The organism is Negadavirga shengliensis, from assembly GCF_042652345.1.
In the GTDB taxonomy this organism is placed as follows: domain Bacteria; phylum Bacteroidota; class Bacteroidia; order Cytophagales; family Cyclobacteriaceae; genus Negadavirga; species Negadavirga shengliensis.
The window spans coordinates 403700-461370 of the sequence record NZ_JBHSJJ010000003.1; the positions used below are offsets into that span (position 1 = coordinate 403700).

Sequence of the window (57671 nt, forward strand, 5' to 3'; positions counted from 1 at the left end):
GGATAGATGAACCGTTGAAAAAGGATGTTGCGGAAAAAGAGACCGATGGATCTGGAAGCATACCTCCCAAAGTCCTTGCTCAGCAGAAACTGCCAGCTTCTTCGCCAGTACAGCCGTGTAGGAGGCCGCTGCAACCACACAGAATACCGATAGGCGATGCCAAATACCGCGAATATGGTCCCGAACAGGTAGGCAATCAGGGCAGCATCAAAATTCTGGAGATTTCGGGACCCGATAAAAACAAGCACGATCACAGCTAAGGCTGCAATCGTGGCTTTTATCAATGCGGTCCGGTTTAAAGTCCTGATAAGTCTATACATTTGAGGTGTTTTTCGTTCTTTAACTTGGTCTTTCTGCTCCTTTTCGTTGATAAAAGTACCAGTTGATCCAAGTAGCCACCAGCAAATAAATTCCTAAAATCCAGAAAAAACCGGTGGCGCTTCCGGTACCGCCCATAAAAGCAGCTATTGCCATGGAAAATACAAACGGTCCGTATGCGGCAATAGCAGCAGTCCATCCAATTACCCCGGCTGCTTGGCGGGGATTTTCTTTAAATATAATAGGAAATTGCCTAAAAGTCGAAGCATTTCCTATTCCTGTAAAGAAAAACAGCATCATGGTGATGGCAATGAACCAGGGGAATTGTTCCATTCCACTTGGGTTTACCAGGTCCATCCCGATAATAAGGGCTACACCGGCCATTAATCCTATACCTGTAATGGTGGTCAATATGGCCCCGCCTACCTTATCTGCAATAAAACCAAAAAGTATCCTGGAAGCAGAACCGATAAGCGGCCCATAGAAAGCGTACTTTAAGGGGTCAGGGGCTGCCTCAAATTTTCCATATATGGTGTGGATCATCATGGGAAAGGCGGCGGAAAGGCCGGCAAAAGTACCGAATGTCATAAAGTAGGTGATGGTACAGTACCAGGTGTGTTTTTCGCGGAATATATCCAACTGCTCTCTAAAACTGGCTTTGACAGGGACGCTTTTAAGAAGAAACCAGCAGACTATCGCAGTGATGATCAGCAAAGGAACATACCAGAACGCGGCACTTTGCAGATAGATTTGTTGAACCAACGTTTCACCTGTATCGCCAGCTGATTTTGAAAAAACCTGGGGCGCTCCATATAATGCCACACCTAACATGACAGGTGTCATGAACTGGGCAATACTTACCCCGAAATTACCGATTCCAGCCTGTATGCCGAGGGCCGTACCCTTCAATCTGGCAGGGAAGAAGAGGTTGGTGGAAGGCATGAACGAAGAAAAGTCCCCCCCGCCAAAACCGGCCGTCAACGCCAAGACCATAAACACCCAAAAAGGGGTGCCCGGATTCATGACTGCAAGACCTATCCCGATTACAGGTATCAATTTGAGCAAAGTAGCTATGGTAATGGTGTGACGCGTGCCGTAGATGGGAATGAGAAAGGTGTGGATGATCCGTAGTGTACCGGCTGCCAGTCCGGGCATGGCAGCCAACCAGAACAATTGCTGCCCGGTAAAGGCAAAGCCAATCCCATTTAGCCGGGTAACGATGGCACTCATCATGAACCAGGAAGCAAACGAAAGCGTCAACGCAAATGTGGTGACGGTCAAGGTTCTCCAGGCAATGGTTTTTCCTGTTGCTTCCCAAAAGGAGGTGTCTTCAGGAGACCATTCTTTTAGCCAGGTATTATTTGATACCTTCTTCTCTTTGGTGACCAAAGTGGATGTGTTTTCCAAGGGTTTAACTAGCGTTGCCATAGCCTTATGTGATTAATTGATGATACAAAATTAGAGGCGCCTTCGGGTTAAAAAGCTGACGGAAATCATGTTTTAATATGATTTAAAACGGCATCAGGATTTCCGCAAAAAATAGGATAAAATGGCTTTTGGCACTGGATTAGTAGAAAAGAAAGCAAAGCACGTTTGATGCATCAATAAACTCCCATAAAAATGAAAAAGCACAGAATAGAAGATTTTGAAACGTTTTGCCAGGACATAAAAAAGTACTATGAGAGGAGCAGAAGTAAAAATGAGGGAGAGGTCAAGGGCGGGGGAAAAGCGGATTCCTATGCCATCGCCATCTGCAATATGGAAGGGGAAACCTATTCCCTGGGAGATCACCATGAACGGTTTGCCCTGCAGTCGGTAAGCAAGCCCATAAATTATGCCCTGGCGTTGAAGGAAAACGGGGAGGAGGAGGTCCACAGGCATGTGGGCAGAGAGCCGAGTGGAAGGGGATACAACGGTCTGGTGTTGAATCAGGAGAGTCTGCCCCATAATCCGATGATCAACGCAGGGGCCATCATGACCTGTTCCATGATCAAACCCGGAGAAACCATGGAAAACCGTTTCAGTCACGTAAAAGAGACATGGTCAAATCTATGTGCCAACTCCGATATAGGCTTCGACAGCAGCGTGGCAAATGGCAAAGACAAAGGGTATCAAAGAAATATGGCTTTAAGTTACCATATGCTGGAGCAAGGAGCTTTTCCGGAAGGTACCGATATCTATGAAACGATGGAACTTTATAATAAATGCTGCGGCATCCGGCTAAATGTGGATCAGTTGGCTGTCGCGGCCGCTTCTCTGGCCAGCGGCGGGTGTTGCCCGGCAACGCGGGAAAAAGTATTTGAATCAGAAAATATCAGGGACTGTTTGAGTTTGATGCTATCCTGCGGTATGTATGACTATTCGGGGGAGTTTGCTTTTCTGGTAGGTTTGCCTGCTAAAAGCGGTGTTTCCGGGGCCATGATGGTGGCCGTGCCCGGTTTGCTGGGTATAGGCATCTACTCGCCTCCGCTGGATGAGTTGGGCAATCCCGTCCGTGGGATTGCTTTCTGTAGGGAGCTGGTTAAGGAGTATGGATTTCATAAATATGATTTGATCGTTAAAAATACCTCCTGAAGCCATCGGGAAAGGGAGAAAACCAATAAAAGATAAAAAAGTATTTTATTTTTAGAAAGGTCTCATTATCTTTGACATATCAAAAAACTGATGTTTATCAGGATTTGTCACATAGACCAGTTCAAAAAATCATAGGAATGGGAAAGCCACTTAAAAGACATCCGGCATTGATACCGCTATCACAGGACCATCATTTCGGCCTATTGTTGGGATGGAAAATACGTCGGGGTATCAAAAAAGAGGTAGAGAAGGACAGGATCGTAAAATATCTGGATTATTATGTTTCCTCGCATTTGGAACCCCATTTTCAACTGGAAGAACGGTTCATATTTTCTTTTTTGGCAAAAAATGATCTCATGAGAAAAGAAGCTGAACAGCAGCATGTGGATCTGAGAAACAGCGTTGACCGCATTTTGTCCGGTTCGGAGAACGCGTTCGCGGATTTGGAGCAGTTTGCAGAAGCCCTTGATGCCCATATCCGGTTTGAGGAGAGAAAGCTTTTCCAGCATATGCAGGTGGAATTAACTGAGGAAGATCTTGCAGAGCTCGAAAGCAGGGTAAAGCGGATCCATGAAAAAATAAAAGAAAACTGGAAAGACCAGTTTTGGGAAAATTAATAGATAACCTATGTTTTCAAAAGCATGTGAGTATGGCATAAGGGCAGTGATTTATATATGGTCACAAAGCAGGGAGGGACGTAAACTTGGGGTGAAAGATATCTGTAAGGAAATCGATGCGCCGGAATATTTTACGGCTAAAATTCTCCAGTCGCTTGCCCGCCAAGGCATTATCAGCTCGGCAAAAGGTCCCAATGGGGGGTTCTATATAGACAAAGAACAGGAAGAGCTTTGTCTGATTGACCTGGTGGTGGCCATTGATGGAGAAAAGATATTCAAAGGTTGTGGCTTGGGACTGAAACTGTGTTCAGAAAAAAATCCATGCCCCATCCACAATGATTTTAAGATCGTGCGTGATGGTCTTACCAAGCTGCTGAAAGAAAAGACCATAAAAGCGCTGGCAGACGAAGTGTCCAAAGGCACTGCGGTATTGGTGGCTTTGTCCTAATATAGGTTATTTCGATTGATCAAATTTGTGGCGCGTGAAAGAGAAAATTGAGGATATTAAGCACATAAAGAAATTTGTTGACAGTTTTTATGCCAAGGTAAGGAGAGATCCTTTACTTTCCCCGATTTTTGAGGAGAGACTGGGCAATGGCTGGGAGAAACATCTGGAAAAAATGTACCGGTTCTGGCAAACGGTTTTGCTGGAAGAGCATACTTATTTTGGAAGCCCATTTGCACCCCATGCCACCATGTCCCTGGATAAGGATCATTTTGAAAGATGGCTGCAGCTTTTCGATGAAACCCTGAAAGAAAGTTTCCAGGGGGAGAAGGCAGAGGAGGCAAAATGGAGGGCGGAAAAAATGGCCCAGATGTTTCAAATAAAACTGGAATATTACAGGCAACACCATATCCGCCCTTTGACCTGATCTGCTGGCCTGGCTTATTTTCCCAATGCGGCAATTCTGGAAACAATTTCCTCGTTTTCAAGGCCAAGCCCCTCTTTTTGGTATTTCAGCACACCTTCTTCATCAAACACACTGATGATGTTGGAATGGGAGAAGTCTATGGGGCTGATTTTTTTGTATTTTACGGCCAAAATGTTAGCAAAATCCCTGACCCCGTCTTCACTGCCCTGCAAAAATATCCATTGATCACCATCCATGCCGTTGTCCTTGGCAAACTGGGTGAGTTTTTCAGGGGTATCGTTGGCTGGGTCAATACTCACCAAAACATATTTCACCGGTTGGCTTGTTTTGGAACTGGCTTTTTGTTCAATATGCCGCATGTCGGCCACCAGCCGGGGACATGCCGTCCGGCAGGCAGTATAAATCATGACCACTACGAGGGGTTGTCCTCTGAAATCTTTGAACTCAATCTTTTCGTTATGCTGCGTGGTCCACTCGGAAGGAAGATGGAATATGGACATCTCATCCAATTCATCTGATTTTTCTGTGGTCTCATTTTCAGTCAGCGAAGGCATATCGTCTGACTGGCAGCTAAATAATAGGATCAATAGGGATAAGAACGGAATAATTGTTGATTTTTTCATGGCTTTAATATTTTGTCAGGGGTTGGCGGATGCCATGCTGATATCCTTTACACACCGGAAACCTAAGGTTATCAGATTATAATTGGCTTTAAGACTGGACCGCATGGCGTATCTCATGAAGGCGGCATAATTCATCAGGTCATTCGCTCCCAGCGCTCCTGACGCGCAGAACAGACCTTGGTCCGTATTGCCGTAGTTTCTGGATTCTCCGGTTAGGATAATGGCGTTGAAATCCAGGGTCCATTCCCACACCATTCCATGGAGATCCTGGACACCCCAATAGTTGGCGGGCTGTTGTCCCACCTGATGTAAATAAGTTTTGGGTTTTTCGTATCCTCTTAATACAGCTACATTGTACAAGCTGTCCCGGCGGGCATCGGCCTTGGATTGGTTAGCCATGGCGACGTATTCCCACTCGTCCACATAGGGGAGCCTTTTTCCCTGGCATTCGCAATAAGCCTTTGCCGCAAACCAGGATACATTGTTTACGGGACTGTTGGCAAGACCTTCAGGAAAACCCAGGTCCGATGTCCACATGCCCAGATACCTTTCGTCTGCAAAAAGCTTTTTGATACTGGATTTTTGCCATTGCGGGAACTGTTTGACAAACTCCAGATATTCTGAATGGGTAACCGGCGTGACATCCATGTAGAAGCCGGGAACTTTTACCTCTTCACTTTTGACCGTTCCATATAGGGGGACATAACTGCCCCCCTTTACCAAAACCATCTCTTTTTCCTGGGCGGAGAGCTGGGTGACCAGCAGAAACCCCATGAGCGTTAATAGGAAAGTTTTCATTGTCTACGTTTTTTTACCATCTCCGGCGTGATTTCTGTCCCCTTGTTTCCCCAATTGTTATAGACATAGGTCAGGACATTGGCCACCTCTTCATCGGATAAGTTTTGCGCAGGCATCATGCTGTTATACTTTTTGCCGTTCACTTCTATTTCACCGGAAAGGCCGTGCAGCAATACATCTATAGCCCTGTTCTCGTCGGCATTGAGATAATCGGCGTTTGCCAATGGAGGGAAGGCATTGGGTATCCCTTCTCCACTCGCCTGGTGACAGGCGAAACATGCCTGCATATAAAGCTTTTTGCCGGCTTCGATCCTATCGCCTTTATTCATTTCGGAGGGGAAAGCCAGTTCTTTACTGTCTTTAGGCGTTTCCTTGGCCAAGCTGCTTCCCGGGTTGTAGATTCCCTCTTCAATCTCGCCGGCAAAAATGTTGTGGTTTTCTTCCCCGCTTACTGCCAAAATACCCAATGCGCCCTTGTTGAACGCCCTGAAAATAGAGTGGTCGACCAGCACCAAATTAGAAGGCACATCTGCTACGAATTCCAGAATGGCTGCGCCGCCTGCAGGGACTAGGGTGGTGCCGACATTGGAATTGACTTGGTCGCCCCCGTCCACATATACTTTATCGAATATTTCACCGATCACGTGGAAAGAGGATGCCAGGTTGGGTCCCCCGTTCCCAAAGAAAATCCTGATATTTTCACCCGCTTTTGCTTGCAGGGCATTTTCGCCGGATAATGCGTTGACACTTCCATTAAATACTACATAATCAGGTCTTTCATCGATGGCTTTTTGTTGATTGAAAGCCTGCAATCCGGCTTCTCCAAATTTGCCTTCGGTGTAGAAGTCACCCTGCATGACATAAAATTCCTTATCCACCGGAGGCAGGCCACCTTCGGGCTCTACCAGGATAAGGCCGTACATGCCGTTGGCCACGTGCATCCCAACTGGAGCAGTCGCACAGTGATAGACGTACAAACCGGGGTTGATGACCTTGAAAGAGAATGTCTTTTCCTGTCCGGGAGCCACGAATGAGGCTTCTGCACCGCCGCCTTGTCCGGTTACTGCATGGAGGTCAATGTTATGGGGCAGCTTATTATCCGGGTGGTTTTTGATTTTGAAATCAACCACATCACCCACCCGCGTACGGATAAAAGAGCCAGGTACCGTTCCCCCAAAAGTCCAGTAAACATACGAAACACCATCTGCCATTTCAGCCTCTTGCTCGATGATTTCCATCTCCATATAAAGCCTCTTTGCAGGCCTGTTGCCTACCGGCGCCGGTACGAAGGGAGGGGAAGTCAGTTCCGCTTTCATTTCCCCGAATACTTTGATGTTTGCCGGATCCTTGGTTTTCTTAGTATGGTTTTTTATTTGGGTGCTGTCATGATTGCAGGATAAAACGAACCCTGTCAATAAAAAGATAAAAAGGTAAGTTAATCCTTTAATAATCTGCTTATATGTTGTTTCCATAACCGTGTTTGTTTAGAAAATTTTTTTCTGCTGCCGCTAACTTTTCAAGAGATGAGAATATCTCGATTTGTTATTCAAAAGTAGTTATGGATAAAGCCGGGGCTAATGACAGGAGTCAGCATCAGAAAAGTTATTTTTCATGTTTTTTCCTGCGTTTTCGCAGGTCAAGGATCAGCAGCGGGTCCATGATGGTTTATGGAACAAGCGGGTATATTAATCTTATTTCCTGATAATCAGTTAAATATTTCGGAGGCGAAATACCTTGAAAGGCGCTGCTTCAATGCCTTAAAGTCGGATATGATGATATCCTTGTTTTCCAAAGTGATTATTTTTTTTTCTTTTAACTGGGTAACGGATCTGGAAACCTGCTCTGCATTGGTGCCTGCAATATCTGCAATTTCCTGTCGGCCCAGGTTGATTTCTATCCTTTTTTGACGGTCCAGCCCAAACGTTTCCGTGATGTATATCAACGCATAGATGATTTTTTCTTCGGTACTCATTTGGGCAAAGCATTTTGTTCTCATTTCGCTTTTACGGAGTTCTCTTGAATAGAACATCATCGCCTGTAAGGCAAAATCCGGATTGGTGACAAATGTGTGGTAAAATATTTCATTTTCCACAAAGCAGATTTGAGAAGTTTCCAAGGCCACCGCCCCGATGGCATACAGTTCCTTGTCCAGGCTCATGTGTCCCAGCACATGGCCGTCCGAGGCTAATCTTACGGTATGGGACTTACCTTCCTGGTTTGTGCTGATCACCTTGACCTTACCGTGATAAATAAAATATACGCCATGGACCAAACTTCCCTCCTGAAAGATAAACTGTCCTTTTGGAACGGTATAGACATTTTTATTTTCACTCAGCCACTCCATTCCAACGGCGTGACAGTTTTTTATGAGGCACTTATGGTTAGGACATGTTGCACAATCCAAGGACATATTTACATGTATTTTGTATTTGACTTGGGAAATATCCGCATTCTTTGGATAAAAATCCAAATATATCCATGAATACCGCTTACTTTAGGGATAAACGCTTTGATCGGCACATATCCGGTTTTTTTGATTTTTTAAAACTTATAAATATGGAGTGAGAAAGAAAACAAGGGATCAAATGCGGATTTTTAAGTATCTACTAATCTTTAGTTTATAGGTGTATGATAGGCGCAGCGTCCCTGGAATTTATATGAAACCGGCTGGTTAAAAAAAAACCGGAAATTTTTTAGGAAATAAAGTTTTTGGCTTTACCTTAGCAGTATAAAAGATAAAAAGGTCTTATATTCTTATTTAATTTAAACTAAAAACACAATACACTATGCTCTCAAAATCACAAGCACGGGCATTTTTCTTGGGAGGGACCCTGGTCACCTTTTTGATTTTCATTGGGTTGACCGTTTATTCCTTTATGCCAAGCAATGACCAGACAAACCACCATCTGATAGATGATCAGGTGGTAAGGGGCAAGCATTTGTGGGAAACCAACAACTGTATGGGTTGCCACACCATTATGGGTGAGGGGGGATATTATGCCCCCGAACTGACCAAAGTAGTAGACCGAAGGGGGGAACCCTTAATCAAGGCCATTTTACAGTCGCCCGTTCCATGGGCGCCCAATGGCCGTAAAATGGTTGCCTACGAAATGAGCAGCGAAGACGCGGATGCCATGGTGGCCTACCTGAAATGGATTGGAGGCCTTGACCTCAACGGGTTCGACCGGGTGGTATCTCCTCTAGCAAAAGACAAGAAGTAAATTGTTAAACATATCAACACTATAAAAATGAAATACAAATCCCAAAAGGTAGCTTACTGGTTTTTTGCCTTATGTATGCTGCTGTTTGCTTTGCAGATCATATATGGCTTCATCATGGGTTTTGCCCGCATCGGATTGGATGGCCTTCATGATTTTATTCCTTTCAATACAGCCCGTGCGGTCCATACCAACCTCTTGGTGGTGTGGTTGCTCACCGGCTTTATGGGAGCAGCTTATTATATCATCCCGGAGGAAGCCCAGCGGGAACTGGTCAGTGTGAAGTGGGCTTATGTTCAATTGATTTCACTGGCGGTGGTAGGCGTAGCTGCCATTACCGGTTACCATTTCAATATATGGGAAGGCAGGAAATTCCTCGAAATCCCCAGGGAGTTGGATTATCTGGTAGTGGTCAACGTACTGCTTTTTCTGGGATTGATTCTTGCGACCCTGTTCAAGGGAAAAAGACAAACCACCACGGCGTTGGTTTTGGCCATGGGCTTGCTTTTTGCAGCGCTTCTGTACCTGCCGGGGATGATTTGGTTTGACAGCCAAGTTACGGATTCCTTCTTCCGATGGTGGGTTGTCCATTTGTGGGTTGAAGGTGTATGGGAACTGATTATGGGCGGTATTCTCGCATTTCTTCTGATCAAGTTGACCGGTGTGGATAGGGAAGTTATTGAAAAATGGCTGTACGTAATTGTAGGACTGACATTCCTGTCCGGTATTCTGGGAACCGGTCACCACTATTATTACATCGGTGTAAATAAAATATGGCTGGTGGTCGGAGGGATATTCTCTGCACTGGAGCCCCTTGCTTTCCTGGCAATGGCCCTCTTTGCCGTCTACATGTACAGAAAAGGAGAAAGAAGGCATCCCAACAAAGTGGCTTTATTCTGGACCATAGGGGCTTCCATTGTTTCCTTCATTGGGGCCGGTCTGTTGGGATTTGCCCACACGCTTCCCCAAACCAACATATTCACTCACGGTACTTTGGTTACTGCGATGCACGGACACTATGCATTCTGGGGTGCTTATGCCATGATCGTTTTGGCAATCATCAGTTATGCCATGCCTAACATTACCGGACGTAAACGTCACGATAATTCAAAAGGGCACCTCGCTTTTTGGCTGTCCAATGTCGGCATGCTGGGTATGGTCACGGCCCTGGGTGTAGCAGGTGTGGTCCAGGTATACCTGGAAAGAAGACTGAGCATGGACTTTATGATTGCCCAGGAAGAAGTCAAGATACATTTCGTCGTGATGCTGCTATGCGCCGCCTTATTTGCCACGGGAATCGGCATCTATATTTATGAATTTATCAAATACGGAAGACCTTCCGAGGAAGCTTTGGAAAGCAAAGTGGATGAAAGTGAAGCTGTCGCCGTAAGCTGAAAATCAACCAGTCAATCCATGTGCCGGTTCACCTTTTTCTCAAAATGTGGACCGGCCATGTTGAACCTTAAACACATCAATCATGATCAACACAGCACCTTTCTACCATGTGATCCATAAGGAGTCGGAGGTTTTCTTCCACGCATTCCAAAATAAAATCCCCCTTTTGCTCAAAGGTCCTACAGGCACAGGGAAATCCCGGTTTGTAGAATACATGGCCCATGAGCTCGATAAGAAACTGATCACCATCAGCTGCCACGAGGAAACATCTTCCACAGACCTGATAGGGAGGTTCATCATCAAGGGGGCGGAGACCATCTGGATAGATGGCCCCCTGACTACCGCGGTGAAGGAAGGGGCTATCCTTTATTTGGATGAAGTGGCGGAAGCCCGCCCCGACGTAATAGTAGCCATACATTCCCTTACTGACCACAGGAGAGAATTGTTTATTGACAAGCTGGGGGAAACTGTCAAAGCGCACGAGGGGTTTATGCTGGTGGCTTCCTTTAACCCGGGATACCAGCGAGGCTTCAAGGAACTAAAACCCTCTACCAAGCAGCGGTTTGTGGCTTTGTCATTTGATTACCCTAAGCCGGATATTGAAGCAGAAATACTGATCAATGAAAGCGGTATTGATGAAAGCAATGCCAAAAAGCTGGTAAATATAGGGCGTAAAATCAGAAACCTGACTGAGCTGGGACTTACTGAAACGGTTTCCACCCGCCTGTTGGTTGATGCGGCCAAACTGATCCACAGCGGCCTTCCCAAACGGCTTTCTGTCAATGTAGCCGTAGTTGAACCCCTCACAGATGATCCTCAGACGTTGGAGGCATTGAAGGACCTGGTGGCCCTGATGATATAAGGCTTGCTGGGGAACACCAGGTAATTTTCAGTCTGATAACCAATAAAAAAGCAACAATGGGACTCGACATAGATGAATGGGTATATGGTAAAGTAGTCAAATACTTTAAAAGAAGCAGGGAAGCCGCGGAAGAAAAGATGACACATAAGGTGGATTTGGAAACCGTCAAATCGCGCCTTACTATCATTTCCAGGGCATTGACCGGGGAAGCCACCGAAATATTCCCAGCCGAAAGAGAAGGAGGCTTTAAGCACAGTAATTTTTTCCTGCCCATTTCTTTCTCAAAGCTCCCCACCTGGGAGGAAAACCTTTCCTTTTATATTTTCCGGGTACTGTTTCTGAGTAAACAAAAAGAACTCGGCCTGAATTGGAAGGAAGAGGCGGATAACCTGATATTGTCCCGGCAAAAGGCCCTTGAGTCGGCTCCTCAGGTTTTGGAGGGCATGTCGTTGGATTTTCCTTTTGCGGAAGCGTTACATGAAAACCTTAAAGCGGGGCTGGAGAAGGTGGCCTCAGACAAAGAGCCGGCGGATTATTCCTGGCTATATGGCAAATGGATGAACAGTGAAACAGAGGAGGGGCCGGAGGAAAGTTTACAGAACTTTAACGAGAAAACCAAAAGCGGCCAGGAAGCCTCTCCTACTACCACCCTGAAAGCCAAGGCAGTGGAGGAAGTCAAAAGCATCCAGGTGGATAAAAAGCAACAGGAGGATTATGTGCTTCTGCACAATTTCGAAAAAGTAGAAACCGCAGAGGAAGCCAACGGGGTTTGGAGGGATTTTGACGGGAAAGACGACTTGGCGGATCATCAGGACGCCTTGGAAGAGCTCAGCATGCGGTTTACGGTAAGGGTGGATGATACGGCCCATTCTGTATACCAAGCCGAATTTGTGGAAAATACCACCATATCGGAAAGCGCTGAGGCGGATCACAAAGGTTTTCACCTGAAGTACGATGAGTGGGATTATAAAAGAAAAACCTATAAGGAGGATTTCTGCAAAGTGTATCCCCTATTACAATTGAAAACAGATGCGGATTATTACCGGCGTACCATTTCAAAAAACGCTGTAACCCTGATGGGGCTCCGGAAAATGCTCACTTCGGTCAATAACAAAATGCAGCAGCAGCGAAGACAAAACCAGGGAAGCGAATTTGATATTGATGCTGTTACAGATCTTTTTGCCGATGTGCATGCACGGAAAACTCCCACGGAAAATATTTATATATCCAACCGGAAAAGAGAGAAGGACCTGTCAATCCTGCTATTGTTGGACATCAGTCTTTCTAGTGATGGTTATGCGGCCAACAACAGGGTGATCGATGTGGAAAAGGAAGTGTCGATCCTGTTTGGAGAAATCCTGGATGAATTCAAAATCGACTTTTCCATTGATTGTTTTTACTCCAAAACCCGTAATTACTCCACCTTTCTCACGGTGAAAGAATTTGATGAGCCGTGGCAGAAAGCCCGGGGCAAAATCGGAGCCGTGGAGCCGAGTGGTTATACCCGTATAGGGGCCGCCCTTCGGCATGCAGGAGCAAGGCTGGACCAGCGTCAGACCAAGAACAAGTGGGTGATTTTGATTTCAGACGGCAAACCCAATGATTATGACAAATATGAAGGCAGATATGGGATACAAGATGTCAAACAGGCACTCCGGGAGCTTAATGAAAGGCATATCAATTCCTATGCGCTGGCCATAGAAGCCCAGGCAAAGTATTATTTGCCTCAGATGTTTGGTCAGAACCACTATCAGATTTTGACCACGCCGGTAGAATTGCTGAAATCTCTTGTGAAACTCTACGAAAAGATAAAACACCAATAAAAATGAACAGCTTTGAGCAAGAAATAGATTTGCCGGAAGGGCATCCTGTACATTCCTACCTCAAGGAAACGGCATTGATCCATCAGATCATTGAGGAACTGGAAAACTGCGATGCAGAAAAGGAATATCAGTTGTACTATAGTCTTTTCAATAAGCTGAATACCATTGAAAGGCGGTTTGAAAGAAAGGAAAACCAATTGTTTCCCTACCTTGAAAAGCATGAATGGAACGGCCCTTTACAAAATATGTGGTCTTTTCATGATACCATCAGACAGCAGTTCAGGTTTCTGAGGGAGAAAATAGAAGCAAGGGATTTCAGAAGTCTAGGGGACAATCTGAAATACCTGACCAACAGCATCAAAAGGCTGATGCTGATAGAAGAGACCGTATTGTTTCCAAATGCCTTGGACTTACTTGAAGAGGAAGAATGGGTGACCATGCGCAAAGGAGAGGAGGAGATAGGCTGGATGCTGTCAGAAACCCCAGCCCCGTTTCCGTCAAAAAATTATATCCACCCAAGCGAAGATGTGGAGGTGAGGGAACCGGCCGTTTCTCAGGAGGGCGCACAGCATTATGATGAAGGCTACATGACGGTGGAGCAGGTCAATCTGCTGCTCAAAACCATGCCGTTGGACATTACCTATGTGGATGAAAATGATAAGGTTATTTTCTATAACAGAGGTGAGGAACGGGTATTTCCGAGAAGTGCGGGCATTATAGGCAGAGAAGTCCGGTTTTGCCACCCTCCTAAGAGTGTGGGCACCGTACTCAAAATACTCGAGGAATTCAAAAAGGGAACCCAAAATGAAGCCGCATTCTGGATCAACTACAAAGAGATGTTGATCTATATACGCTATTTCGCTGTGCGTGACGAAAAGAAGAATTACCGGGGCGTCATCGAGATGTCGCAGGATATTTCTGGAATTAAGAAAATTGAAGGAGAAAAAAGACTATTGGAATGGAAGTGATAGAAAAAAAATCCCAGGATCAGGCCACCGGCTACAAAAGTATTTATTATCCTCCAGGAGGGATCCTGCTTTGGATCATCATTTTTCTGGAGTTGATTACTTTTGGCTTGGGATTGATGGCGATCGTATATTATGGCAGGTTGGAGCCGGAACTTTTCCAGCTTTCCAGACAGCAGCTTAATGCAGGCATAGGGATGGTCAACACCCTGTTTTTACTGACCAGTGGCTATATGATGGCCATGGCTGTTCACCGGTTCAGAGAGGGACAGTTTCAAAAAAGCGGCAAATACATCCAGTGGACATTGGTAGGGGGAGGGCTTTTTGTGGTCTTAAAAAGCTATGAATATTTCGAAAAGCTTTCAAGTGGAATAGAGGTGGATGGAAATATGTTTTTCACCTTGTATTGGCTGCTGACAGGGTTCCATTTGATCCATGTATTGGTGGGAATGGTGATACTGGGCTGGATGATGTTTAAAATGAAGGCGGTTTATGCGGATATTACTCTCACGGATCTGGAAGCCGGTGGTGCATTTTGGCACATGTGTGATCTGATATGGCTGTTGTTGTTTCCTGCACTTTATTTAATCTTTTGAAAAATGAAAAATCCTTTGTTAATCAGTCTGTTGATTTTGCTGGGCCTTACCATGTTGACGGCAATAATTGCCAATTTGGAAGCTCAGGGAACGATGTTGGCCGCCATCTGCATAATGGCAATAGCCGCGGCCAAATTCCTGATTGTGGCCTATCAGTTTATGGAACTAAAAATCGCCCATGCATTCTGGAAAACCACCGTATTCTTCTTTTGCATATTGGTGGCTGGAATAGTGGGTTTCTTCAGTGTTGTTTGAACGGTTCTGCTTGAAGGCTGGTGGCGGGGTAATCGGCTTTCAGGCAGGAAAACCAGTGAATGGATTTAAAGTCTTAGGTCAGAAAAAAAAGGAATTGATGATTTGCATTCCAGCATCAGCCACGTTATATACTGTCAGAAAAAATAGGATGGCAAATCCTATATAACAACGTGGGTTGAAAACGTTTTTGTGTCAAAGCCTGCCCGACCAGCGCAGCGCATCGGGGACAAAAAAGAACAGAAGAGCAGGAGGGTAATAGAAAACAAATACCTGACCTTATGCCAGAGGCTAAGCGATCCCATGACGGTTGCGTTCATACCTCCCCCTCAATCTCCCTTTACCGATATTGAAATCGGAACAGGCTCTGAAAGAGGGGAGGAAGGCTTTTTAGAATGGAAAAATCCCTTTTATCGCGAGAAGTGGCGGTGAAGCTGTTTTGGTTAGGCTTTTATTTTGACTTGTCTCTGATGAAATAAACTTCCGCTATCTTGCCATCTCTGATCTTATAAATGGCGATTGCCCTGAGCGGGGGCTGATCCTTGGCCAAGGTCACCTTTTCATGGTCAATGACGGTATTGCCCAAGACCATCCTGTTTTCCAGGTGACAATGTAACTCAGGGGTGTTGCCAAAAAAACGGGCGTAAACATCCCGCATATTGGTTTTTCCTTCATACAGCAATTCATCCGGGAAATTGAATACTTTCACATCTTCCGCATAAGGTTCGATAAATGCATCAATATCTCTTCGGTTGTATGCATCCAATTGGGCCTGCACCGGTTTTTCCGGATCGCCTGTTCCTGGGACGAGAGGGGGGAATAAAAAAAGGAGACTGAAAATAATAAAGCCCATCATAGGGAGATTCATTGATATTAGAATAATGGCAATATAATAACGTGTTTTTATTTTATCTATTGAAGCCCCATTGGCGGAGGGATCAACTGATTCTTGTTTCCCTCGATAAAAAAGAAATGACCGTTAGGGAAAATTGAAAATGACCGTATTTTTTGTTAAGTTTATATGGTTTTCTATTGCGTTAAGTTGCTTTTTGAGTTTGTACGGAATAATATAGCTGTAGTCAGTTAGATAAACCCAGAGAGAAGCTTTTTGAGAAAAGGCTTCTCTTTTTATTTTGAGTGCGGGATAGCCGGAACAGACGAGAACCGGCGTGGTTCGGCTTAGGCCAGAGCAACACACGAGAGCATAATTTTTATGTTTAACTTTAAGAAAGTCTTGGGATTTCAAAGTTGATCAGCGGCCAGTCAACACCACTAAAAAGGGAATCATTAAAATAGATGCCGTGGCCCAACAAAGCATTCCAGAGTGTTCCCAGTGAAAATATAAAATAAAAAAATGCGAACAAATTGACTGCAAGAGTGCGGTGGGGTGAAATAAACCAAGCAAACAGGGGGATTATCTGGATGGCATGGAGGCCAAGGAAATGGAATATTCTCAGGTCGCCATATTGTTTGGCCCAGTTAAGAAAAAAAATACCTTCCTGACCATCGGAAGCGCCTACAGTATGGCCAAGTTGAGCCGCCATCACATATCCTTCCAGACTTGCCACGATAAAAATCAGCATCCCTAGTCTGATGCCACGTCTGTACCCTTTGGCTAAGTGCGCCGCCTTTCCAAACAACCGGTAGGCCCAGAAAACCATGATGGTATTGATCAATATGGCTAAACCCATGATGTTGAATAGGGCAGCATTGAATGGGGTCGAAGTGTTAAAATGCGAAATTTCACCTCTCGCTGCCTGTCCAATGATGATCACTTGTTCTACAAAAAGCATCAATGCGATCCAAAAAGCGATATGTTTGGTCTGGCGTCTTTGTGGCAAATAGCCCAGAAACCAGGCCATTGTCCATGAAAATACGGCTATGGATATGCAGAACTTGATGGGTTTGATCCAGATGTTGATACCCAGAAGTGTTCTTTCATCAAAAAATGATAGGACTAACAGTACCAGGAATACCATAAAGTTGGCCAGCCCAAACCAGGTAAGAAGCGGACTTCCCTGATAAATCTTTCTTGTTATTTTCATACGTGATAAGGACTTTGGAGAAAAGTCTTGGATTTTACGCTTCTGACGATCAAATAAAGCAGCAGTCCCACTGGCCCCAGCATGAAGGTAAAGAACAGGCAGGGAAGCACAAGCCACCTGTTGATGCTACGTTCCATGGCGTCTTTGCAGATCCACATACCGACGAAAAGGTCAAACGCCAGATAGTGTATCCAGCCTGCCAATAAGGCTTCCTCTTTTTGAAATAGTGTAGCCACTTCGGCTAAGCTGCCAAACCCGCCTCCGTTCCCATTCCCCATGCCTTGGATAATAAAGTAAAGATAGAGAAGCGCCAACAGGAAAATCACACCGGAAAACAACAATACATACACCCATTTATTTCGGTAAAAAATGAATAAAACTATCCAGGAAAAAAGAGCGGCGGTACTGGCGATGCTAAAGATGGTTTCCATGCTTCTACGGATTAAAAGAAAACTAAAATAGCTAAAAATCAATTATTTACTTAGCGTTTTAGGGAAATTTTGAAAAATAATTTTATGATTCAAAGTAATCCCCGCTCTCTTCAACGGCCGTGCCGACCCATGGACAGATTTTGACAGACTATTAGAAAAAATTCTAGATCCCCAACCCAATCCATTTGACCACCCACTGATATCCTATGCCTGCGATCACCCCCAAAACAATAATAAAAGGAGAGGGGATTCTGCTGAACTGTAGCAACGCATAGGTGCCTATGATGGCCATGATGTTAAAAAAGTTGTTTTCCAAAGGCTCGAAAAGGAGGTAAGCGGCCGCCATCAACATGCCACAGCTGACGGCGTTGATGCCTTCCAAAGCCGCCCTTACAGGGCGGTATTTTTTCAGTTCATCCCAAAAACGCACCACAAAAAATATCAGAAATGTGCCTGGGAGAAATATGCCTGCCGCCGCGACCAATCCTCCCACCACCATCCCCGGGATGCCCCATTCCCTCATGGACAACGCACCTATATAAGAACTGATGCTGAAGGTAGGCCCGGGAATACTTTGGGAAATGGCGTAGCCCGTAAGGAATTCTTCTGAACTCAGGTAATTTTTAAATTCAACAAACTCGGTATAAAGATAAGGTACCAAAACCTGTCCACCCCCAAAGATAAGGCTGCCGTTCCGGTAGAAATTTTCAAACAGCCGCACGGGTAAAAATCGGGTATAGTGGCCCAAAACCGCTGCCGTTACCAACACGCCACCCCACAATACAAAATTGCCCCACTCTATTTTTATACTCGATTTTTCTTCCACCACAGGCTGTTTGTTGTAATTATGGGTAGTGACCAAACCTCCCACCACAAGCATCACGGGAAAAATGAACGGGGAATTATAGAAAAATGCGACAAAAGCGGCGATCATCATCAATACCGCGGCCTCTATCGTGTGGATCATTTTCCTGATGGTCACCTGGGCGGCGAAAATAATATACCCGATGGCCATTGGCTGGATGAATTTGGCAAAATTCAAGGCGCCGGGCGTGTTTTCCTGAAGGTATTCTATCAAAAAGGCCGTGGCTATCATCAATATGGTGGCCGGCAATATCCACACAATAAGGGAAAGGTAAGCCAACAAGGGCCCGCCTATTCTGAAACCTATGGCACAGATAGTTTGGGTGGAGGTAGGCCCGGGAAGGACCTGACACAGGGCGTTCAATTCAATCAAATCCTTTTCTGTGATGTAACGTCTCCGGTTTACCATGATATCGATGACCATGGCCAAAAACACCTGCGGACCCCCGAATGCCGTGAGAGAGAGTACCAATACATCTTTTAAATAAAAGTAATATCGTACTCTTCTTACCGTCATGATGATAGCATAAATTAAACTATTAAATCACCTGTATTAAATTTAATATCCTTTACTTTTACTTTCTCAACCCCAATTCCCTTAGCCTTTCTTCTAAAAACTCCCCGGCGGTAATGTCCTCAAATTGTTTGGGATTAGCTTGGTCCACGCAGCTATCCAAACAGGTAAGGTCCATTTCTGAACGGGGATGCATAAAAAAGGGAATGGAATATCTGCTGCTGTTCATTTTCTTCCTGGGAGGGTTAACGACCCGGTGAACAGTGGATTTAAGTTTGTGATTGGTGAGCCTTTCAAGCATATCCCCTACATTGACCACCAACTGGTCAGGAAGAGCGGTGATGGGTATCCATTTACCATCTCTTCTCAACACTTGTAAGCCGTCAGCACTCGCCCCCATCAGCAAAGTGATCAGATTGATATCCCCGTGTTCAGCAGCCCTGACTGCATCAGCAGGTACCTCATCCGGATTTTCAATAGGGAAATAATGGATGGGCCTTAATATCGAATTTCCATTTTTTACCTTGTCATCGAAATAATTTTCAGGAAGTTCCAGGTGGAGCGCAATGGCTCTCAGCATGTTTTTTCCGGCGGCTTCAATGGTTTTGTATACCTTTAGGGAAACTTCTTTAAAGCCGGGCACCTCTTCTGGCCACACATTGGCAGGGTAGACGGTTTTGACGGGATCACTGTCCATAATCCCCTCTAATTCCTGGCCCACATGATAAAACTCCTTCAGGTCCCCGGTATTCCGGCCTTTGGCATGCTCCTTTCCTTTACCCGTATAACCTCTTTGGAATCCGATATCCGGTCTTTCGTATTTGGATTTGATATGATCATCCAAGCCAAAAAAATTCTGGATGACCTCATATAGCTTGTTCTGAAGATCCTGACCAAGTCCATGGTTTTTGATGGCAACAAAACCGATATTCTGATAGGCTTCTCCCAGCTTTCTGACAAATTCAGCCTTTTTGATAGAATCACCTCCGGTAAAATCCGCTAAATCCAGGGAAGGGACTTCTTCAAATAAAATTTCGCTCATTTTGTTAATTATTTGCCTGCAAGGTAATTTTTTTTAGGGTAAAATTAAATACCTTTAGTCGCATATGAATTTACTACCATGACTGAAAAATTCCGGTTTATCCTCATTATGCTGCTTTTGGCAAGTATCCAGGCTTGTAGTGATAATCCCAAAAATGAAGAAAAAGGAAGCGAGGAGCAGATAGGAGATACTGCTGTCGCTGAAGGAAACGTTCCGATGTTCAAGTCCATGGAGGTGCCCATTATGCCTGATGCCATGCTGGATATGTACAGCCCATTAGGTAATGAAAATTTCAAGTCAGGAAAGGTGCCTTTTGAATTCAATATAAAAAACCATCCTTTTGGCCAAAACCGGCCCTTCATGATGTCCATCAACGGCGGGGAGCCCATTGCCTGTGCGCAGGCCGTATTCCAGAGGGAATTCAATACAGGGGCCTATAGGATCGTGGCTTATTTGTTGGACGAAAACGGCCTGGCCCTGAAGGAATACGGCAATTTTGTAGACAGGGATTTTACAGTGGGAAGTTCCGGGCCCTTTCCCGATGCGGAAGAACCCGGTTTTATCCTCAACCTTCCTGTGAACGGACAGCTATACCAGGAGGGGGATAGCATTATCGTCGACTATTTATTATTGAATGGTGATTTTCGGAGCGACGGCCTTAAGATTCAGGTTGAGATAGCGGGGGCGTCTTTTGAAAGCAAGGATCTCAATCCCATTCAGGTCAAGCAACTCAAAAAAGGGGAATATGAAGCCAAAGTGAGTCTTGTAAAGGATAATGGGGAAGAGCTGCCTGGGATATTTTCTTCCTATAAGCGAAAAATAGCTGTACAATAGTCGTCAGGTAAGGCTTCTGAGGATTTGTATAGATTTCAGATCCCCAAAACTTTCAATATGCACTTTATAAAACAATAGCCAGTCATCCAAAAGGGCCTTGCGAATATCCTGCGGGATCTTTCGGCATTCAAACCCCATTTCCATCAATTGGTCCATATGTGTAACTTTAAGCCGGAAATCCAAACCGGCATTGTCCTGGGGGAGCTGGCCAAAAAAATCCGCCGACCCTTCAGGTTCAAATCCCAAAAAGCGGGAAGCCTTACTCAAAAATGCCAGAATAAAAGTACTCCTATGATAATCCTTGCTGTCCAATAAACAAATCGTGGACCATAGAAAATCAAACAAGGATTCATTCTGATAATCATCATATACCACTTTGCTCAAAACTTCTCCCATAAACATGGCAATTCCCGAACGGTAGAAATCAAAAGGGATTCTTTGAAAGGCGTGGGCAAGCTTTGCTTCAGCAATGCGGTTGATGGAAGCACTTTCTTTTTCATAGACCACCAGATCCAACAGGGTCAATGGCTGGTAATGGGCCATTTTGGTTTTTGATTTAGGGCTTCTTACCCCATTGACAATATAAGTTTTCATCCCGAGTTCGCAGGTAAAAACCCTGGTGATGATCGAACTGTCCCTGTATTTGATGTAGTTGACGACGATACCTTTTGTTTTTCTAAGCATGGTTTTACCAGGAATTTACCGGCTGTGAGGATATTTTCCCACTGTAGCAGGCCTGTTTCCGACAAGTTATCTAACATTCAGAAAATGAGGGTGGGACCACCCACTTCCCGCCCCTGTGTTTTCCCGGGCCGGAGTGGGAGGTAACCGACAAGCGTAATAGCGCAAAAAGGCTTTAACGAAGGCCTTCATAAAAACATTTTCTGCATCTTGCTTCATACGTTTCTTTTTCGCCCAGCATGACTTTTTCTTTGGCAGGGGAAAGTCTATAGCTGAAGGAGGCCAGATCACCGCATTTCATGCAGATAGCATGGACTTTGGTCACATATTCTGCAATGGCCATCAGCTGCGGCATGGGTTCAAACGGCCTGCCTTCAAAATCCATATCCAAGCCCGCCAAAATGACCCTTTTGCCGGATTGGGCCAGTTGGCTGGCTACACTGACAATCTGTGGGTCAAAAAACTGCACCTCATCTATGCCCACGACATCACAGTTACCGGCCAGAAGCATAATATCATCCGCAAATTGCACAGGAGTGGATCTGATGGCGTTCTCATTGTGGGAGACAACGTCTTTGTCATGATACCTTCTGTCAATGGCAGGTTTGAATATTTCTACCTTTTGCCGGGCAATGAGCGCCCTGTTTAACCTCCGGATCAGTTCTTCTGTTTTTCCTGAAAACATTGACCCACAAATCACCTCGATATGCCCCTTTTTTTCCCTTTGCGGGGTTTTGCCTATGGAAGGTTCTATAAACATAATGCTTTCTTTGCTACACTTGACTACACGGCTGATGGAGGTTGAGGCGCGGACTGCCGGACTTTATTTCCCCTGTAACCATGTCGTTGTTTTAAATGTCGGTTTACCTATCGGTAACCGTTCCCCGAAATTAACGGTTTTGTGGATATTTCTACAAATGAACGAAGTCACACCATGGTAAAAACTTCCCAGGGTAGCCTAAGCCAAGGGTGGCTTTGGTACAAAACAAGAAGTATGGATATATTTGCCCTTGGCATTTATCCTGTTCTTAACCGGCGCCGAATGTCTTATTTCAGGATAAATTCAATAACTTTACCTTCACGAATTGTATATTTTGGCCAAAGGCAGAAATAAATGAAAAGGTAAATCAATTGGAGTTCATAATGGAAAAAATTTTTCAACATTCATATCTGGACCGATATGCGAAAGCGTTCTCCCAAAAGGTCTGTGATGAATATTTTGGGACAAAAAAATACATGAGCGGACAGGAAATCATCCGGCTTACGCCAAGTACCCAGCTGAACCTGATGGTGATCAAATCCCTATTTGATCTATGGCAGGAAGAAATGGATATACTTGCCCGAAATCCTTATTTTGATTACCGGGACTATGCGGTTAAGGAATCCTTGAAGGAATTTATGAATGTGTTGTCAAGAGCCATAAAAATCGAAAAAAACCATTTTATGCCTTTATTGGAGATGGCGGTGAAGCAAACCGTAACGCTGGCATGGGATCCTTTAGGTTTTTTTTTGGAAGAGACAAAGAAGGTTCAGGAGAGGTCTCCGCAATATTTCAAAGATCTTAAAAAATACCTGAAGTGGCACACGGATCTATGGTTGTCTATCATTGAGAAAAGCCCGGATATGGCTTCGGCATCAGATTTGGAGGCCGGCCTCCGTGCCCAATATGATCGGTTAAAACATGATCTGGAGCCTGCTGAAGCTTTACTGAAACCTTTTGACCAAGTGCTTCCTTTGAATCATGGCGAGCTTCTGATACACGAAGAAGCATCGTCCGAAACCGATGTAAAGAGGATGGCTTCTCCGGAGGACGAGGCGGGGGATGGGGATACTTTTTCAGCGGGCATTCAGCAGACCTATGAGAATGATACCGAAAAAATCAGTTTAGGCGAAGGGAGCATTGATCCCGCATTGGCCTGGGCGAGATTTGAGTCTGAAGAGTACATATTCATGAGAGGTAGCATAGGAAACATACAGGAGAATGTGGGTATTAACCAAAGATACATGTTTACCCGAAAACTTTTTAAGGGTAATCCGGATTTGATGAACCAGGCATTTCATGAATTGGATAAAGTGGAGAGTTTCATAGATGCGGTCACTTTGCTCAATGAAAGGTATGTCAATGAACTGGATTGGGATATTAACTCCGAAGAAGTGGACGAACTTTTACAACTGGTATTTCGGAAATTTGAGGATAAGCAATAACCATGGATCTTGATTCGCATTACCTCAACCTTCATCGGACGGCTTTACAACGCATATATAAAGAGGGTTTTGAATCTGATTCCAACTTGGATAATCCCCATGATAATAGAAGGGGGCTTACTTTGTTGCTGAGGCCTTCACGGGAGGTGAAAAAAAATATACGGGAGTTTTTGTCCGCGGTTGAGAATGATCATCCGGGTCACTACCTTTATCCCGATACCGACCTGCATGTAACCGTAATGCCGATTATTTCTTGTTATGAGGGGTTTGAGATCTCATCGGGGGTTTGGCAAAAATACTTTTCGGTTATAGAGAAAGCCATTAAGGGAGTAAAAAGGGTGGAGCTGTTTTTTCAGGGAGTTATGTTTTCCCCATCCTGTATTATGATAAAGGGTTTTCCACTCAATGAACAGCTGGAGATTTTTAGAGACAATCTCAGAGGACATTTCGGGGATACGGACCTTGAACAATCATTGGATAAAAGGTACAAATTGGTTACGGCACACAGTACGGTGGTAAGGTTTAAAAAACCCATAGTCCATATGGATAAAATGCTGGAGCTGATGGATAAATACAAGGACCGTGTTTTTGGCAGAACGGTATTTGACCATGTCGATTTTGTATTCAATGACTGGTACCAGCGCGAGGAACATGTCAGGATACTGAAACGGTTTGAATTTGAAGATTAGCCTTTTAAAGGAGGCAAGTGTTAAGTCAATTTTCGGGGCAACGGACGAATTATTGTCCACGCCTGCCTGCCAGAAGGCAGGAATTCCACTGATTAACACGAACTTCATGAAATGATTCAGGTCGTCGAATCGTTTTCCTAAACAATAATTTTAACCAAATTATCTTCATACTTCGTGCCGATTCGAATAATTCCCCGAATCCCTTTGACGGGGTCCGGGGGGCTGTGGACAATAAATTTGTTGGTTAATCCGAAAATTGATCCTTGATTTAATACTAGCGGCTGGTAAAGTTGTCTATATAAAACAATCCCATGGCCTCTTTTTGATCTGCCCCGGGCAGGGGAGGGACGGGATCCTCGTTGGGTGTTTTTCTGTTGGGAGTGTCTCTGTATGGTCCTGTGCGAAAAGAGATCCTTTCTACAGATTTAACTGCTTCTGCCAACGGGATATTTTTCTTCATGACTTTGTCATCAAAAATAATGGCATACTGTCCATAGGGGGAGGCGTCGACAGAAAGGCTTATTTTATGCCATTTGCCTTTTGTGTAATTTCCCAAAGGGACATCTTCCAGCCCTTCATTATACAGGACTTGTCCGTTTTGGGCAAATTTCACCCTTACCGGTCTGTTGCCATACCGGTCTACAACGTCTACCTCCAAGTGTCCCAAGTTCCGGTCATCCACCAGCACCTCAAATTCCAATGAGGCGTTTTCAGTTTCTTCAAAAACCCGGATGGCCCTGGCATAATCATAAGGGTCTTCGTCTTTGAGTTCCAGGGAATAGCCCTCGCCGGCTGGGTTATGCACCAAGCTGACCGGAGCCCACAGGGGAGCATAAATGTTCCAGTCCGGTACCGGGCCATTAGGCTGGAGATCGTCAAAATGATCCTTTATCTCACCATTGACTTCATGTTTGATTGGGGTAGGGACGCGGCTTACCCACATGTCCTCTTTGTTCATGCTGTAGGTGAGCCACATGTCGTTTCCCGGAGGGTCGCCGTTGCCGGCAACAATTCCCCTCACATAGCAGGGACCGAAGTCTTTCCAGCGGCCGAAAAACCTCCTTGGAGGCACCTCTCCCTGTACCAAAACCATGTCATCATAAACGATACCGTCCTCACTCGTGATAACGATGAGGGGATACCTGTATTCGTCAAGATCAATAGGATTATAAACCATGGCATAGCGGTTGTCTTCGGTCTTTTGACCCCAGACTTTGCCGCCAGCCATGGTAAGGGTAGGAACTTTCACTGATTGAGAGAAATTCTCTCCTCCGTCTTCTGACAATGCGGTAGTAGACCTTTTCCATAATCCAACGATCTTTTCATCCTTTCTAGTATAAAAAGAGAAGGCAGATCCACCTCTTCCCCCCTTATAAAATCCATCGAGGCCGTTATCCTCATCCCTCCATTGCAAGGTCATCAGGGTGTTATCAAGTAATTCCTCACATGCTGCCACGAAGCCTTTGTCGTCAGAAGTTTTGAAAAAGGGATAGCTGGTATTGGTTTCATCCCAGGAAGTATGGCTGCTGTATCTGATAAAATAAATGGGGCCGTATGTACCGTCTTTGTAAATTTCCCGTACTACCCTGCCGATTCCGCCCTCTTCAAAAGGATCCTCCGCATGGCCATAGAAAGCAAGGGTAAGTAACCTCCCATCAGCGCTCACATAAAAGCCCATTCGCTGGTGCATCATGTAGCCGTTGTATCCTTCCGGAATGGTAACGCCGGCAGGTGCCTCATAAGGGGGAAATATCACTTCAGGCCTTGTCCAGGTTCTCCCATCGTCTGAAGTGATCAATAATGTTTGTCCAGGAGCGATATGTTCATCCTCAGGATTGCTGAGGTACTGTTGGTAAAACCGGCCGTTCCAGTAAGCCAGATTGGAAGCATGGCTGTAAGTCCAGCCGTGTCCGTCTGCAAGTTCCGGATGGGTCCGGTTCACCCTTAAAGTTTGCCTGCTTTCCACACCCACCGCATACCTGAGCCTCCCCTCATGAAGAGCAGGATCTATACTTGCTCCTCCGATGTATCTGACTGGTTCATGAATGCTTCCGGTCTGCGCATGAACATTCTTGCCCATAAACAACAAACTGGAAGCGGCGAGAATCAAGGGAAGCAATCCGGACAATGATCTATTCATGGTTGTTTGAATTATAGCTTGATGAATATTTGCTTTTTATAGAGAATATAGGCGGGGATGAAATTGATAGCAACAAATAACAGGGCATAAAGCATGCTTGCCAGTTTGATGGGCAGGCCTATATCTGCCAAACCGGTGACAAAATGTGCATCCAGGGAATTCCCTCCAATTTTTAGCCCATAAAAAACAAGGGATAAAATATCAGCCAGCACGTAAACGGTGATGGCGTTGGCGCCGAATATGATACCGACCGAAGTGCCTTTTTTATGGCCTAAGATATCCACCATAAAATAAAATGCCCCGAGTACCGTGAATGCCGTGCCTCCTGTTACCAGGGCGAATGTACTGGTCCACACATGCTTATTGATAGGAAATACCTGCGCCCAAAGCAAACCGATGAGAATCAAAGGTACTCCTATGGCCATCAGGTAATTGGCCCTGAATGGGGGGCTGATATCTGCTAAAAGGATTCTTCCCGCCAACATCCCCATTATTCCCGTCACAATGGAAGGAAGCGTGCTGAAAAGCCCTTCGGGATCCCACGTGCCTTCCCACATCTTTCCGGGAAGTAAAATACTGTCTATATAGGCTGCCAAATTGACGCCGGGTTCAAGCATGGGTTTGCCCGCTCCGGGAGTGGGGATAAGGGCCATGGCAAACCAGTAAAGGACCAGGACGGCTGCACTGATGTATGCCTGTTTTTTCCAGTCTGTATTCAGGAACAGAATGGCACAAACTAAAAACACCACAGCAATTCTTTGCAGCACTCCGGCAATCCTCACCTCCGTAAAATCAAAATGGGGAATAAGATTGAGCAATACACCTACTGCAAATATCTTTATGGATCTAATAATTATCTTTTCGTACATCTCCCCCTTTGGCTTGCCCAACGCAAGGCGCTTGCTATAGGCAAATGCTATGGAGACACCCACAATAAAAAGGAAAAAGGGAAAAATAAAGTCGGTCATGGTAATGCCGTTCCAGTGAGCGTGCAACAAAGGGGGATAAACATGGTCCCAGGTCCCCGGATAATTCACCATTATCATCGCGGCGATCGTAAAGCCCCGCATGGCATCCAAAGAGATCAATCGGGTAGTTTTTAAGGTCATATTACAAAATTACGGTTACTTTAAATAGTCAATTTAATACGTGTTGCGGTAATAATAAGGCTACTTAAATATTTCGATTTATGAATAAATATGCAGCTTACATTTCCGGTTTTTTAATGATATGTTGTCTTTTCGGTTGTGGCCGGGAAGGAAGTTGGGAGAGAGCCGTGGATCAAATCCACTTGGAGTGGGAACTGGTAAGCAACTTTGTGGGAGAGAATGATGAATTTTTGGCCCAGTTTATCTTAGATAACCAAAGCAACCAGGTTCTGACTGATCAGGGTTGGGCCCTGTTTTTCAATATGGCCCCAAGGAGAATCTTGGAAACGGAACATGCTGACATCACCCACCTCAATGGGGACTGGTACAAGCTGAGTCCAAAAGCTGGCTTCAACCTCGCTCCGGGTGAAGCTGTCACCGTTTCGTACAAGGGAATCGAGGGGGTGATCAAGGAAACCGATGCCCCCATGGGGCTTTATTTTGTGTTTTATGGCGATAATGATGAAGAAACCATTGTTCCGGTCACCAACTGGAAGGTAAGCCCCTTTGTAAGGGAGGAGCAGTTATCAAGGGGACATGAAGACCATGAACAGCCCTTTTCTTCGGCAAAAAGGTTTGAAGAAAACGCAAACATGGAAAGGGTGGATGAAAAATCCCTGCTTCCCATTATTCCTACGCCATATTATATGGAAAAAAAAACCGGGAGCTTCGGGCTGGCCGCTCCATTGGAAATCCATCATGGCCAGGGGCTTGAAAATGAAGCGGAGTACCTTAGCGAAAAGCTGGCGGAGATCAGTGGGGAACGCATCGCCATCAAGGAGGGACCCGGGACTGGGGCTAAAATACGCTTAGGACTTGCGGATATAGAACTCAATGGGAAAAAAGAAGAGGTATATGCCTTGGAAATCAACGATTCAGGAATAAATATAACGGGGAGCGATGCTGCTGGGGTATTTTATGGCGTGCAGTCGCTGTTGGCTCTTCTGGGGCCTGATGCCTATATGGGAAAAGGGATGCCATTCCATTTGCCACATTTGGAGATTAAGGATGGACCCAGATTTGCCTTCAGAAGCTTGCACATGGATGTCAGCCGTAATTTTCAGGATAAGGAAACCATCAAAAGAACGCTTGATCTCATGTCACATTACAAACTCAATCATTTTCTTTTTTACACTACAGAAGATGAAGGGTGGCGTTTGGAAATAGACGGGCTACCGGAACTGACGTCCGTGGGAGGCCAAAGACAGCATGTCAGCGATGTTTCTGAAGCGGCACTGCATCCGGCGTACGGATCTGGTCCTGACGCCTACATCGAAGGCAATCACGGCAGTGGATTTTATACCAAGGAGGACTTTGTAGAAATCCTGAAATATGCCAAAGCCAGACATATTACCATCATCCCGGAACTCAATTTTCCGGGACATGCACGGGCGGCAATCAAATCCATGGAGGCCCGGTACCAAAGATTGATGCAAGAGGGGGATGAAGAGGGGGCAGAGGAATTCAGACTCATTGATCCGGAAGACAATTCAGAATACCTCTCAGCACAGGCATTTAAAGACAATGTGGTGAGTGTGGCCAGGGAATCTACCTATAGGTTTTATGAAAAAGTGGTAGACGAAATAGCAAAAATGTATGAAGAGGCGGGTTTGGAGATGAAAAAAATACATGCGGGAGGAGATGAGGTCCCCGAGGGTTCCTGGACCAAATCCCCCATGGCTGCTAAGCTGCTGGAGGAACTTCCGGATATCGATGACCCCAAAAACCTTCAGGCTTATTTTTTCAGGGAATTAATGAAGCGGTTGGAAAAGCGGGGACTGGAAGTACACGTATGGGAAGAAATGGCTTTGGTAAAAACCGAGGAAGGAACTTACCGGCCCAGTCCGGAATTTGTCGGTAAAAAAGTCATACCCTATATATGGAACAATATGTTTGATTATCCTGATCTGGGATACCAACTGGCCAATATGGGCTATGAGGTGGTGTTGTGCAATGTATCCAATTTTTACTTTGATCTCGCTTATGACAATGATCCGGAAGAGCCTGGCTTGTATTGGGGAGGCTTTGTCAATACCAAAAGCGCTTGGACTTTTGCGCCTTTCGACTGGTTCAAAACCACTTATAAAACTTCCATGGGGAAACAAATCAATCAGGAGGAGGAATTTAAAGAAATGGTTAGGATAACACCTGAAGCCCGCAAGAATATTATTGGCCTTGAAGCCCAGCTCTGGAGTGAAACGATCAAAGGAAGGGATATGATAGAGTACTATATGCTTCCTAAGATGCTGGGTTATGCGGAAAGCGCCTGGGCTGCGGAGAGATCTTGGGAAACCATCCCTGATGCGAAGATGAGGGAAGCCCAAATTTCGGCAGGCTGGAATGTATTCGCCAATACCGTTGCTCTGAGAGAGTTACCTAAACTTGCCAGAATGAATGGGGGCTATGCCTACAGGATTGCCCCTCCCGGTGCCAAAGTAGAAGATGGTCTGTTATATGCCAATACGGATTTTCCGGGATTGGAAATCAGGTATGCGCTGGATGGCGTTTCTCCCACCGCGGACGCTCCTTTATATGAGAAGCCATTGGAAATAAAAGGGGAAATCAGACTTAGGACATTTGATATGTCCGGAAATGGCAGTAGAGAAGTTAGGGTCTCTCCCTGAGCAATGAGTATGTTAATAAATCTCGGGTACCATTAAAAATCGGTGCTGTAAGTAAAATTTTATTTGGTAAAAAAAAATAATTCTAATTTTGTTTTAATTGGGGTTTTTTTTATCCGTGAAGCGGGCGTTGAGGAGTAGATTTTACTGATCGAATATCCTGCGGTAAAACCCATGTTTTTTGAAATTTAAATTCATTTCAAGAATTATTAACAATATGACAATATGACAATTCAAAATCACCTATTTATTTAAAAATATGGTTAATTCTTTGTGATGTTTTTATAACCTATTCATTACCAGTAAATAGGGTGTTTTTGTTTTTCGCAAATTGAAGATTAATATACGTGATTTACGCAGATTTCCTGCTTTAAAAGTAAGATATTCATAAAATAATTCTTAACTCTATAAACAGCGATTTGTTGGAGGGTTACAGAATAAAATTGTTTTTGCTTACTATAAAAATGTGTGGAATATGGAACAGCCTGACAGAAAACTACTGGAAGAATTTCGATTGGGGGACCGCAACGCCTTTGAGAAAGTGTACCAATATTACAGGATCCCTGTGATCCGGTTCAGCGTTTCCATCATAAAGGACGAGCAGGAAGCGGAGAATATCTATCACGAGGTATTTATGAAAATTCTGAAGAAACGTAAAAACATTAAACCGGAGTTGAATTTCAATTCTTATGTATTTACTTCTGTAAAAAACGAAATATTTGATTATCTCAAAGCGCTGAACAAAAATAATACCTTAAAAGAACGTTTTTGGGAACGCTTACAGCAGGAACAGGACGACCGTGGGGATCTAAAGGAGATGCACCTTACCAAGCTGGAAAGCGTCATCAAAACACTGTCGCCTAAAAGAAGGCAGATTCTGGAAATGAATTATTTTGAAAAGAAGTCTTATAATGAAATAGCGGACATCCTTATGATTTCAAAAAATACGGTAAAAAACCAATTGGTAAAGGCCAAATATATTATCCGTAAAGAAATGGAATGATTTTTTGTCATTTTTTCAGCTATACCTTATCATTTTCATAAGTAAAATGATCATGTAATAATGTGTGGTAAAACATATTTATTACAAAAAAATATCCTGTAAAATTGTATTATTAATATAAAAGAAAGTAGAAGTTTACCGTACGGTCAAATAATATCTTTGATAGGTAAATGTGGATGTTTCATTTAAACATATACCTATGAAGATATCATTACAATTCCTGGTTTTTTTGGGGAAACCTATATTATTGTTTTGTCTGCTTATGGTCAGTCAGACTGTTTTCTCCCAAACCGGCAACCAGGTAAGCGGCAAAGTCACCGATGAAATGGGGGAATCCATTCCAGGAGTCAATGTTTTAGTGAAAGGTACTTCCGTTGGCACCATTACTGATATAGACGGAAGTTATGCGGTAAATGTCCCGGATGGCAGTGATGTCCTCGTTTTTTCTTTTATAGGATATAGGACCAGAGAGGTCGCCGTGGGAGAGAGGAGCAGGATAGACATCCGGTTGGAATCCTCTCTTTCCGATATGGAGGAGGTTGTGGTGATTGGTTTTGGGGAGCAGTCAAGGGAAACCCTGACTACGTCGATCACCAAGGTGGATGACAAAGTTTTGCAGAATGTTCCTTTTCCTAATGCGGCGTCCGCTTTGCAGGGGTCGGTTTCAGGGGTAAGGGTACAGAGTACTTCCGGTCAGCCCGGTGCGGCCCCCAGGGTAATCGTAAGAGGAGGCACTTCTATCAATAACCCTAATGGAGCAATCCCGCTTTTTATTATTGATGGCGTGATAAGGCCTGATATGAATGACATCTCTGCAGATGACATAGAATCCATGCAGGTATTGAAGGACGCGGCAGCTACTTCTATATACGGGGCCAGGGCTTCCAATGGGGTAGTGATCATTACCACCAAATCGGGCAAATCAGGACAAGCCAGGGTTACCTATCGCTATGACCTTACCTTATCGGAACCCGGAAAACTTTATCAGATGGCCAATGCAAGAGACTACCTTACCTTGTATAGGTCAGGGCATATCCGCCCGGACAAATTCCCTGATGAAACGGTCAGGCTTGCTTTGCCAAATGGCTTCGGTACCGGCAATGATTTATCCAATAATACGGCTTTTACGACCCAATATCTTTCCCCGGAGAACGAGCACAAGCTCAATGAGGGTTGGGAAAGCATGCCGGATCCAGTGGATCCTTCCCGCACGCTTATTTTTCAGGATAATGATATCCAGTCTTTGATCTACCAAACAGGTGTCTCCCATAATCACCACGTAGGTGTACAGGGAGGGACGGAAAATGCCACGTTCAATGCCGGAATCGGCTATATGTCGAATCAAGGTACGGTTATCACTACACAATATGACAGACTGACTTTCAATTTGAACGGCGATTTCAAGTTAAAAGACAATCTCAGTTTTTTCGGAAGAGTCCTTTATACCTATAACACCACCAATACTACCGGAGAATCCACGGCGATAACATTTTACCGTTCTGCGGGGCTGGCGCCTACGGCTAAAATATACTTTGAAGATGGGACCTTGGCACCAGGCACAGCGCAAAATATAGGGAACCCTTTATATTTTCTCAACAACCGGGTAAACGAAAGTACTTCCGAGAAAACCACCCTGACGCTGGGGGGACGCTGGGATATATTGCCGGGCCTGTCATTTGATCCCCAGATATCCATGTATAATGTAAATAACGATGCCTATAATTTCCAACCCGGATTTCTGAACGGACCACTCAATTTTGTGGATACCCGGAACGCCAGTGCCTCCAACTATCAATGGAGGCAGAGACAGGCGGACCTGGTGTTTTCCTATGGAAAGACCTTTGGGACAGCGCATAACCTGGACGCCAAGTTGGGGTTTGCGTATTTTGACAGAAACATTGCTACTTTGAATGCTGCCGGGAGAGGGGCTTCCACAGATTTGATCCCGACGCTGAATGCGGCCAGTGAACCCACTTCTGTTAACAGCACGATAACTGATCAGGTGATATTAGGGTATTTTGGAAGGGTAAACTACGATTTTGACCAAAAATATTTGTTTTCCCTCAACATGAGGTATGACGGTGCTTCTAATTTGGGTGATGCCAATAAGTGGGGCTTTTTCCCAGGGATATCTGCTGGATGGAACTTGCACAGGGAAGAATTCTGGCAAAATGCCTTTCCGGAAAACCTTTTCCGGTTGAAACTGCGAGCAAGCTATGGGGAGAATGGAAATATCGCAGGTCTGGGGGACTTTGCTGCCCAGGGTGCCTACGGGGTTGGAGCCAGGTATGCCGGCCTTCCTGCCATTCAGAACACCGTTATCCCTAATCCTGACTTGAAATGGGAGCAGTCCCGTACAGTGGATGTAGGAGCCGACTTCAGCTTGTTTGACAGCAGGATAAATTTCATCATGGATATCTACCGAAGGGTTACGGATAACCTGATTACCAGTTTGCCTCTTCCCCAATCGACAGGTTTTGGTAGTGTCCTCACTAATTTGGGGAGTCTGGAGAACAGGGGTTTCGAAGTGGAAGTGTCTGCCCAGGTATTGCCGAGCAGCTCGCGGCTTCAATGGAACCTGGCCTTTAATGCTTCAAAAGTGAAAAACAAAATCCTGCGCTTACCTCCAAACGGCATCGAAAACAACAGGGTTGGGGGGGTATTGGTTTGGGATCCGGATTTGGGGGATTATGCCTGGAAAGGAGGTCTTCAAGAGGGGGGAAGGCTGGGAGAAATGTACTCCAGAAAACAGGTCAGCATTTATGCTACCGATGAGGAAGCAAGCAATGCCCCCTTGGACACGTGGATTGTTTCCGCCGACAGGACAAAGTATGGGGGAGATACCAACTGGCTGGATCTGGATGGGAATGGGATCATAGATGGCCGGGACCAGGTGTACATGGGCCAGGAATTTCCGGTATGGACCGGAGGCATATCCAATTCATTCACCTATAGAAACTTCAATCTTTTCGTGAGAATGGATTATACCACAGGGCATACCATTTTTAACTGGGCAAAGATGTTTATAGACACCAACTTGTTTGGGGATAACAACATGACCCAGGACAAGGTGGATAATTCCTGGAAAGAACAGGGAGACATTGCCCAGTATTCCCGATTTTATTGGGGAGGGGAACGGGTGCAAAGGAATAATTTCAATGGAACGGTTACCTCGGGCAATTCCGTTTACTTTGAGTCCGGTGACTTTTTGTGTGTGAGAGAATTGACCTTGAGCTACAGCGTACCTGCATCAATTGTCAGCCGGCTGAAGATAAATGCCCTGAGGTTCAATTTTACAGGCAATAACCTACACTATTTTACCAGCTACAAAGGACTGAATCCCGAAGAAGGAGGCAGGGATGATGGACGGTATGCAATACCAAAAAACTACATATTCGGAGCTAACATAACTTTCTGACCTAAAGCATGAAACCATGAAAAATATGAAAATATATATTGTCCTGGCTACATCATTGATTTGGTCCGGGGCATGTACGGATAATCTGGATGTAGACCCAACCAGTGTGATCACCACCAATTCATTCTGGAAGTCCGAAAACGACGCAGAGGGGGCTTTGATGGGGATGTATGTGGAATTGAGAGGCGTGGCCCAGGCGCTGCATCAAGTTGGAGAACACAGAAGTGAAGTATTGTCTCCAGGCTTATTCGGGGAAGGGGTTTTCATCCTTCACAGAAATGAAATGAACGCAGATACTCCAGGGCATCCCGATTGGAGTGCATTTTATAGGATAATCAATTCGGCCAACCTGATCATTAAATATGTGCCGGATATTTCCTTTGCCTCTGAATCCAGAAAACATGATATACTGGCGCAGGCCCATGCCATGAGAGCGTATATATACTTTGTCATGACCAAGACTTGGGGGGATCTGATTATCCGGACCGAACCTACAGAAGGTTTTGGTGCGGATGTCACGCTCCGGGAACGTGTTTCCCAAACGGAGGTATTCCAGCTGATCAAGCAGGATCTGGACTTGGCCCTGCAGCTTTTTCCTGACCAGGGTTTTTCCCTGGGAAGATCCGTCTGGTCCAAACCTGCTACAAATGCCCTTAAAGGGGATGTCTATCTGTGGACTGCCAAAAGGTTGGGTGGAGGAAACAACGACTTGGAGACAGCATTATCTGCTTTGAATGAAGTGGATCAGGCAGATGTGGGACTGCTGGCCGATTTTGAGGATGTATTCGCTTTTGAAAATAAGGGAAACAGGGAAATTCTATTGAGTATCCGCCACCAGGATCTTGAACCGGGGAATTATTTATGGTTCATGTGGATCATAGGAGCGGCAGCACCCAGTAATATCGATCAGGCAACCCGGGACAAAATATTCCCCATAGGGGGAGGACAAGGCCTAATGATTACTTCGGATTTGGTAAGAAGCCAATTTTCATCCGATGATTCCAGAAGAGATGTTTCCTTTTTTGAGATTCATACCATTGACGAAAACGGTCAGCGAAATTACCTGACAAATATCCAGCAGAAATTCCAGGGAACCATCATAGGAGGAAACAGGGTGTTTCTGAGCGACCCTATTCTATACCGGTATGCGGATGTGCTGTTGATGAAAGCCGAAGCCAAAAATGCCTTGGGAATGGACCCTTCAGAAGAGATGAACTTGGTCAGGCAGCGTGCCTACGGATCTCATTTTCCGCAACATGCCTTTGAAAACCGAAGCAGGGAGGAGAATGATGAAGCCATACTTCAGGAAAGGCTGTTTGAACTTTTGCATGAGGGGAAACGATGGTGGGACCTGGTGCGTTTCGGTAAGGCATTTGAGCTTGTACCCGCATTGCAAAACCGTCAGGGACAGGATCACCTGTTGCTGTTCCCCATTGCTAACACCGTCTTGAGCCAAGAACCTTTGGTGGAGCAAAACCCGGGGTATTGATGAACCCGTATTTCTACTTTAATTTAGAACAAATGTACAGCTATATGGCAAATAGGAGAAATTGCATATTGATGTTGTTAAGTTGTCTGATTTGTATAGGCTCATTTGCCCACAGCGAAGGAGACAGCACCCGCAGCGAAAGATTGGCTGGCAAGGTAGAGGTGTTGGAAAGGTATGTATCGATAGACAATGTGTGTGCCTGGCCCAATCTTACGAATCTGGCGGACGGGACCCGCATAGCCACTATTTTTGATCAGCCGAGCCATGCCAGGAACGAAGGCAGTGTGGCATGCTATGTTTCTTCCGATAATGGCCGTTTTTGGCAATTTAGTGGCAACCCGGCTTCACATGAATCCCTGACCAACCGGATGAACGTGGCGGCCGGAATTTCCTCAAACGGAGATGTTTTGGTCATCGCATCCGGCTGGTCCTTATTGCCGGCAAAGGAGCCTGGAGGTCAAATGTCTCTGGACGGGGTATTGAGAGCCTGGGTATCCAGGTCAAAAGATGGGGGCAGCACATGGGAAGTGGACAAGGATGCCTTTCCCGCAGCGGAAGAGGGTATGACGAATTTCATTCCTTTTGGCGACATACTTGTCGGCGCGGACGGGACTTTGCGGGTCTTGGCTTACGCACAGTCATTGGATAAAGCCATCAATAAAGTGGCCATGTTTAAAAGTGAAGATGACGGGGGTACCTGGAGCAGGTGGTCCTATATCAGTGAAGGAAGTGGGGAAACGGCTTTTTCGGGGGGACATAATGAAACAGCCTTTTATCACAATGGCAAGGGTAATTGGGTGGCTGCTGCCAGGAGATGGAGGGCGGGCCAGGCCATGGATCTCTTTCAGAGTGGCGATGATGGGCAAAGCTGGCAATTTGTGGGCTCACTTACCGGCGATAACCAGCATCCGGGACATCTGACCGCTTTAAATGATGGCAGCTTGCTTCTTACTTATGGCAACAGAAAGGAAGGTCAAAGAGGCGTTGCGGTCAAAACCAGCAGAGACAACGGGATCACCTGGAGTGAGGAGAGGCTGGTGATAGATGATCTGGATTTTGGCGTGGATTGTGGGTACCCGACCAGTGTGCAGTTGGAGGATGGAAGTATCATGACCCTGTATTATTCCAAAGGTATCCCCTCCCACCAGCGCTACCATATGGGTACGGTGATCTGGGAATTTCCACCTGGCCAGGAAAGATGATACCGTTAAAAGCTCAAGAAATATATGGCACCTGGGCTACACTGTTTTTGCCGGTAAGAGAGGACGAAAGCATCGATTATGCGTTGTTGGAGGATGAAATCGAACACCTGCTCCAGTCAGGAGTAAACGGTATTTACACCAATGGGACTGCCGGGGAATTTTATAATCAGACAGAGGATGAATTTGACCAACTACATGATTTGCTGTCGCGAAAATGTGAAGAGGCACAAGTTCCATTTCAGATTGGCTGTGGACATATGAGTCCGGTTATTTCTCTGGAAAGGGTAAAAAGAGCGAAAAGTTGGAAACCTTCGGCCATTCAGGTTATACTTCCCGATTGGAACCCGCCATCTTCAAAAGAAACACTGATTTTCCTGGAAAAACTGGCGGCCTGGGCTGACCCTGTCGGATTGGTCCTGTACAATCCTCCCCATGCCAAAAGAGTCCTGCTTCCCCACGATTTTGAGAAGATTTTGGACGCTGGGATACCTCTGGTGGGATGTAAAGTGGCAGGAGGAGATGACAACTGGTATAAGGCCATGAATGGGGTTTTAAGAAATATCTCTGTTTTTGTTGCCGGACATAAGCTGGCTACAGGCATCCAGCAGGGAGCGCACGGCTCGTATTCGAATGTGGCTTGTCTTAATCCCACAGCAGCCCAGCTATGGTACGGAATGATGTTGAAAAATGCGGATGCGGCTGTAAGCATGGAAAAAAGGATCCAATCTTTTTTTCAGGACAGTATTCTACCTTATATCACTGACTACGGATATTCGAATACCGCGGTCGACAAGTTTCTTGCCAGGATAGGCGGATGGTGCAGGATAGAAACCCGGTTAAAATGGCCATACAGGGGGATTCCGGAATCAGACGTGGATAAGGTAAGAAAAGAAGCCAAAGAAATTATTCCTGAATTTATTCTTTAAATTAACAGCAAACACAAGGATATGATAAATTTAGTGAAGTACATTTTAGTCATTACGTGGGTTGTCGGGGTATGGCAGGTACAGGCAAGGCAACAAGAGAAGGATTCCCCTGTACCTGTTCAAAAAATATGGGATAAGGCTCCCCACAACGCCTTTCCTGATCTGATACGGTTTAGGGGATATTTCTATGTAGCCGTACGGGAGGGCAATAACCATATGCCTGACAAAAGCGGTCAGGTGAGGATCATAAGGTCAAAAGATGGGAATCAATGGGAAGAGGTGGGCTTATTGGAAATGGATGATATGGACGTGCGGGAAGCCAGGTTATCGGTTACCCCTGAAGGAAGGATTATGGTGCTGACAGCCGTCGGGGTTTATGATAAAGGTTACCAGGTGCTTTTTCCGATGGTTTCGTTTTCAGACAAAAAGGGACTGGACTTCACTGCGCTTGAGAAAACCACCATGGACCTTTCGCCCTCTTTGGACTGGATTTGGAGCTTGACATGGCACGAAGATGTAGGCTATGGAGTCATCTATCAGATCAAAGAGGGGGGCTGGGAGACCTACCTTCTGAAAACAAAAGACGGGAAACATTATGAAAAGGTATCACAGATTGATACCGGCGGCAATCCCAACGAGGCAACCGTGCGTTTCGATAACAACGGGAAAATGTATGTGGTGGTCAGAAGGGAAGCGGATGACAGAATGGGGGTGTTGGCTACAAGTGAACCCCCTTATCAAAACTGGGAATATAACAAATTAGGCATAAGGCTGGGTGGACCCAACTTCCTGTTGATGGGCGATGACCGCATGGTTCTGGGGTCTAGGTATCATCAGGAAAATGGTCCGAAAACCGGAATTTTTACTACGGACCTGAAAGGAAACATCCAAAATACCCTGGTGCTTCCCAGCGGAGGAGACACCAGCTATCCGGGGATGTGGCTACACAAAAAACAGCTATGGGTGGTCTATTATTCCAGCCATGAAGAAAAATCCAATATTTACCTCGCTAAAATTCCAATCAGTCAACTCAATTAATCATCAAAAAATGAGGTGTGAATTAAAAAATATTTTTATGCTGCTGTTTGTTTCATGGCTATCCTTTGCCGGATATGCTGAAACGGTTTTCACAACTTCGGATACTACTCACCGGGGTGTGAGAAAAATCGAGGATTTGATCATCTATCAGGATCAACAATATTACTCGGCATTTCCTTCAGTAATAAAAAAGGCAGATGGTGAATTCCTTTTGGCTTTCCGGAGAGCCCCCGATAGAAGTGTTTTCAGGGAAAGCGGCTATAGTCATGTGGATCCCAACAGCTATTTGGTCCAGTTGAGGTCCAAGGATGGGCTCAATTGGTCAAAAGAACCTGAACTGCTGTATGCCCATGCTTTTGGTGGTTCTCAGGACCCCTGTCTTTTACAGTTGAAGGATGGTATCCTGCTTTGTACCAGTTATGGCTGGGCATTTCTTTCTCAGGAAGGCCTGGAAAACATCAAAAAACCAAATGTGCAAAATAAAAATGGGTGGGTGTTTTTGGGAGGATATGTTCTTCGCTCTACTGATGGCGGCAATAAATGGGAAGGCCCATACTACCCGCCTCATATTTCCCCTGAGATCAATTATTCACCTCTTGGAAACCCCATACCGGCCTATAATCGGGGTGCATTATATGAAGGTAAAGACGGCAGGATATTTTGGGCGGTGGCGGCACACGATTCCGAATCCCCTCGTAAGACATCAAATTATTTATTGATTTCAGAAGATAAGGGGATGACTTGGGAATATTCCTGTCCGGTGGCGGTGGATGATACCGTGGTGTTCAATGAAGCATCCATTTATGAAACACCCAAGGGTGATTTGGTCGCGTTTATCAGGACTGGTGGATTTGATGATCAGGCAGTCATTGCCCGCTCCAAAGATGGCGGCAAAAGCTTTGGCCAATGGGAGTCGATGGGATTTCAGGGACACCCCTTGCAGGCTCTAAGACTTCCGGATGACAGGGTACTTTTGGTGTATGGTTACAGGCATAAGCCATATGGCATCAGGGCAAAGGTACTGAATCCTGAATGCACGGATTTTGCCACGGCAAGTGAAATTGTGTTGAGGGAAGACGGTGGAAGCACCGATATCGGGTATCCGTGGGCAGTTATATTGGATGACAAACGTGTTTTGGTCACTTATTATTTCAATACGGACAATGGTAACCGGCATATAGCAGGCACCATTTTGGAAATCGATTGAAATCAGTCTATATTTCACCCATACGACATCCAGAACCCTAAACTTTCAACCGTTCCATCAAACCCTTTTTTCCATGAGGACAACCTACATTTACAGGGCTATTTTACTGCTGGTTTTATGTTTGGAAGCCTCTTATGGGCAGGTTGATCCGCCCATTTTTATTGGTGACCAACGAGAGCTTTTTGTGGATAGGTTTTTAATAGAAAACCTGGAAAGTGCCCGATTGAAAATGCACCCGCCCATAGATGAAGGACAGGTCTTTTATTTTGATAAACCATGGGAAGGGGCATTCTCTGCTTATGTCACCATTATCCATGACGGGGAGGTGTTTAGGGCTTATTACAGGGGGGTTCCCACCGCGGGAAAAGATGGCAATGAAGCCGAGGTCACCTGCTACGCTGAATCCCGGGACGGCATTGAGTGGCATAAGCCCAGTTTGGGTATTCATGAGGTAAACGGGGTCAGGGACACCAATGTGATTTTGGCCAACGCCGCTCCAATTACCCATAACTTTAGCCCTTTTTTGGACAAAAATCCCCATGCGAAAGGGTCGGAAAAATTCAAGGCGCTGGGTGGTACCTCACAAAGTGGCCTGGTCGCTTTTGTTTCTTCAGACGGTTTGAATTGGAAAAAGCTAAAAGAAGAACCCGTTTTTACCCAAGGGGTATTTGATTCCCAAAATGTAGCTTTTTGGTCTGAGAAAGAAAAAATGTATGTCTGTTATTTCCGCACCTGGACAGAAGGCGGATATAAAGGCTTTCGCTCGGTTAGCAGGACCACTTCCAAGGATTTTGTGCATTGGACAGATCCCGAGCCCATGGGATTTGGCGATAAGCCCTACGAACACCTATACACGCAACAAACCAGCCCCTATTTCAGGGCTCCTCACATTTATTTGGCAATTGGAGCCAGGTTCATGCCCAACAGAAAAGTCGTCTCCGATGAAGAGGCGGCCTTGCTGAATGTCAACCCCAAGTATTATAATGACTGCTCAGATGTGGTTTTGATGTCATCAAGGGGCGGATCCGGTTACGATCGCGAATTCATGGAGTCGTTTATCCGGCCTGGCGTAGGTTTGCAGAACTGGGTTTCCCGATCCAACTATCCTGCACTGAATGTCGTACAGACCGGGGCGCATGAATTGTCCATCTATGTAAACCAGGATTATGCCCAGCCCACGGCCCACCTCAGAAGGTACTCCTTGAGACTCGATGGGTTCGCATCCTTATCGGCGGGGTATGAAGGGGGAGAGATGTTGACAAAAAGTTTTATTTTTAAGGGGGAATCCCTGGAACTGAATTTTTCCACTTCTGCGGCGGGGGAAGTAAGGATTGAATTGACGGATGTTGAGGGTAATGCCCTCCCTGGATTTTCCTTAGAGGATGCCCAGCCACTTATAGGCAATGAAATCTCCAGAAAGGTCTATTGGAATGGAAGCAGTGACGTTTCTGCTTTGGCGGGCAGGCCTATCAAAATGAGGATTCTCCTTAAAGATGCCGACCTGTATGCTTTCCGGTTCCAATAAAAGGGATAGTGAGGGTTAAGCTACTTCCTGCATATTCACGATTTTCCTGAAATGAGTGGGAGTCATCTTTTTGTGCTTTTTGAACTGGCGGTTGAAATTGGCCAGATTGTTAAAGCCACATTCGTAGGCCACTTCCACGATATTCATGTCTGTTTCGGAAAGTAACTTGCAGGCATGTCCCAGCCTAACGGTATGCAGGTATTCTACGAAAGTAGTCCGGTATTGTTCCTTGAAAAAGTTGCAAAAAGTGGTTACGGCCATGTTTGCCATCGACGCTACTTCGGGAAGGGAAATGTCCTTGTCAAAATTTTTGTGGATATATTCTTTGATCTTGGTAAGCCTATCGGAACCATGGGGATCAATTTGGTCGAGGTAGCCTGGGCTTGCAAGCAGCTCGTATTCTTTTGTCTGGGATAGGATGTCAAAAATAGACAGCAGACTGGACAGCCTCTGGATTCCGTTCATATTGATCATGCCCTCCATCAAGGCGTTGATCTGTTCTTTGGTTTTTCCCCGCAGGGCCAAGCCTCTGTGGGAGAGCTTGAGAAAGTTGCGCAGGGTTTCCATCTCAGGGATCTTAAGGAAGTCTTCCCCTAAAAAGTCTTCCTGAAAATGGATGACAATGGCTTCGGCTTCGTAGCCTGCCTGTCCGTTGATAAATAAAGAATCATTAACCCATACATGGGGCAGATAGGGACCCATACATACCAAATCACCTTCTTGAAAATATCCGATATGGTCTCCTACCATTCTTCTGCCGGTGCTTTTTAATACAAGTACCAATTCATATTCCGGATGGTAATGCCAAGGGCAGGGAAAATATTTTCCTTTTTCTTTGAAGACAATAAATGATTTGTCGAAATCCTGCGGTAGTCTAACTTCTATTGATTTCATAGTACCCCTATTTTCTATTATTAATATAAAATGAAGAAGATAAATAAAAAAGCACTATTTGGTAAACTGTAAAATAGTATCATAAATATAAACAATAGTAACAGTTAATCTTATCGTTTTAGAGACACTTTGCATGAATGGAGATGAATTGGGTGGCCAGTGAAATTTCAGGCAACAAAATAGCGAATAGGCCCTTATGACATAAATAGGGTGATCAGGTCATTGAACGGGTACTTTTTGAAATGAAAAAGCAGCGGATGTCATGTTTTTTTGAAAACAGGGATCTTAACGGAAAACGCATGAGGCTACCATCTGACAGCCAAACCCCAATGAAAAATAGTACCACAATTATAAATAATAATAATAGTTTGTTTTGTGAGGTAGTGATACTTTTGATTAAGTATTAAGCAAAATGGTTTTAAATAAAAATTTTATTTAAGAGGAATGGGATTTTTAATCGGGATAATTAGGCTTTTATGATAAAAAATCAGGATATTTTGAATATTGAGATAGGAGTAGTCGGGCTGGGGCTGATGGGCAGCAGCATTGTGGTGGCATTGCTGATTTCAGGACATCCTGTAAAAGGGATTGCTCCTAAAAAAAATGACATGAAGGATGCTCTGCCCCGGATCATAGACCAACTGAAGCATGCTGAAGCCTGTGGGTTGCTGGAAAGACCGATTGAAGCATATTTGGAGCGATTGACCCTTTCAGAAGATTATCATCACTTAAAGGATTGCCAACTGGTGCAGGAATGTGTTACGGAAGTCGAAGAAATCAAAGGTGAGGTATATCAAAAAATAGTGGCCGCCACCGGTATGAATACCATTATTTCCAGTAATACCTCTGCCATTCCTATCAGCATACTACAGAAACTGGTTCCAAACCCATCCCGTTTTATGGGAGTCCACTGGGCCGAGCCTGCTTATATGACCCGCTTTCTTGAAATAACCAAAGGAGAGCAGACAGCGGAAGACGGCGCCCGGTGGGTGCTTGAATTGGCCCATTTCTGGGATAAAGAACCCACCTTTCTGAGAAAAGATATCCGGGGTTTTGTCACCAACAGGCTAATGTATGCCGTGTACCGGGAGATTTTTCATTTGATCGAGAACGGAGAAACAACCGTTGAAGATGCCGATAAATCTTTCCGGTATGATGCGGGGTCTTGGATGACCTTTATGGGGGTCTTCCAAAGAATGGATCAGTTGGGTTTGGAGGATTTTGCGGAAGCATTTGGACGGATTTTTCCTACATTGTGTAATTCAGATAAAGTACCCCTTCTCATGCAACGGATGGTGGAAGCAAAAGCCAGAGGTATTCAAAACCAACGCGGGCTTTATTCATATACTGCCGGAGAAGCCCAGGAGTGGGAAAGGTCTTTTGCGGCTTTCAATGAGGATATTTATCATTTGGCTTCAGCTTATTCGCCTACCCGAAAAAAGAAACAGTTCCATGAATGAAAATAGATACAAACATTCAAAAGAATGGTTGGAAAGGGCAAAAAATGTCCTGGCATCCGGGGTGTCTTCGGAATTTAGGAAATACAACCACCCCCATGCCTTGTTTTACACCCATGCCTTGGGTACCAGGATTTATGACATGGATGGGAATGAATACCTGGATTTCACGCTTAGTCAGGGGCCAATGATTTTAGGCCATTCCCACCCGGAAATCCTGAAGGAAGTCCATCAGTATACCCAATCCGGACAACTGTATGCAGGTCAGCACATAAAGGAGATCGAATTGGCGGAGACTTTACAGCGACTTATCCCGTCGGCGGAACTGATGCGGTTCTGTCTGGATGGTTCCGAGGCCGTTCAAACCGCCTTGAGGGTGGCCAGGTCTAAAACAGGAAAGTCCAAGTTCCTGCGGTTTGAGGGGCATTACCATGGATGGTTGGACAATGTGTGCTATGGAATATCCGCACCGGCGGTGGAAGATATGGGAGCGAGAGAGAATCCAAAAGTTTTCCCCTGGAGCCAAGGTTTGCCTCCTGACTCACGAAACGAATTTCACCTGCTTCCATGGAATGATCTGGAACTGGTGAAACTGGCCCTCTCCAAACACCATCAAGAAGTGGCGGCCATCATCACTGAGCCTGTGATGTGCAACAGCGGCTGCATCCCCCCCAAGGAGGGCTATTTGCAGGGTCTCAGGGATTTATGTGATCAATATGGAATTGCTTTGATATTCGATGAAGTCATTACAGGCTTTAGGTTAGGTTTAGGGGGGGCACAGCGTTTTTTTGGTGTTACCCCCGACCTATCCATCTTTGCCAAGGCCATTGGCAGTGGTTATCCGATCAGTGCCATTGTTGGCAAAAAGGAATGGATGGAAGAAATAGCTTCCGCCCGGGTAATTCATGCAGGTACCATGAACACCTGTAACCCCACAGTGGCCGCGGCTTTGGCAACGATTAATATTCTGGAACGGGACCAGCCTTATGACAAGATGTTTGAATTAGGAGAAAGACTGAGATCCGGCCTCCGTGAAATTTCCTCCAGATACAGAAAAGACTTATTGGTCCAGGGTATCGGCCCTGTCGTGCATACGGGCTTTACCCAATTGAAGAAGGCCAATGACTTCAGGGATGTGTTACAGTTCGACCAAGGCAAATTAAGGGCTTTTGTGGCAGGCTTACATGATGCCGGCATAAGGGTCATTGGCCGGGGACTTTGGTACATCAGCGCAGTTCATGACGAAGGAGATATTGACAGTGCATTGGAAGTGTCCGAAAAGATTCTGAGACAATGAACCATCGCATCAGGAAATATGAAAATTGCCCGATTGCGGTGGTAGGGGAATCCAGCACCGCCTCTGAAGTTATTTTTTGTTTGATCCGGGCCGGTCATCGCGTGTATGGCAAAATAGATCCCACGGTCATTACCGGGTTGGCGACTCAAGATGATGGTCATGATATGACTGACAGGGTGGAGGGCAGGTACGGTTCACTCAAAGGAGAAGAGTCAATCCGGCAGGCGGACTTGGTCGTGATTATCACAAAAGAAGATTTGGACCTTAAAAAAGAAGAGATTCAAAATATAGAGGGTCAAATCGATTCAGATACTTTGATCGTCGTCAACTCAGAAAGCTATACTTTAGAGGCGCTTCATGAAGGGACAAAATGCCCTCACAGGATAATGGGACTTAATTGGGTCCGACCGGCCCACCATACTTTCTTTGCGGAACTGATCACCCTACCCGTAAACAATTTGGAGATGGTGAACGGTTTGATGGAATTGGTCCGGGATCACTGGGGGAAAGATCCTTATGTATTGAAAAAAGGCAGAAGCATCCGGTCAAGGCTCTTGGCGGCATTGGTGCGGGAAGCCTTATACTTAGTTGAAGGCGGCTACGTGGAGGAAGAGGACATTGACCGGGCCTGTAGGAATGATCCGGGATATTATCTTCCTTTTGCGGGAAATTGCCGCTACATGGATCTGATGGGGACCTATTTGTATGGCGTGGTGATGAAAGATTTGAACCCGGAACTTTCAAAAATGACTGAGTTGCCGACATCATTTTTAAAAGTTCTGAAGGAAGAAGGAGTTAGAGGAATGGAACACAGCAAGGGTATTTACAAATATGAATCTGATCAAATCCAAGAGCAGGAAAATTCCTTTTTGAAATTCAGTAAGGAAATCAAGAAAATCATGATGCGATACCCTTTTCCGGGAAAATAAGCCTGGAAGGTTAAGAGGCATTTGAAATAAACATGGAAAAAGACATTTTGGCAGCCAATGATTTAACTCGTTTGAAAAATGGAGACAAATAAGATCAAAAAACATTTTGACAGGGATGGGTATGTGTATCTTCCGGGTTTTCTCTCTCAGGAAAACGTGGAAACAATCCTCACCAAATTATCGGCAGTAATAGCGGAAAAGGTGCAAACTATGCCTTCACAACATGTGAAATATGAGGATACCGGCGATCTCTCCACCCTCAAAATGCTTCAGGACTTACAGGTTTATGATCCGTTTTTCGCCGATATCCTTTTCGACAGTACTTTTACCCGGCTTGCAGAAGTTTTGCTGGAAGAAAAGGTAACCGGCAAAACCTTGGAATATTTCAATAAGCCGCCGAGAATTGGCAAGGCCACTCCACCCCACCAAGACGGGTATTATTTCATGTTGGAACCCATGAGGGCAGTGACCATGTGGATGGCGCTTGAAGAGGTGGACCGAGAAAACGGCTGGGTGAGTTATGTAAAAGGCTCTCACAAAAAAGGCATGCGGCCCCACATTGCCACCAACACCTTGGGGTTTTCTCAAGGTATTGCTGATTTTGGATTAAAAAGCGATTTGGATAACGAAGTCTTCTTTCCTGCCAAGCCGGGGGATCTTTTGGTCCACCACGCTCTTACCATCCATAGGGCCAGCCAGAATACCAGTTTGACCCGAACCAGAAAAGCAATGGGATTGATTTATTTTGGGGTATCTGCCAAGGAAGATGTCGCGGCCAAGGAAGCTTATGTGGCATCTCTGAATAAACAACCATAGCTCATGTTGATTCCAAGGCCTGCATGCTTACTAGTTTTTTTTGGTTTTACTTCTTTGGTTTTATGGGGTTGTCAGGAAAATACAAGCCCTGTTTCAGCCACCATCAGGGAGGAGGCTTATAAAACGCTGGATAAGGTCCTGGAGCATCAGGAAGAATGGGTGAAAGTCCATGCAGCTGAGTACAAAATATGGTCAGGTTATACTGGGGAGGTGTTTGATATTTATCTGAAGGAAGCTGAGAAATTCGGCAATAAGCCACCATACAGGATTGGTATTTGGCGGGTTTTGGCACAGTCTGCCCGCGATGACAGTACCCGTCAGGAATACCTGGAAAAAATCATAACAGCTTTCAAAGACCCAGACGGACAAGACAGGGTTCATGCGGCCGAAACATTGGCAAAACTGGGTGTGCCAATTGCTGATTTGGCACCCGACCAGGTATCCAGCATATTGGAAGGAGAACGGAATAGCCTGTATATTTATACGCTTTGGGCGAGCTTAAACGGAGCGGGAAACGGGGAGAGAAACTGGAATCCACTCTTTGAATATATCCAAACCGAAACTCAGGACAAGCTTACCCTGATGCAGGCAGCTTATGCTCTCCGTCACCATGGCCATATAGGGACAGATGACTGGACGGTCTTGGCATCTCTGGCATTGAACGAGCCGGGGGATTCTATGGCCAAAGTATACTTGTTAAGTGCCGCATACATCCTCGCTGACGGTGAAAATGTAAACAGTGAATTTCTTAAAGAAATAAGGCGGGTACTGCTGGAATTGCAAAATGCCCAGAGCAAGGGGGAAAGGATGGAAATGGCCTTGGCGCTGGGAGAAAAGGGAAACATGGAGGATTTTCCCATATTGCTTTCCTTGTTGCGGGGAGATGACCCCATCGTTGTGCCGCAAGAATCCCGGTCCGGAGCCATTTTTTCCCCTGCCGATGCAGATGTCCGGGCCACTGCGGCCTATGCCATTTTAAGAATGGAGAAGAACAGAACCCATCGATTGGCGTATTGGGATTGGGTGGTGGTCATACTTTATCTCGTAGGCATGATGGTTGTCGGCTATGCCTTTTCAAAGAAAAACAGAAATGAGAAGGACTACCTGCTCGGGGGTGGAAAAATGAACCCCATAGCGGTTGGTCTGTCCCTTTTCGCTACCCTGCTGAGTTCTTTGAGTTACCTGTCTTATCCGGGAGAAATGATTAAATATGGGCCGGTGGTATTCTCCGGTGTACTGGCTTTCCCAATGATACATTATGTAGTAGGCTGGTTTCTGATACCGAAATTCATGAAGCTGAAGGTAACCAGCGCTTATGAATTACTGGAAATCAACCTGGGACTCAGCATCAGAATGCTGGCTATTTTCTTTTTCCTTTCCCTGAGGTTTTTATGGATGGGTACCATCATTTTCATCACCGTCAATACTGCGGTGATATCAATTTTCGGATTTGAAGGGTCAGACAGCAATGTTTTTTTGATCAGCTTCGTATTGATTGGCGTGACGATTATTTACACCACGATGGGGGGACTGAAGGCGGTGGTATTCACCGATGTGATCCAATCTGTGGTGTTGTTGGGGGGAGCCTTACTGACAATCATTGTGGTGAGTGTATATTATGGGTCCTTCTCTGCCTGGTTGCCTTCCGGATGGCTTTCGCATTGGGGGGAATTGAGATGGGGCATAGTGGCCACAGAGCGTCTCAGCATTGGGAATGCTTTATTGATGACCTTTATCTGGTATGTGGCTTCATCCGGTTCAGACCAAATGTCCATACAACGGTTTTTAGCTACTGAAAATCTAAGGTCCGCGAGAAAGACCTTTGGGGTCTCCCTGATCACAAGTTTCGTCGCCCAAAGTCTCCTGGGCTTGGTGGGATTGGCGGTGATGGCGTATTTCATGTCAAACCCTCAATTTTTGGCTCCCAATGAGTCTGTCGCTACCCATGCCGATGTGTTGTTTCCAAGGTTTATTCTGGTGGGCTTGCCCATAGGCATTTCAGGGCTGGTGGCCGCAGGTATCCTGGCCGCAGCCATGTCGAGCCTTTCTTCAGGCCTCAATGCGACTTCTTCTGTTATATCAGAAGACCTGATGAAAAGGTTTAAAAAAAGGCCCCATCGCCAAACCAACGAGTTAAAAAGAATAAGGCTTTTGTCTCTTTTAGTTGGACTATTCACTTTGATACTGAGTTTGTTTATCAGCAAGGTGGAGGGCAACCTTTATGACGTCATCGTCAAAGTGGTCAACTTGTTTGTTTCCCCGTTGTTTGTGCTTTTTTTTATGGCTTTGTTCATTCCTTTTGCTACCGCACGGGGTGTATTCATCGGCGGGGTGGGCAGCATAGTGATGGCGGTAGCGGTGGCTTTTTTCAAGTATATGGGGATTGAGGTCTTGTTCATTATGCCTGCGGCGCTGTTGGCGGGAATCATTTTGGGCATGGTGGCCAGTTACGTCGATGTTCAGTTATTGGGCAACAGGGAAACGGTAAGCAATAGGATCCACAAAATATGGGAAGATGAAAATCATTAGCAGGGATACGGTCCGGATGGGAGCAGAGCAGGGGCTGACACATAGCAAAACTTTCCCAGCCATGGAAATCTTGCCTTCAGGCAGGATTTTGGTTGGATTTAGGGCTGCCGAAAAGAAAACAGACCCTCTTCATAAACGTGCCATGATGACATGGTCTGATGATGGTGGGCGAAGCTGGCGCGAACCTTTTGAACCGTTGGCATTACCTGCTGTAGAGGGCAGAACCGGTCAAAGTCAAACCGTTTATTTCCTGTCTTTGGGAGGGGAAAGGGTGTTTGCCGTTATCAATTGGGTGGATCATTCAGAACCTGAGAATCCCTATTATGATCCTCACAATGAGAGCTTAAAAGATACGAGGATTTTTACTTCGATGTCCATGGACGGTGGAGCAACCTGGGGTGATGCCCAACTTATGGATACTTCTGGAGCAGGTGGGCCTGTTCCCCTTACCGGACCTCCTTTTAAGTTGCGGGATGGCCGGATCGCCTGTCAGTTTGAAATCAACAAATATGCCCATGACGCTCATGAGTGGGTCCATCGCTCCTCATTGATTTTTTCCCAAGATGAAGGGAAAAGCTGGGGCGATATGGTAACCGTTACCCGGGAACCGGGTAAATATTACTGGGACCAGCGGCCTAATGTTTTGCAGGATGGAACATCAGTAGTCAATTTTTTTTGGACCTTTGATGGGGTGACACAATCTTATCTGAACATCCATGCTTCTTTAAGTGAGGATGGAGGTCGCTCCTGGTCCAAATTATGGGATACCGGAATTTATGGACAGCCTGGACGGCCCATCGGTTTAAGGGATGGCAGGATTGTAACAATAGATATCGATCGCTCGGAAGTACCGGTGATAAGCGTCAGGATAAGTGATGACTTAGGACAAACTTATTCCCAAAGCCTCGAAATATATAGACAAGGCCCGGCTCAGGACAGCAAGCGCATGGACATGAACCGGGCCTGGGAGGAAATGTATAAATTTTCTGTAGGCCATCCGCAGTTACTTTATTTGGATGAACATTCATTGATGGCCTATTATTATGTAGGCCATGACGCTGACCATACTGAAATCGCCTATGTCAAAATTTCAATGCCATGAGTCAAACAAAACCCAACAAATGGGAATTCCTCCCTGTCGACCAAGAGTTTATGGAAAGCGTCGTTCAGTTTCTGCCCAAAAAGGTATATGATATGCATGCCCACCTCTACCGCCGGGAAGATTTGAGGGCCACAACAAAGGGTGTTTGGAACGACGGCCCCGAGACAGTAGGGTTTGAGCAGTGGAGAAACCATACAAAGCTATTCTTTAAAGAGGCATCGCAGCTTGGAGGATTGTTTTTCCCAGCTCCCTTGCCAAATGTGGATGTCTATGCGGCCAATCAGTTTTTGTCACAGGAACTAAGCCAATCCTCTCTTTCCAGGGGTTTGATGCTGGTTACACCCAAAACCACAGCGCTGGAAATCGACTCCTTTTTCCGGAATCCCCAAATTGTCGGATTTAAGCCTTATCATGTTTTTAGTGAAGAAAAACCCACTCCTCAATCCTCCATAAATGGTTTTTGTCCAGAGCGGTTTTGGCAACATGCGCATGACAGAAAAGCTGTGATCATGCTTCACATCATGCGGGATGCCTCAGCTTTGGATCCAAGGAATATTGAAGAAATCAAAACCTACTGCCGGAAGTACGCTCAGGTAAAGCTTATCCTTGCCCATTGTGCCCGGAGTTTTCATGCGGCTCATGCAGAGGGAATACGGTATTTGAAAGGGCTGGAAAACATTTGGTTCGATATGTCGGGAATATGCGAGGCGGAAGCCATTTATTCCGTCCTCAAATATTTTGGCCCGGAAAAACTCTTATGGGGCAGCGATTTTCCGGTTTCTCAGATCAGGGGAAGGGCGGTAAGTTTGGGCACCGGGTTCATTTGGTTGGACAACGACGCTTACGTTCAGGAGAATGCTTTGGGAAAGCCGTTTCTGGTAGGCGTTGAATCCATTAGCGCTTTGATGAATGCCGCCCGATGGTTTGGGTTAAATTGCAGTGATAGGGAAGACATATTCTGGAAAAACGGCCTGGAACTATTGGGCTTGTCAACTCCTAAGGTGGCAGATGGGCAGGAGCAATACCTTCATGCGAAGAAACGCATCCCCGGTGGGACACATTTATTAAGCAAGAGGCCGGAAAACATGGCACCCGGCCTATGGCCGCCTTATTTTAAAAGAGCGCAGGGGTCTGAGGTGTGGGATACAGATGGAAAACACTATTATGACATGTCTACCAATGCCGTGGGATCCTGCTTGTTGGGATATGGTCACCCTGCGGTGAATGCAGCTGTGACCAGAAGAGTGCATTTAGGGAGCATGTCCACTTTAAACCCACCGGAGGAGGTAACGCTTGCAGATGAACTTTGCCGTATCCATCCATGGGCGGAGCGGGTTCGTTTTGCCAGGGGAGGTGGAGAAGCATGCGCCATTGCGGTAAGGATAGCGCGAGCCACCACTGACCGTTCTTTGGTGGCCGTTTGTGGGTACCATGGATGGCACGACTGGTACCTCGCGGCAAATTTAGGCGAGTCGGATGCTTTGAGGGGACATTTATTAGCGGGACTTGAACCGCTGGGCATTCCCAGGGAGCTTCGGGGTACTGCGCTTACATTCCGTTATCACGATAGGGAAGGGTTTCAGCAGTTGATAGACATGTATGAGGACCGGCTGGCAGCTGTGATCATGGAGCCATGCAGACACGAACATCCCCAATCCGGTTTTTTGGAGCATATCCGTAAAGTGACAAGGGAGAAAGGCATTGTTTTGATTTTTGATGAGATCACTGTAGGCTGGCGACTTCATTTTGGGGGTGCCCACCTGATCTACAAAGTGGACCCGGATATGGCGGTTTTTGCCAAAGCCTTGGGCAATGGCTATCCAATTGCCGCCGTGATCGGCACGACAGCTGCCATGGAGGGGGCCCACAGTACTTTTATCAGCAGCACCTATTGGACAGAAAGTATTGGTCCTGTGGCAGCATTGGCCACCTTGGAACAGATGCGGCAAACCGATGTAGCTGGTCATGTTGCTGCAATGGGCAACCAGGTGCAGGATAGCTGGAAAATCGCAGCAGAAAAAACAGGCATCCGGATTCAGGTAACGGGATTTCCCTGTCTGGCAGGCTTTGCCTTTATGCAGGAAGATCCAGAGCTGCTCCGGACCATTTATGCCCAAAAAATGCTGGATAGGGGGTTTTTGGCGGGAACAGCTTTTTATCCCACGTTGGCGCACGATGACCATGTCATTGAAAAGTACCGGATTGCCATAGAGGAAGTGTTTCGGGAAATAGGACAGGGAATAAGCAGGGGTAATTACCGGCAGCTGCTTCGGGGGCCGGTTGCAAAGAGTGGGTTTTCGAGGTTGATATAAAGGTAAAGAACAGAAAATAAGTTTTGCCGGAGTGGATTAACAGTAGTATTTGGGTGGGATGATGTGTTTTCTCCTGCTACAGAAGGCGTCCACTGGAGCCCTTGGATATTTAAATAAGCCGGTAATCGGAAGGTGCTTTCATTAGCCCAAGAAAAAATGTATTTTGTAGGTTATAGATCGAAAAATGAAAAAACCGGGACAAATAAAAAAAGTGGGCAGTCGAAGGACTTTTCTCAAGAATTCACTCTTCGGTGGCATTTCTTTAATCGGGATTGACCCTACGGTCTTTTTCTTTGATAAGGGATTGAATATTAAAAGTGAACTGTCTTATGACATTGACCTTTTCTCTCCAACCCGGTTGTTTGACGGGGATAAATGCTGGGCACACCCCAGGGCAGGAATCATACCCGGAAAAAAGAAAACAGACCCTCCGAGGGTAGTGATGACGCTGAATACCCTTGACTTATCAGGAAGCGATGTGTTTAAGGGGATGCTCAGCATGAAGTCTGACGATTTTGGGAGGACATGGGATGAACCTGCGCAGTCCCAGGCTTTGGCCCCTGCCATTGAAGAAATAAATCAAGTCAGGCATCCGGTGGCAGTGAGTGATTTTTGGCCAAAATGGCATAAACAAACAAGGACTTTATTGGGAATAGGCCACACCATAGTGTATACACCGGATTGGAAAGTGACATATCCGCGACCCCGGCATACCGCGTATTCTGTCTATGATCCTAAAAAGAATGCTTGGTCGGCATGGAAAAAACTGGAAATGAATGGGATGCAGAAGTTCCATCATGCAGGTGCGGGATGTGTGCAAAGGTACGACGAAGCCAATGGGGAAATCAAGTTGCCCATTTATTTCACCCCGGATAAAGGCAATTCCAGAATCACGGTTTGTAGATGCGCGTTTAATGGCAAAGACCTTAAGTTTCTGGAACAGGGTAATGAATTGGCCATAGACGACGGCAGCCGCGGTCTGCACGAACCTTCGCTCACGTATTTTAATGGGGTTTATTACCTGACCTTAAGAAACGATCACGCGGGGTATGTTACAAAGAGCAAAGACGGATTGGTTTTTGAGCCGATCCGGGCCTGGAAATTTGATGATGGGTCAGATTTGGGCAATTACAATACCCAGCAACATTGGGTAACCCATAGCGACGGATTGTTTTTGGTGTATACCAGAAGAGGTGCGGGCAATGACCATGTATTTCGCCACAGAGCCCCCCTTTTTATGGCCCAAGTGGATCCTGACCGTATGGTTGTGATCCGGGAATCGGAACAAATCCTGGTCCCAGAAAGAGGGGCCAGGCTCGGTAATTTTGGCGTGACGGATGTGAGCCCTGATGAAACGTGGGTTACAGTCTCGGAATGGATGCAGCCCAAAGGGGTGGAGAAATACGGCAGCGATGGCAGTGTGTTCGTTGCCCGTATCCAATGGAACCGGCCCAATGGCCTTTTTGAAAAATAGTACCATGTTTCCAAAGGAAAGTAATAGTCTTTGTATGCTAGCCGATTTAACTTTGATAAACCCTTAACCCCAGCAAAATGCCCATAAGGATGAAAAATAGCCTGGTGCTGGACAAGCTCAGGGCAGGTGAAAATGTAAATTGTTTCAAAATTAACCTCGCGGATGCCCGCGTGGTGGAAATCGCAGCCATCGCTGGGTTCGACTGTCTGTGGGTGGATCAAGAGCACATCGGTCAGGATTGGTCCATTTTGGTTTCTCAAATATGGGCTGCCAAATCCCAGAACAAAGACATCATGGTCAGGGTGGCCCGTGGTAGTTACAGTGATTATGTAAAGCCACTCGAACTGGATGCGACAGGCATCATTGTTCCACATATTATGGGGACAGAAGATGCCCGGAAGGTCATTCACATGACCCGCTTTCGCCCGCTTGGTATGCGGGCCATAGACGGTGGCAATGCCGATGGCGCTTATACGGCCATGGATTTTCAGGCTTATTTGAAAGAGGCCAATGAGAAGAGGTTTATAATTTTTCAGATTGAAGATCCGGAACCTTTGGAGGAATTGGAGCAGATCGCCATGTTGGAAGGCTTTGATATGTTGTTTTTCGGCCCTGGAGATTTTAGCCAGGCCATAGGGGCACCGGGAGAATGGGATCATCCAAGAATCAAGGAAGCAAGGAGGTATGTCGCGGAAATTGCCCGTAAGTATGGGAAATTTGCAGGCACTACGGGTGGTGTGGCCCAAGTAGAAAATTATCAGAAGTTGGGCTATCAGTTTATAAGCATCGGGGCCGATGTGGTGGGCCTAACGCAATACTGCAAAGAGCTTATTGCTGGCTACAACAAAACCTCCATTGAGAAGGAAGGCAATTTTTATTACAAAAAGCCATGATAAAAAGACCCTTGGGCAATACCGATATAGAGGTTTCTGAAATCGCTTTTGGCGGGGTGGAAATAGGAATGCCTTACGGCATCGGTATTGGTTCGGAAAAAGACATGATCCAGGAAAAAGAGGCCATTAGGTTGCTCCATATGGCTCTGGACAGCGGGATCAACTTTTTTGACACGGCACGGATGTATGGGCAAAGTGAAGCCATTATGGGAAAGGCTTTTTATTCCCGCAGGGAGGAAATAATTATCTGCTCCAAATGCAGGCATTTTAGGGATAGTCAGGGAGGCTTGCCTTCATCTACAGTCATAGAAAGAATGATTGCCGAATCCTTGGAAGAAAGTTTGGAAGCCTTAAACACGGATTACATTGACCTTTATATGCTCCACCAGGCGGATAAGGAGATACTTCAGCACGAAGATATTGTAAAGGTTTTCGAAAGACTGAAGAAAGCGGGGGTGGTGAGAGCCATAGGCGTTTCCACGTATACTTTGGAAGAAACGGATACGGCCATCGAAAGCGGCGTTTGGGAAGTGATCCAGTTGCCTTTTAACCTGATGGATCAAAGGCAGTCTGCCATGTTTTCTAAGGCCCGTCAGAAAGGGGTGGGAGTGGTAATACGTTCCGTGTTACTCAAAGGATTGCTGAGCGATAGAGGCAAGAACCTTGCGGACCCACTAAGCGAAATAGAATGTCACATTCAGGAGTACAATGAACTTTTGAACCGGCATGCGTGCGACCTGCCTTCCCTGGCCATCAAGTTTGCCCTGTCTTTTGAGGAAGTGTCAGCGGTTTTGGTTGGAATCGATAAAGAAAAGTATCTCAGGCAGGCCTTGATGGCTGCTGACGGCCATTATCTGGATGAGAGCAGTTTAATGTCTGCCAGGAATCTTGGCTTTCCGAAGCCTGAATTCATCGACTTGCCCTATTGGAATAAAATGGGGTGGCTAACATAAAACTTTGATATGATAAAAATCGGTATCATCGGTATGAGTCCGGGCAATGCCCACCCCTATTCCTGGTCAGCCATTATTAACGGTGTTTTCGACGCTGAAGAGATAATTTCCGTGGGATATCCTGCGGTGGCGGATTATCTGAAGGCTCATCAGGATACTTTGGGTATTTCCCAGGCAAAGGTTACCCATGTATGGTGTCAGGAAACGGCCGTCGCTGAGAGCATCGCCAAAACCACCAAAATACCCCATGTGGTGGCCTCCATGGAGGATATGATATCGGAAGTGGACGCGGTGATCCTGGCCCGTGATGATCCGGAAAACCATGTAGCCATGGCCAAACCATTCCTGGAAGCAAATGTGCCATTGTTTATTGACAAACCCTTGGCATTCACCAGGGAGGATTTGGAGTACTTTGACAGACAACAGCGTGAGGGAAAGTTTCTCATGTCCTGTTCCTCCATGCGCTATGCTTCCGAATGCCGTACGGTGAAAACTGGACTCAGATCCCTTGGGAAGGTACAGCTGGTTACCGCAGTAGGAAAAAAGGACTGGAAAAAATACGGCGTGCATTTGTTGGAAGCCCTTTTTACCACATTGGATGATCCTGCCCCCATTTGGGTGCAGCATGTAGGAGAAAAGGACCAGGATATCGTGTTGATTGGGTTTGAGAATGGCATTAAAGCCACGGTCCATTTGTTTCAGGACATTTATGGCACTTTTCAGCTTTCATTTTTTGGTTCAGAGGGATGGAAGATGGCCGATGTCAGGAATTTTTATGGGATGTTCCGCGAAAACCTGATCGAATTTGTACGTTCAGTGGAAGAAGGAGCTCCCAGACTGGATTTTGCAAAAACCCGGGCAATTATCCAGACGGTGATAGGGGCATGGGAAAGTTATGAAAATGATGGAAAAGTGATTTCATTGAAATGATATGCACGTAAAGGATTTGTTGAGTTTAAAAGGAAAAGTCATTGTGGTGACCGGCGGCTCCGGGCTTTATGGAAAATGCCTGGTAGAGGGACTGGCTGAAGCAGATGGGACCGTCATCACCACTTCACGGAATCTTGCTTCTGCCGAGAA

At 45.7% G+C, this 57671-nt stretch carries 52 protein-coding genes (2 of these 52 running past the window's edge); 36 read left to right on the forward strand and 16 right to left on the reverse strand.

The genetic code is table 11. The features are described 5' to 3' along the window. Nucleotides 1-320, reverse strand: the 5' end (the start) of a protein-coding gene (locus ACFPFU_RS07125; protein WP_377062930.1) for an MFS transporter. Its footprint begins 736 nt before the window's first position; the window shows 320 of its 1056 coding nt (coding positions 1-320); it begins with the start codon at nucleotides 318-320; its stop codon lies off the left edge, out of view. Nucleotides 321-339: 19 nt separating this feature from the next. Beyond that, nucleotides 340-1746, reverse strand: coding sequence for an MFS transporter (locus tag ACFPFU_RS07130; RefSeq protein ID WP_377062932.1), 1407 nt, complete (start codon nucleotides 1744-1746; stop codon nucleotides 340-342). Between the two features lie 192 nt (nucleotides 1747-1938). On the opposite strand from ACFPFU_RS07130, the gene glsA reads away from it, so the two are divergent. The 4 genes from glsA to ACFPFU_RS07150 all read left to right on the forward strand — a co-directional run bounded on the left by glsA (nucleotide 1939) and on the right by ACFPFU_RS07150 (nucleotide 4381). Then, the gene (glsA, locus tag ACFPFU_RS07135; protein ID WP_377062934.1) at nucleotides 1939-2892 is read left to right on the forward strand and encodes a glutaminase A; all 954 of its coding nucleotides are present in this window, start codon (nucleotides 1939-1941) and stop codon (nucleotides 2890-2892) included. Nucleotides 2893-3029: 137 nt separating this feature from the next. Beyond that, nucleotides 3030-3509: a hemerythrin domain-containing protein gene (locus tag ACFPFU_RS07140; RefSeq protein ID WP_377062936.1), complete on the forward strand. Its 480-nt coding sequence runs from the start codon at nucleotides 3030-3032 to the stop codon at nucleotides 3507-3509. Nucleotides 3510-3519: 10 nt separating this feature from the next. Then, nucleotides 3520-3957, forward strand: a complete 438-nt coding sequence (locus tag ACFPFU_RS07145; RefSeq protein ID WP_377062938.1) for an RrF2 family transcriptional regulator — start codon at nucleotides 3520-3522, stop codon at nucleotides 3955-3957. A 34-nt stretch (nucleotides 3958-3991) separates the two neighbouring features. Further along, the gene (locus ACFPFU_RS07150) at nucleotides 3992-4381 is read left to right on the forward strand and encodes a group III truncated hemoglobin (protein WP_377062940.1); all 390 of its coding nucleotides are present in this window, start codon (nucleotides 3992-3994) and stop codon (nucleotides 4379-4381) included. Nucleotides 4382-4395: 14 nt separating this feature from the next. Here the strand turns inward: ACFPFU_RS07150 and ACFPFU_RS07155 are convergent, their stop codons facing one another. From ACFPFU_RS07155 to ACFPFU_RS07170, 4 genes are all read right to left on the reverse strand, one after another. Continuing rightward, nucleotides 4396-5004, reverse strand: a complete 609-nt coding sequence (locus ACFPFU_RS07155) for an SCO family protein (protein WP_377062942.1) — start codon at nucleotides 5002-5004, stop codon at nucleotides 4396-4398. A gap of 15 nt (nucleotides 5005-5019) precedes the next feature. Beyond that, entirely contained in the window at nucleotides 5020-5802 is a 783-nt protein-coding gene (locus ACFPFU_RS07160; protein WP_377062944.1) for a formylglycine-generating enzyme family protein, read from the reverse strand. Continuing rightward, complete coding sequence (nirK, locus tag ACFPFU_RS07165) at nucleotides 5799-7274, reverse strand: copper-containing nitrite reductase (protein ID WP_377062945.1); 1476 nt, start codon at nucleotides 7272-7274, stop codon at nucleotides 5799-5801. The genes ACFPFU_RS07160 and nirK overlap by 4 nt, the downstream gene beginning before the upstream one ends. A 233-nt stretch (nucleotides 7275-7507) precedes the next feature. Further along, on the reverse strand, nucleotides 7508-8146 hold the full coding sequence (locus ACFPFU_RS07170) for a Crp/Fnr family transcriptional regulator (RefSeq protein WP_377062947.1): 639 nt from the start codon (nucleotides 8144-8146) through the stop codon (nucleotides 7508-7510). Between the two features lie 442 nt (nucleotides 8147-8588). Between ACFPFU_RS07170 and ACFPFU_RS07175 the strand changes: the two genes are divergently transcribed. From ACFPFU_RS07175 to ACFPFU_RS07210, 8 genes are all read left to right on the forward strand, one after another. Next, complete coding sequence (locus ACFPFU_RS07175; RefSeq protein WP_377062949.1) at nucleotides 8589-9023, forward strand: c-type cytochrome; 435 nt, start codon at nucleotides 8589-8591, stop codon at nucleotides 9021-9023. Between the two features lie 27 nt (nucleotides 9024-9050). Next, nucleotides 9051-10415: a cbb3-type cytochrome c oxidase subunit I gene (locus ACFPFU_RS07180; RefSeq protein WP_377062952.1), complete on the forward strand. Its 1365-nt coding sequence runs from the start codon at nucleotides 9051-9053 to the stop codon at nucleotides 10413-10415. Between the two features lie 82 nt (nucleotides 10416-10497). Next, nucleotides 10498-11277: a CbbQ/NirQ/NorQ/GpvN family protein gene (locus tag ACFPFU_RS07185; RefSeq protein WP_377062953.1), complete on the forward strand. Its 780-nt coding sequence runs from the start codon at nucleotides 10498-10500 to the stop codon at nucleotides 11275-11277. Between the two features lie 56 nt (nucleotides 11278-11333). Beyond that, the gene (locus tag ACFPFU_RS07190; protein ID WP_377062955.1) at nucleotides 11334-13100 is read left to right on the forward strand and encodes a nitric oxide reductase activation protein NorD; all 1767 of its coding nucleotides are present in this window, start codon (nucleotides 11334-11336) and stop codon (nucleotides 13098-13100) included. 2 nt (nucleotides 13101-13102) lie between these two features. Then, complete coding sequence (locus ACFPFU_RS07195; RefSeq protein WP_377062957.1) at nucleotides 13103-14068, forward strand: DUF438 domain-containing protein; 966 nt, start codon at nucleotides 13103-13105, stop codon at nucleotides 14066-14068. Next, complete coding sequence (locus ACFPFU_RS07200) at nucleotides 14059-14661, forward strand: cytochrome c oxidase subunit 3 (RefSeq protein ID WP_377062959.1); 603 nt, start codon at nucleotides 14059-14061, stop codon at nucleotides 14659-14661. The genes ACFPFU_RS07195 and ACFPFU_RS07200 overlap by 10 nt, the downstream gene beginning before the upstream one ends. Before the next feature lie 3 nt (nucleotides 14662-14664). Continuing rightward, a complete protein-coding gene (locus tag ACFPFU_RS07205) occupies nucleotides 14665-14916 on the forward strand; it encodes a cytochrome C oxidase subunit IV family protein (protein ID WP_377062961.1) in 252 nt (83 codons plus the stop codon). Nucleotides 14917-15105: 189 nt separating this feature from the next. Beyond that, on the forward strand, nucleotides 15106-15345 hold the full coding sequence (locus ACFPFU_RS07210) for a hypothetical protein (RefSeq protein WP_377062963.1): 240 nt from the start codon (nucleotides 15106-15108) through the stop codon (nucleotides 15343-15345). Nucleotides 15346-15364: 19 nt separating this feature from the next. Here ACFPFU_RS07210 and ACFPFU_RS07215 read toward each other — a convergent pair whose 3' ends face one another. From ACFPFU_RS07215 to ACFPFU_RS07235, 5 genes are all read right to left on the reverse strand, one after another. Further along, nucleotides 15365-15769: a nuclear transport factor 2 family protein gene (locus ACFPFU_RS07215; RefSeq protein ID WP_377062965.1), complete on the reverse strand. Its 405-nt coding sequence runs from the start codon at nucleotides 15767-15769 to the stop codon at nucleotides 15365-15367. A gap of 367 nt (nucleotides 15770-16136) precedes the next feature. Beyond that, complete coding sequence (locus ACFPFU_RS07220; protein WP_377062967.1) at nucleotides 16137-16958, reverse strand: hypothetical protein; 822 nt, start codon at nucleotides 16956-16958, stop codon at nucleotides 16137-16139. After that, complete coding sequence (locus ACFPFU_RS07225; protein ID WP_377062969.1) at nucleotides 16955-17389, reverse strand: ABA4-like family protein; 435 nt, start codon at nucleotides 17387-17389, stop codon at nucleotides 16955-16957. The genes ACFPFU_RS07220 and ACFPFU_RS07225 overlap by 4 nt, the downstream gene beginning before the upstream one ends. Nucleotides 17390-17552: 163 nt before the next feature. Continuing rightward, a complete protein-coding gene (gene chrA / locus ACFPFU_RS07230) occupies nucleotides 17553-18770 on the reverse strand; it encodes a chromate efflux transporter (RefSeq protein WP_377062971.1) in 1218 nt (405 codons plus the stop codon). A gap of 58 nt (nucleotides 18771-18828) precedes the next feature. Further along, nucleotides 18829-19809 carry an isopenicillin N synthase family dioxygenase gene (locus ACFPFU_RS07235; protein WP_377062973.1) on the reverse strand — a complete coding sequence of 327 codons (981 nt, stop codon included), beginning with the start codon at nucleotides 19807-19809 and terminating at the stop codon, nucleotides 18829-18831. Between the two features lie 78 nt (nucleotides 19810-19887). On the opposite strand from ACFPFU_RS07235, the gene ACFPFU_RS07240 reads away from it, so the two are divergent. Beyond that, a complete protein-coding gene (locus ACFPFU_RS07240) occupies nucleotides 19888-20643 on the forward strand; it encodes a hypothetical protein (RefSeq protein WP_377062975.1) in 756 nt (251 codons plus the stop codon). Between the two features lie 3 nt (nucleotides 20644-20646). Here ACFPFU_RS07240 and recO read toward each other — a convergent pair whose 3' ends face one another. Both recO and ACFPFU_RS07250 read right to left on the reverse strand, forming a co-directional pair. Beyond that, on the reverse strand, nucleotides 20647-21327 hold the full coding sequence (gene recO, locus ACFPFU_RS07245; RefSeq protein WP_377062977.1) for a DNA repair protein RecO: 681 nt from the start codon (nucleotides 21325-21327) through the stop codon (nucleotides 20647-20649). 172 nt (nucleotides 21328-21499) lie between these two features. Beyond that, a complete protein-coding gene (locus ACFPFU_RS07250; protein ID WP_377062979.1) occupies nucleotides 21500-22084 on the reverse strand; it encodes a thymidine kinase in 585 nt (194 codons plus the stop codon). A 383-nt stretch (nucleotides 22085-22467) separates the two neighbouring features. Here ACFPFU_RS07250 and ACFPFU_RS07255 point away from each other — a divergent pair, with 383 nt between their 5' ends. Continuing rightward, the gene (locus ACFPFU_RS07255; RefSeq protein WP_377062981.1) at nucleotides 22468-23529 is read left to right on the forward strand and encodes a hypothetical protein; all 1062 of its coding nucleotides are present in this window, start codon (nucleotides 22468-22470) and stop codon (nucleotides 23527-23529) included. 2 nt (nucleotides 23530-23531) lie between these two features. Further along, nucleotides 23532-24218 carry a 2'-5' RNA ligase family protein gene (locus tag ACFPFU_RS07260; RefSeq protein ID WP_377062983.1) on the forward strand — a complete coding sequence of 229 codons (687 nt, stop codon included), beginning with the start codon at nucleotides 23532-23534 and terminating at the stop codon, nucleotides 24216-24218. Nucleotides 24219-24492: 274 nt separating this feature from the next. Here ACFPFU_RS07260 and ACFPFU_RS07265 read toward each other — a convergent pair whose 3' ends face one another. Both ACFPFU_RS07265 and ACFPFU_RS07270 read right to left on the reverse strand, forming a co-directional pair. Beyond that, entirely contained in the window at nucleotides 24493-26358 is a 1866-nt protein-coding gene (locus tag ACFPFU_RS07265; RefSeq protein ID WP_377062985.1) for a hypothetical protein, read from the reverse strand. An 11-nt stretch (nucleotides 26359-26369) separates the two neighbouring features. Continuing rightward, on the reverse strand, nucleotides 26370-27467 hold the full coding sequence (locus tag ACFPFU_RS07270; RefSeq protein ID WP_377062987.1) for an acyltransferase family protein: 1098 nt from the start codon (nucleotides 27465-27467) through the stop codon (nucleotides 26370-26372). Between the two features lie 80 nt (nucleotides 27468-27547). On the opposite strand from ACFPFU_RS07270, the gene ACFPFU_RS07275 reads away from it, so the two are divergent. From ACFPFU_RS07275 to ACFPFU_RS07315, 9 genes are all read left to right on the forward strand, one after another. After that, entirely contained in the window at nucleotides 27548-30130 is a 2583-nt protein-coding gene (locus tag ACFPFU_RS07275; protein ID WP_377062989.1) for a family 20 glycosylhydrolase, read from the forward strand. Nucleotides 30131-30602: 472 nt separating this feature from the next. Continuing rightward, nucleotides 30603-31130 (forward strand): RNA polymerase sigma factor, encoded by a 528-nt coding sequence (locus ACFPFU_RS07280; RefSeq protein WP_377062991.1) that lies wholly within the window; start codon nucleotides 30603-30605, stop codon nucleotides 31128-31130. A 199-nt stretch (nucleotides 31131-31329) separates the two neighbouring features. Then, nucleotides 31330-34548 carry a SusC/RagA family TonB-linked outer membrane protein gene (locus ACFPFU_RS07285; protein WP_377062993.1) on the forward strand — a complete coding sequence of 1073 codons (3219 nt, stop codon included), beginning with the start codon at nucleotides 31330-31332 and terminating at the stop codon, nucleotides 34546-34548. A gap of 25 nt (nucleotides 34549-34573) precedes the next feature. After that, nucleotides 34574-36037, forward strand: a complete 1464-nt coding sequence (locus ACFPFU_RS07290; protein ID WP_377062995.1) for a RagB/SusD family nutrient uptake outer membrane protein — start codon at nucleotides 34574-34576, stop codon at nucleotides 36035-36037. Between the two features lie 44 nt (nucleotides 36038-36081). Continuing rightward, on the forward strand, nucleotides 36082-37239 hold the full coding sequence (locus tag ACFPFU_RS07295) for a sialidase family protein (protein WP_377062997.1): 1158 nt from the start codon (nucleotides 36082-36084) through the stop codon (nucleotides 37237-37239). Next, nucleotides 37236-38165, forward strand: a complete 930-nt coding sequence (locus ACFPFU_RS07300; RefSeq protein ID WP_377062999.1) for a dihydrodipicolinate synthase family protein — start codon at nucleotides 37236-37238, stop codon at nucleotides 38163-38165. Before ACFPFU_RS07295 ends, ACFPFU_RS07300 begins: the two co-directional genes overlap by 4 nt. A gap of 21 nt (nucleotides 38166-38186) precedes the next feature. Next, on the forward strand, nucleotides 38187-39203 hold the full coding sequence (locus ACFPFU_RS07305) for a hypothetical protein (protein WP_377063001.1): 1017 nt from the start codon (nucleotides 38187-38189) through the stop codon (nucleotides 39201-39203). Between the two features lie 10 nt (nucleotides 39204-39213). Next, a complete protein-coding gene (locus ACFPFU_RS07310) occupies nucleotides 39214-40410 on the forward strand; it encodes a sialidase family protein (RefSeq protein WP_377063003.1) in 1197 nt (398 codons plus the stop codon). Nucleotides 40411-40483: 73 nt separating this feature from the next. Next, nucleotides 40484-41935, forward strand: a complete 1452-nt coding sequence (locus tag ACFPFU_RS07315; RefSeq protein ID WP_377063005.1) for a glycoside hydrolase family protein — start codon at nucleotides 40484-40486, stop codon at nucleotides 41933-41935. A gap of 15 nt (nucleotides 41936-41950) precedes the next feature. Here ACFPFU_RS07315 and ACFPFU_RS07320 read toward each other — a convergent pair whose 3' ends face one another. Further along, the gene (locus tag ACFPFU_RS07320) at nucleotides 41951-42829 is read right to left on the reverse strand and encodes an AraC family transcriptional regulator (protein ID WP_377063007.1); all 879 of its coding nucleotides are present in this window, start codon (nucleotides 42827-42829) and stop codon (nucleotides 41951-41953) included. Between the two features lie 476 nt (nucleotides 42830-43305). On the opposite strand from ACFPFU_RS07320, the gene ACFPFU_RS07325 reads away from it, so the two are divergent. From ACFPFU_RS07325 to ACFPFU_RS07380, 12 genes are all read left to right on the forward strand, one after another. Then, on the forward strand, nucleotides 43306-44289 hold the full coding sequence (locus ACFPFU_RS07325) for a 3-hydroxyacyl-CoA dehydrogenase family protein (protein WP_377063009.1): 984 nt from the start codon (nucleotides 43306-43308) through the stop codon (nucleotides 44287-44289). Beyond that, complete coding sequence (locus ACFPFU_RS07330; protein WP_377063011.1) at nucleotides 44282-45583, forward strand: aspartate aminotransferase family protein; 1302 nt, start codon at nucleotides 44282-44284, stop codon at nucleotides 45581-45583. Before ACFPFU_RS07325 ends, ACFPFU_RS07330 begins: the two co-directional genes overlap by 8 nt. After that, nucleotides 45580-46512, forward strand: coding sequence for a 3-hydroxyacyl-CoA dehydrogenase NAD-binding domain-containing protein (locus ACFPFU_RS07335; protein ID WP_377063013.1), 933 nt, complete (start codon nucleotides 45580-45582; stop codon nucleotides 46510-46512). The genes ACFPFU_RS07330 and ACFPFU_RS07335 overlap by 4 nt, the downstream gene beginning before the upstream one ends. A gap of 78 nt (nucleotides 46513-46590) precedes the next feature. Then, nucleotides 46591-47328 carry a phytanoyl-CoA dioxygenase family protein gene (locus ACFPFU_RS07340; RefSeq protein WP_377063015.1) on the forward strand — a complete coding sequence of 246 codons (738 nt, stop codon included), beginning with the start codon at nucleotides 46591-46593 and terminating at the stop codon, nucleotides 47326-47328. Nucleotides 47329-47331: 3 nt separating this feature from the next. Beyond that, on the forward strand, nucleotides 47332-49857 hold the full coding sequence (locus ACFPFU_RS07345; protein WP_377063017.1) for a sodium:solute symporter: 2526 nt from the start codon (nucleotides 47332-47334) through the stop codon (nucleotides 49855-49857). Continuing rightward, complete coding sequence (locus ACFPFU_RS07350; RefSeq protein WP_377063019.1) at nucleotides 49844-50959, forward strand: sialidase family protein; 1116 nt, start codon at nucleotides 49844-49846, stop codon at nucleotides 50957-50959. Before ACFPFU_RS07345 ends, ACFPFU_RS07350 begins: the two co-directional genes overlap by 14 nt. Then, entirely contained in the window at nucleotides 50956-53271 is a 2316-nt protein-coding gene (locus tag ACFPFU_RS07355; protein WP_377063021.1) for an aminotransferase class III-fold pyridoxal phosphate-dependent enzyme, read from the forward strand. Before ACFPFU_RS07350 ends, ACFPFU_RS07355 begins: the two co-directional genes overlap by 4 nt. A 184-nt stretch (nucleotides 53272-53455) precedes the next feature. Next, entirely contained in the window at nucleotides 53456-54745 is a 1290-nt protein-coding gene (locus ACFPFU_RS07360) for an exo-alpha-sialidase (protein ID WP_377063023.1), read from the forward strand. A gap of 89 nt (nucleotides 54746-54834) precedes the next feature. Further along, on the forward strand, nucleotides 54835-55638 hold the full coding sequence (locus ACFPFU_RS07365) for an HpcH/HpaI aldolase family protein (protein WP_377063025.1): 804 nt from the start codon (nucleotides 54835-54837) through the stop codon (nucleotides 55636-55638). Further along, complete coding sequence (locus ACFPFU_RS07370; protein WP_377063027.1) at nucleotides 55635-56591, forward strand: aldo/keto reductase; 957 nt, start codon at nucleotides 55635-55637, stop codon at nucleotides 56589-56591. The genes ACFPFU_RS07365 and ACFPFU_RS07370 overlap by 4 nt, the downstream gene beginning before the upstream one ends. 9 nt (nucleotides 56592-56600) lie before the next feature. Further along, nucleotides 56601-57521: a Gfo/Idh/MocA family protein gene (locus ACFPFU_RS07375; protein WP_377063029.1), complete on the forward strand. Its 921-nt coding sequence runs from the start codon at nucleotides 56601-56603 to the stop codon at nucleotides 57519-57521. A 1-nt stretch (nucleotide 57522) separates the two neighbouring features. Further along, nucleotides 57523-57671: the 5' portion of an SDR family oxidoreductase gene (locus tag ACFPFU_RS07380; RefSeq protein WP_377063031.1), read on the forward strand. The gene runs 628 nt beyond the window's last position; only the first 149 of its 777 coding nucleotides appear in the window; the start codon lies at nucleotides 57523-57525; its stop codon lies beyond the right edge, outside the window.

What these genes read in the sequence shown, in the direction of transcription:
- ACFPFU_RS07130 (WP_377062932.1), bottom strand. Translation starts at nt 1,746, where the DNA reads ATGGCAACGCTAGTTAAACCCTTGGAAAACACATCCACTTTGGTCACC.
- glsA (WP_377062934.1), top strand. Translation starts at nt 1,939, where the DNA reads ATGAAAAAGCACAGAATAGAAGATTTTGAAACGTTTTGCCAGGACATA.
- ACFPFU_RS07140 (WP_377062936.1), top strand. Translation starts at nt 3,030, where the DNA reads ATGGGAAAGCCACTTAAAAGACATCCGGCATTGATACCGCTATCACAG.
- ACFPFU_RS07145 (WP_377062938.1), top strand. Translation starts at nt 3,520, where the DNA reads ATGTTTTCAAAAGCATGTGAGTATGGCATAAGGGCAGTGATTTATATA.
- ACFPFU_RS07155 (WP_377062942.1), bottom strand. Translation starts at nt 5,004, where the DNA reads ATGAAAAAATCAACAATTATTCCGTTCTTATCCCTATTGATCCTATTA.
- ACFPFU_RS07160 (WP_377062944.1), bottom strand. Translation starts at nt 5,802, where the DNA reads ATGAAAACTTTCCTATTAACGCTCATGGGGTTTCTGCTGGTCACCCAG.
- nirK (WP_377062945.1), bottom strand. Translation starts at nt 7,274, where the DNA reads ATGGAAACAACATATAAGCAGATTATTAAAGGATTAACTTACCTTTTT.
- ACFPFU_RS07170 (WP_377062947.1), bottom strand. Translation starts at nt 8,146, where the DNA reads ATGGAGTGGCTGAGTGAAAATAAAAATGTCTATACCGTTCCAAAAGGA.
- ACFPFU_RS07175 (WP_377062949.1), top strand. Translation starts at nt 8,589, where the DNA reads ATGCTCTCAAAATCACAAGCACGGGCATTTTTCTTGGGAGGGACCCTG.
- ACFPFU_RS07180 (WP_377062952.1), top strand. Translation starts at nt 9,051, where the DNA reads ATGAAATACAAATCCCAAAAGGTAGCTTACTGGTTTTTTGCCTTATGT.
- ACFPFU_RS07185 (WP_377062953.1), top strand. Translation starts at nt 10,498, where the DNA reads ATGATCAACACAGCACCTTTCTACCATGTGATCCATAAGGAGTCGGAG.
- ACFPFU_RS07190 (WP_377062955.1), top strand. Translation starts at nt 11,334, where the DNA reads ATGGGACTCGACATAGATGAATGGGTATATGGTAAAGTAGTCAAATAC.
- ACFPFU_RS07195 (WP_377062957.1), top strand. Translation starts at nt 13,103, where the DNA reads ATGAACAGCTTTGAGCAAGAAATAGATTTGCCGGAAGGGCATCCTGTA.
- ACFPFU_RS07200 (WP_377062959.1), top strand. Translation starts at nt 14,059, where the DNA reads ATGGAAGTGATAGAAAAAAAATCCCAGGATCAGGCCACCGGCTACAAA.
- ACFPFU_RS07205 (WP_377062961.1), top strand. Translation starts at nt 14,665, where the DNA reads ATGAAAAATCCTTTGTTAATCAGTCTGTTGATTTTGCTGGGCCTTACC.
- ACFPFU_RS07215 (WP_377062965.1), bottom strand. Translation starts at nt 15,769, where the DNA reads ATGATGGGCTTTATTATTTTCAGTCTCCTTTTTTTATTCCCCCCTCTC.
- ACFPFU_RS07220 (WP_377062967.1), bottom strand. Translation starts at nt 16,958, where the DNA reads ATGAAAATAACAAGAAAGATTTATCAGGGAAGTCCGCTTCTTACCTGG.
- ACFPFU_RS07225 (WP_377062969.1), bottom strand. Translation starts at nt 17,389, where the DNA reads ATGGAAACCATCTTTAGCATCGCCAGTACCGCCGCTCTTTTTTCCTGG.
- chrA (WP_377062971.1), bottom strand. Translation starts at nt 18,770, where the DNA reads ATGACGGTAAGAAGAGTACGATATTACTTTTATTTAAAAGATGTATTG.
- ACFPFU_RS07235 (WP_377062973.1), bottom strand. Translation starts at nt 19,809, where the DNA reads ATGAGCGAAATTTTATTTGAAGAAGTCCCTTCCCTGGATTTAGCGGAT.
- ACFPFU_RS07240 (WP_377062975.1), top strand. Translation starts at nt 19,888, where the DNA reads ATGACTGAAAAATTCCGGTTTATCCTCATTATGCTGCTTTTGGCAAGT.
- recO (WP_377062977.1), bottom strand. Translation starts at nt 21,327, where the DNA reads ATGCTTAGAAAAACAAAAGGTATCGTCGTCAACTACATCAAATACAGG.
- ACFPFU_RS07250 (WP_377062979.1), bottom strand. Translation starts at nt 22,084, where the DNA reads ATGTTTATAGAACCTTCCATAGGCAAAACCCCGCAAAGGGAAAAAAAG.
- ACFPFU_RS07255 (WP_377062981.1), top strand. Translation starts at nt 22,468, where the DNA reads ATGGAAAAAATTTTTCAACATTCATATCTGGACCGATATGCGAAAGCG.
- ACFPFU_RS07260 (WP_377062983.1), top strand. Translation starts at nt 23,532, where the DNA reads ATGGATCTTGATTCGCATTACCTCAACCTTCATCGGACGGCTTTACAA.
- ACFPFU_RS07265 (WP_377062985.1), bottom strand. Translation starts at nt 26,358, where the DNA reads ATGAATAGATCATTGTCCGGATTGCTTCCCTTGATTCTCGCCGCTTCC.
- ACFPFU_RS07270 (WP_377062987.1), bottom strand. Translation starts at nt 27,467, where the DNA reads ATGACCTTAAAAACTACCCGATTGATCTCTTTGGATGCCATGCGGGGC.
- ACFPFU_RS07275 (WP_377062989.1), top strand. Translation starts at nt 27,548, where the DNA reads ATGAATAAATATGCAGCTTACATTTCCGGTTTTTTAATGATATGTTGT.
- ACFPFU_RS07280 (WP_377062991.1), top strand. Translation starts at nt 30,603, where the DNA reads ATGGAACAGCCTGACAGAAAACTACTGGAAGAATTTCGATTGGGGGAC.
- ACFPFU_RS07285 (WP_377062993.1), top strand. Translation starts at nt 31,330, where the DNA reads ATGAAGATATCATTACAATTCCTGGTTTTTTTGGGGAAACCTATATTA.
- ACFPFU_RS07290 (WP_377062995.1), top strand. Translation starts at nt 34,574, where the DNA reads ATGAAAATATATATTGTCCTGGCTACATCATTGATTTGGTCCGGGGCA.
- ACFPFU_RS07295 (WP_377062997.1), top strand. Translation starts at nt 36,082, where the DNA reads ATGGCAAATAGGAGAAATTGCATATTGATGTTGTTAAGTTGTCTGATT.
- ACFPFU_RS07300 (WP_377062999.1), top strand. Translation starts at nt 37,236, where the DNA reads ATGATACCGTTAAAAGCTCAAGAAATATATGGCACCTGGGCTACACTG.
- ACFPFU_RS07305 (WP_377063001.1), top strand. Translation starts at nt 38,187, where the DNA reads ATGATAAATTTAGTGAAGTACATTTTAGTCATTACGTGGGTTGTCGGG.
- ACFPFU_RS07310 (WP_377063003.1), top strand. Translation starts at nt 39,214, where the DNA reads ATGAGGTGTGAATTAAAAAATATTTTTATGCTGCTGTTTGTTTCATGG.
- ACFPFU_RS07315 (WP_377063005.1), top strand. Translation starts at nt 40,484, where the DNA reads ATGAGGACAACCTACATTTACAGGGCTATTTTACTGCTGGTTTTATGT.
- ACFPFU_RS07320 (WP_377063007.1), bottom strand. Translation starts at nt 42,829, where the DNA reads ATGAAATCAATAGAAGTTAGACTACCGCAGGATTTCGACAAATCATTT.
- ACFPFU_RS07325 (WP_377063009.1), top strand. Translation starts at nt 43,306, where the DNA reads ATGATAAAAAATCAGGATATTTTGAATATTGAGATAGGAGTAGTCGGG.
- ACFPFU_RS07330 (WP_377063011.1), top strand. Translation starts at nt 44,282, where the DNA reads ATGAATGAAAATAGATACAAACATTCAAAAGAATGGTTGGAAAGGGCA.
- ACFPFU_RS07335 (WP_377063013.1), top strand. Translation starts at nt 45,580, where the DNA reads ATGAACCATCGCATCAGGAAATATGAAAATTGCCCGATTGCGGTGGTA.
- ACFPFU_RS07340 (WP_377063015.1), top strand. Translation starts at nt 46,591, where the DNA reads ATGGAGACAAATAAGATCAAAAAACATTTTGACAGGGATGGGTATGTG.
- ACFPFU_RS07345 (WP_377063017.1), top strand. Translation starts at nt 47,332, where the DNA reads ATGTTGATTCCAAGGCCTGCATGCTTACTAGTTTTTTTTGGTTTTACT.
- ACFPFU_RS07350 (WP_377063019.1), top strand. Translation starts at nt 49,844, where the DNA reads ATGAAAATCATTAGCAGGGATACGGTCCGGATGGGAGCAGAGCAGGGG.
- ACFPFU_RS07355 (WP_377063021.1), top strand. Translation starts at nt 50,956, where the DNA reads ATGAGTCAAACAAAACCCAACAAATGGGAATTCCTCCCTGTCGACCAA.
- ACFPFU_RS07360 (WP_377063023.1), top strand. Translation starts at nt 53,456, where the DNA reads ATGAAAAAACCGGGACAAATAAAAAAAGTGGGCAGTCGAAGGACTTTT.
- ACFPFU_RS07365 (WP_377063025.1), top strand. Translation starts at nt 54,835, where the DNA reads ATGAAAAATAGCCTGGTGCTGGACAAGCTCAGGGCAGGTGAAAATGTA.
- ACFPFU_RS07370 (WP_377063027.1), top strand. Translation starts at nt 55,635, where the DNA reads ATGATAAAAAGACCCTTGGGCAATACCGATATAGAGGTTTCTGAAATC.
- ACFPFU_RS07375 (WP_377063029.1), top strand. Translation starts at nt 56,601, where the DNA reads ATGATAAAAATCGGTATCATCGGTATGAGTCCGGGCAATGCCCACCCC.